This is a genomic window from Plantibacter sp. lyk4-40-MEA-4 (assembly GCF_030209415.1).
Classification (GTDB): Bacteria; Actinomycetota; Actinomycetes; order Actinomycetales; family Microbacteriaceae; genus Plantibacter; species Plantibacter flavus_A.
This window is the reverse complement of sequence record NZ_JARVSA010000002.1, coordinates 565,155-621,735: the sequence shown is the minus strand read 5'-3', so window position 1 is coordinate 621,735 and position 56,581 is coordinate 565,155. Positions and strand designations below refer to the sequence as shown.

Genomic DNA, 56,581 nt, shown 5'->3' with positions numbered 1-56,581 from the left:
CGCGCGAGCCTCAACCGGGTCGGCGACCTCAAGAAGCAGCTCGACGCCGCCCGGAGCAAGGCCGAACGCGCCCAGCGCGAGGGCAAGCTCGAACAGGCGTCCAAGCTGCTCTACGCCGACATCCCTCAGCTCGAACGCGAACTCGCGCTCGCGGAGTCGGCCGAGCAGGACACCGACGGCGAACCCCGTATGGTCAACGACCAGGTGACCGCCGAGGACATCGCCGCCGTCATCGCCGCGTGGACCGGCATCCCCGTCGGTCGCCTGTTGCAGGGCGAGACGGAGAAACTGCTGCACCTCGAGCAGGAGCTGTCCCGCCGACTCATCGGGCAGCACCGTGCGGTCGCCGCCGTGTCCGACGCCGTCCGGCGCACCCGGGCCGGCATCTCCGATCCCGACCGCCCGACCGGCTCCTTCATGTTCCTCGGCCCCACCGGCGTCGGTAAGACCGAGCTGGCGAAGGCGCTCGCCGAGTTTCTCTTCGACGACGAGAAGGCCATGGTCCGCATCGACATGTCCGAATACGGCGAGAAGCACTCGGTCTCCCGGCTCGTCGGTGCACCTCCGGGGTACGTCGGCTACGAGCAGGGCGGGCAGCTCACCGAGGCCGTCCGTCGACGCCCGTACTCCGTCGTGCTGCTCGACGAGGTCGAGAAGGCGCACCCCGAGGTGTTCGACATCCTCCTGCAGGTGCTCGACGACGGCCGGCTGACGGACGGACAGGGGCGCACCGTCGACTTCCGGAACGTTATCCTCGTGCTGACGTCCAACCTCGGCTCGCAGTACCTGATGGACGCCTCGCTCTCCCTCGAGCAGAAGGAGGAGGCCGTCCAGCAGCTCGTGCGCCAGGCCTTCAAACCGGAGTTCATCAACCGTCTCGACGACATCGTCGTGTTCCAACCGCTCAGCGAAGCGGAGCTCGGCCAGATCGTCGAGCTCTACATCGATCGCCTGCAGCGTCGACTGGGCGAGCGTCGGCTGCACCTCGCGGTCACGCCCGATGCGCGTGCGTGGCTCGCGGAGCGCGGATACGACCCCATGTACGGCGCGCGTCCGCTGCGTCGACTCATGCAGCGGGAGATCGACGACCGCCTCGCGCGGGCGATCCTCGACGGCTCGATCCGCGACGGCGACACCGTCCACGTCGGGCTCGCGAGCGACGGCGACGGCCTCACGGTCGAGCGAGCGGTGGTCCCGGCCTAGCCCGGCTGCTTGCGGCCAACGCGGTGCGCTGACCCGAGCGCAGCCTATCGACGTGAGCGCGCCCCTCCGGAGGGGTGCGCTCGTGCGTCTGCCCTGCGCTCGCGCGACAGCACCGCGCTGGCATTGACCCCCGAGTGGGGGAGGAAACCCCTGGTGCCCGACGGATGCCGCGCACTAGCGTGATCCTCGCGGTGGGCCCGGTCGGCGCGCCCTGAGAGGACACGATGTCGCACGCAGCCCCGATCACGACGCCCGAGACCAGCGGCGCCGCCGCACCCCTCTGGCGTCACGCACACGCCCCCGCCTGGTTCTTCTTCGGCGGCCTGGCGCTCTGGCTGTTCCTGCTGCTGGTGCCGCACGTGCTCCTCGGCAACCCGGCGGTGGTCCCCGCGTGGATCCTGCTCGGCTCAGGGCTGGCCGCGTCCACCCTGCTGCTCGTCATGGCCCGACGTCTCCAGTCGGGCGACGGCGTCACGACGGCGACGCTCCTTTGGGCGGTGCTGGTCGGAGGCTTCATCGCCATCACGCTCGGCAGCACCTTCGACTCCCTCATCGGCGTCGCCGCGACCGATGCCGGCGAGAACCCGCACGACATCGGGCTCTTCTTCGCCGGGGTCGCCGAAGAACTGGCGAAGATCATCGCCGTCGTGATCGTGGCATGGCGGTTGCCGGTGAAGACCGCCCGGGGTGGTCTCTTCGTCGGCGGTGCCGTCGGCATCGGCTTCGCCGTCCTCGAGAACCTCTGGTACATCGGACAGGGATGGGCGGCCGGCGTCGAAGCATCGCAGAAGCTCGCCGCCGGCTCACCACCCCTCGAGACCATCCTCACGCACCCGGCGTTCCAGGCGGCCGGAGCCGCGTTCGCCCGGACGATCTTCGACCCGGTCGGCCACCCACTGTGGACGGCGCTGCTCGCCGCCGCGGTGTTCGCCGCTGCACGCAACGGACGGTTCCGGATCACCGTGGGGGTGCTCCTGACCTACCTGCTCGTCGCGGTCATGCACGGCCTGTGGGACGGTAACACCGTGCTCTGGGGGCTGCTGTTCCCGGCCATGCCGGTGCTCAAGGTGCTCGTCGTCCCGGCCATGATCGTGCTCGTCGTCGCCTTCTCGCTCATCTGGCGGGCACAGGCCCGTCGCATCAACCGTGACGCCGGCGTCGTGTCGCTCCACGTCCCGCGTCGCGAGCGGAAGCAGGCCTGACCACCGGACGCGCGAGGTCTGCTGTGATCCGGGCATGCCGGGGAGTAGCGTGAAGCGCACCCGATCCGCGACGCCGAGGAGACACCCATGCTGGGACGCAAGACCTTCGAACAGCGAGAGGTCGACCAGGCGAAGACGATGATCGCCGCGCTGGTCGCCGGACGCGAGACGCTGGCCGAGGCCGGCGCGGACCCGGCAGCGCTGGCCGTGGTCGACCCCGAGTTCTTCACCGGCCTCACCCTTGTGCTCGACCGGCCGTTCGTCCACCGGGTGCGCTCGGTGCTCGGGAAAGGTCCCAGGGCCCTCAACGAGCTCGAACTCATCGTCACGTCGATCCTCGACCACGACCGGGTGTTCACGGTGGGGACCGTCCTGCAGTATGCCGAGGGGACGTCGTTCACCGGCCTCGTCCCGGGCGAGACGATCCGGCTGAGCGCCGAGCAGTTCGAACGGCTCGCCGTCGGGGTCTTCGCCGAGCTGGAGGAGTTGTTCGTCGAAGCGGTGTGAGGTGCGGCGTCGGCCGCGAGCCTGCGTCACTCGCTCCACGGACGGTGCCACGATCAGCTCGTGAGCTCATCGACGTCCGGACCGATCGCCCTGCGGCACGGCGCGAAACTCCGCCTGATCCTGTCCGCCGTCATCGGCTTGGGCGTCGGGGTGGCCACTGGCCTGACCTGGTTCTGGGCGGGGGCGATCCTGGCCGGCTGGGGAGCCACGTGCGTTGTCTTCATCGTCTCGCTCTGGGTGCGTATCTGGCGGATGGGTCCGGCACGCACGCGCGAGCATGCGACCTCGGAGGAACCCGGACGGACGACGAGCGAGGTCCTGATCGTGCTGGCGAGCGTCGGGAGCCTCGTCGCCCTCAGCGTCGTGATCTTGCAGGCGCGGGCGTCGACCGGCGTCGAACAGGGCCTGCTGGCGGGGTTCTCGGTGCTGAGCGTCGCCATGTCGTGGGCGCTCATCCACACGATCTACACCCTCAGGTACGCACGCATGTACTTCGCTGCTCCGGAGGGCGGCATCGACTTCAACCAGGAGGAGGCGCCCCAGTACAGCGACTTCGCCTACCTCTCGTTCGACCTCGGCATGACGTACCAGGTCTCCGATACGACGCTGCGGTCCAGTGAGCTGCGCCGCACGGTGCTCAAACACACCCTGCTGTCGTACCTCTTCGGCTCCGTGATCCTCGCGACCGTCATCAACCTCGTCGCGGGGCTGTAGCGGCGTGTCGGACACGCCCTTCGACAGGCGGTTGGATGTCCGCCTGCGTTGAGCGGACGGGGGCGGTCTCCTCGTCCGTCACTTGTCCTTGACCGATCGAGTTGTCGGACGCTGATCAAGATATACTTACATATTTCATATGTGGAATCGGATTGAGCATGTGAGGATACGCTCGCGGTTGATACGAGTGTGCCTCGTCGTTGGTCTCCTGGCTGCGCCAGTTCAGTTTGGAACGGCGGACGGCGGCTCCGTGGTCGCGGTGTTTCAAGGGGTCGGCGTATGGGCGATAGCACGCCAGTCACGCGGTGCAACGGAGCCGGATACGTCGCGCGATTGGTGGCGTCTGACGGAACGACCTTCGATGAGCGCTCTCGCTGCCCTGCTCGCCGGTCTCGCGACAGTCAGCATGATCGTCTACGGGGCCCACTGGGGCGCGACTGGAGAACTCATCTTGCGATCATGCGTGGGAGCAGCCTTGACTGCGTTGTTCATCGTGTCGGCTGTTGGACTGCGTCGTCACCGGCCTAGCCCGAGCGATGACGGATGAGCCCCGCGAACGACGACTGCGCAGCCCGGCGGACCGGACTGCGCAGCGTGGTGGTGCAGGAACCGAGCGGACTACTCCTGGACGATCACGAGGTCGGCGAGCGGACGACGCTCGCGCGGAGCGGTCTCGCGGTCGCGGAGCATGCCCTCGGGCAGGAGTTCCGGGTCGCCGAGCTCGCCGAGCGCGGTGACGGTGAACGGCAGGAGGCCGTCCGGCAGCGAGAACGCCTCGCGGATGCCGTCGGCGGAGAAGCCGGCCATCTGGTGTGCGAACAGGCCGTCGCTGTGGGCCTGGACGCTCAAGTGCGCCATCGCCTGGCCGAGGTCGTAGATGGCCCAGGGACGCTCGTTCCCCTCGTCGTCGACCGTCTCGGCGACGGCGACGATGAGCGCGCCCGCCTGAGCGGCCCACCCTCGGTTGAACGCCACCAGCTGCTCAGCGATCGCGTCGAACGTGGCGGTCCCCTTGGTGCCGACGATGAACCGCCAGGGCTGCACGTTGTTGGCGCTCGGCGACCAACGCGCGGCTTCCAAGGCCGAGGCCATCTTCGCGGCGGCGACGGGCTCGCTCACGAAGGAGCGGGGGCTCCACCGGTCGGCGAGGACGTCGAGGATGGGGGCGTCGGTCTGGGCGGTACGGGTGACGATGGACATGCGGTCTCCAAGCGGAACAAGGGAAGTGGACAGAGGCTGCGTCGCCATTGACGATGGATGCAACTGCATCGATCGAGGCGCTATTCCCGGGTTCGAGGGGTCCGTGCAGCAGTGACGATCTCGGCGATCCGGTGCGGGGCCGCTTCGTCCTGCAGCGAGGTCGTGTCGCCGAGCGGCCGCTGGTCGACGATGTCGCCGAGCAGACGCCGCATGATCTTCCCCGAGCGGGTCTTCGGCAGGTCTGGGATCACGAAGACGTCGCGAGGCTTCGCGATCGGGCCGATCTCGTTCGCCACGTGGGAGCGCAGTGCCTCGCGGAGTGCCGCAGAGCGATCCAACCAGTACGCCTCGCCGTCGGCCTCGGGCCCGTGGGTCCGCGAGGACGGGATGACGAACGCGGCGATCGCGCTCCCCGTGATCGGGTCGTGCACGCCGACGACGCCGGCCTCGCCCACGTGGGGATGCGACACGAGGGCCGATTCGATCTCGATGGTCGACAGGCGGTGGCCCGAGACGTTGATGACGTCGTCGACGCGCCCGAGGACCCAGATGTCGCCGTCCTCGTCCCACTTCGCGCCGTCGCCGGAGAAGAAGTAGCCCTGCCTCCAGTACTTCGCCCAGTACGAGTCGCGGTAGCGCTCCGGGTTGCCCCAGACCGTGCGTGCGAGCGAGGGCCCGAAGCGGCTGACGACCAGGTACCCGCCGGATCCGTACGGCACCGTCTCGCCGTCCTCGTCGACGACCAACGCCTCCAGGCCGGGGAGTGCGCGACTGCCGGAACCCGGCTTGATCGTGGTCGCGCCGGGGAGCGGTGCGATGACGGCCGACCCCGTCTCCGACTGCCACCAGGTGTCGACGACCGGGGTCTCGCCGCGCCCGATGCGCTCGCGGAACCACATCCAGGCCTCGGGGTTGATCGCCTCACCGACGGTGCCGAGGAGCCGGAGGGTCGAGAGGTCGTACTCGGCGGGCGGTCCCTCGGGGAACCACGTCATGAGGGTCCGGATGAGCGTGGGTGCCGTGTAGTACGTCGTCACGCCGTAGCGCTCGATGATCTCGAAGTGCCGTGCCTGGTGCGGGGTGTTCGGCGTGCCCTCGTAGATCACCTGGGTGAGCCCGTTCGAGAGCGGACCGTACATCTCATAGGTGTGTGCGGTGACCCAGGCGAGATCGGCGGTGCACCAGTGGACGTCGTCCTCCTTGGCGTCGAAGATCGCCCAGTGGGTCCAGGACGCCTGTGTGAGATAGCCACCCGAGGTGTGGACGAGTCCCTTGGGCTTCCCGGTGGTGCCGCTCGTGTAGATGATGAAGAGCGGGTTCTCCGCATCGAACGCCTCGGCCTCGTGGGTGTCGGCGGCGACACCCACGGTGTCGTGCCACCAGACGTCGCGACCGGGGGTCCAAGGCACGTTCGGCGTCTCGTCGCCCGTGCGTGCGACGACGAGCACGTGCTCGACGGACGGCACACCGTCGACGGCGGCGTCGGCGTTCTGCTTGACGGGCACAGCGGTACCCCGGCGGTACTGGCCGTCGGTGGTGATGAGCAGCTTCGCCTCGGTGTCCTCCACCCGGAAGCGCAGCGCCTCGGCGGAGAACCCACCGAACACGAGGGAGTGGATGGCGCCGATGCGCGCGACGGCGAGGGTGGCGATGACCGTCTCGGGGATGACCGGCAGGTAGATGACGACGCGGTCGCCCTGCCCGATGCCGAGTGCCGTGAGGGCGTTGGCGGCCTTCGCGACTTCGCGCTGCAACTCGGCGTAGGTGATGGAGCGGCGGTCGCCCGGCTCGCCCTCGAAGTGGAGGGCGACCTTGTCGCCTCGTCCGGCATCGACGTGGCGGTCGACGCAGTTGACCGCCACGTTGAGCGTTCCCCCGGCGAACCAGGTGGCGGCGGGGACGGTGAGCTCGGGCTCGGGGTCCGTCGGGTCGGACCCGTCGACCGGTCGGGCCGGGTCCCACGTGTGCGCCGTGTCCCACGGAGTGACCCAGTCGAGGCGTCGGGCCTGCTCCTCCCAGAACGCCACGGGGTCGGCGGCCGCGCGGGCCCACTCCTCCGGGCCGACGTTCGCCGTCCGGGCGAGGTCGGTCGGCGGTGCGTAGCTGCGGGTCTCGGCGAGGAGGTTCGCGATGGTGGCGGCGGGCGCCGCGGACGTCGATCCATCAGTGGGAGGCATGCTGCAACGCTACGCGGGAGTCCGGTGCCGGTGCCATCCGCGGGTCATGCGGCGTCACGGTCCGGAGGTTCCGAGGGGCTGTGGAGGAGCGTCGGGAGTAGCCTCGGAGGGCCGCCGCGATGCGTGGCGGACGCCGATCAGGGGTGCGCAGGCGCATCTCGGGAAGGGAACGACATGGCGACCGTCATCCAGTACCAGCAGCTCGGCTCGGCCGACGTCCTCGACCTCGTCGAGGTGCCGACGCCTCAGGCGGGCCCCGGCGAACTCGTCGTCGAGGTGCGAGCCGCGGGCGTGAACCCGATCGACTGGAAGCTCCGCAGCGGCCTCCGCGGCGGCGAGCTGCAGGGCACCCGACGCGTCGGGAGCGACGGCGCCGGCGTCGTCGTCGAGGTCGGCGACGGGGTCGACGGCTGGTCGATCGGCGACGAGGTCGTCGTCGTCAACGCCTCCGGGACGTATGCGACCCACGTCGTCGTCACACCCGACCAGATCATCCGCAAACCGGCTGCCATCTCCTTCGAGGAGGCGGCGGCGATCGGCATCCCCGTGAGCACGGCCTATCAAGCACTGCGCTCGCTCGGCGTGACCGAGGGGACGACCCTCCTGATCCACGGTGGGTCGGGCTCGGTGGGGCACGCCGCCGTGCAGTTCGCCGTGGCTTGGGGAGCGACCGTCGTCGCCACCGCGAGCGAAGGGAACCACGCACGTCTGCGGGAGCTGGGGGCGATCCCCGTCACCTACGGTCCCGGGCTCGTGGAGCGCGTGCGCGAGGCCGCTCCGCAGGGTGTCGACCGTGTGCTCGACGCCGTCGGCACCGACGAGGCGCTCGAGGCCTCGTTCGAGCTGGTCGAGGACCGTCAGCACATCGGCACGATCGTCGTCGGCGCGAAGGCGGCCGACCTCGGGATCCAGGCGTGGTCCGGCGGAAACCCGCTCCCGCTCACGGAGCAGGAGCAGGCCTGGCGGGCGGAGGCGATCCCGGCGGTCGCGTCCCTCGTCGAGCAGGGACGGTTCCACTTCGAACTCGGCACCGTCCGGCCCCTCGCCGAGGCCGCCGAGGCGCACCGCGAGAGCGAGTCGGGTCACCCGAGCGGGAAACTCATCCTGGTCCCCTGAGCGCCCTTCGACAGGCTCAGGGACCGGAGTGACTTGAGCGGGAGTGCCCTTCGACAGGCTCAGGGACCGGGGAGCTACTCCGGGCCCTCGCCGAAGCTGTCGCCGACGGGCGCGCGGTCGGCGAGGTCGTCCTGGTCGTCGAGGTCTTCGACGGCATCCTCGGTGTCCGCGTCGTCGAGTCCGGCGTCGCCGACGACGTCGTCACCACCGACGCCGTCACCGGCGTTGCTCAGACCGCCGTCGCCGGGGGCCGCGTCGTCGGCCGAGCGGTCGACCGCACCGCCGTCGGGAACGACACCGCCGACCGAGCTGTCGGTCTGGTCCTCACCGGGCACGTGTGCCTGGGCGCCCGGACCGCCGTGGGCGAGGGCGTCGCGCTGGGCGTCTGCTGCTGCTGGATCCATGGGATTGCTCATGAGGGCAGCGTAGAGCGGACGCCGGGTCGTCGCTGGGGCTTGGCTCCGGGACGCCGGACGCCTATCCTCCGTGTTCCCCGCCGGACCGGACGCGGTGTCGACGGCGCGGTCGGATGCCCTTCGACAGGCTCAGGGACCTGCGCGGGCTCAGGGACCGGCGCGGGCTCACGGACCGGCGCGGGCTCAGGGACCGACGCAGGTTCAGGGACCTGCGCGAGCTCACGGACCGAGTCGGCTCAGGGATCGGGGCCGGGACGGGCTCAGGGAGCGGGGCGGGTCAGCGGCCGGTGTGCTGCGCGATGATCGCCTTGATGCGGTCGACGTCGGCCGGGACGATCTCGAATCGCTGCTCGAGACCCTCGATGCCCTCGAACGCCTCGGGACGCTCCGGCTCCTCGCCGAGCGCCTCGCGGACGATCTCGGCGAACTTCGCCGGCAGAGCGGTCTCGAGCACGAGCATCGGGACGCCCTCGCGCAGGTGGCGACGGGCGACCGTGACGCCGTCGGCGGTGTGCGGGTCGATCGTGACGCCGTAGCGCTCGTGCACGTCGCGGATGGTGGCGACGCGGTCGGCGTGGGTGCTGCGGCCAGAGACGAAGCCGAACTCGCTGATCCGCTCGAACTCGGGCGTCCCGGAGAGGTCGAACCCGCCCTCCTCGTCGAGGGACCGGAACAGCTCACCGAGGCGGGTCGCGTCCTGACCGACGAGGTCGTAGAGGAAACGCTCGAAGTTGGACGCCTTCGAGATGTCCATGCTCGGGCTCGACGTGTGGTGCGTCTCGGCCGCCGAGCGTGGGCGGTACACGCCCGTGCGGAAGAACTCGTCGAGGACGTCGTTCTCGTTCGTCGCGACGACGAGCTGGTCGATCGGCAGCCCCATGGAGCGGGCGATGTGCCCGGCGCAGACGTTGCCGAAGTTGCCGGACGGCACCGAGAACGACACCTTCTGGCCCGGACCGTCGGTCGCGAGGAGCCAGCCGTGCACGTAGTACACGACCTGCGCGACGACGCGGGCCCAGTTGATCGAGTTGACCGTACCGACGGCGTGGAGCGCCTTGAACGAAGCGTCCTTCGAGACGGCCTTCACGATGTCCTGGCAGTCGTCGAAGTTGCCCTCGACGGCGAGGTTCACGATGTTGTCGTCCTGGAGGCTGAACATCTGCGCGCGCTGGAAGCTGCTCATGCGGCCGTGCGGGCTCAGCATGATGACCCGGATCCCCGTCTTGCCGCGCATGGCGTGCTCGGCCGCGCTCCCGGTGTCGCCGGAGGTCGCGCCGAGGATGTTGAGCTCGTCGCCGCTCTTCGCGAGCGTGTACTCGAAGAGGTTGCCGAGCAGCTGCATCGCCATGTCCTTGAAGGCGAGCGTCGGGCCGTTCGAGAGGCCGAGGAGTTGCAGCTCGGTGCCGCCCTCCTCGCCGAGGGTACGCAGCGGGGTGATGAGCGAGGCGTCGTCACCGGCGCGGCCGTTCGAGTACACCTCGGCGGTGTAAGTGCGACGGGCGATGTCCTGGAGGTCGGCTGCGGGGATGTCGTCGGCGAACTTCGACAGCACGGCGAACGCGAGGTCGGCATAGGACAGCTCGCGCCACGACTCGAGCTCCTCAGCGGTCAGCTGCGGGTACTCGGCCGGGAGGTACAGGCCCCCGTCCGGGGCGAGCCCGCCGAGGAGGATGTCCGAGAAGTGCTGGGGCAGATCGTGGCCCCGCGTCGACTGATAGTGCATGACCGTCTCTCTCATCCGGTTGGAAGCCCGATCTCCAACCTTGCCATATCGGGGGTCGACGCGCAGAGGCCTGCCGGCATCGTGACCGGCCGCTACGCGCGGGCGAGTTCCTCGCGGATCGCGGCGACGAACGCGTCGATGTCGTCCTCGGTGGTGTCGAACGAGCACATCCAGCGGACCTCGCCCTTCGCGGCGTCCCAGTCGTAGAAGCGGAAGCGTTCCCGCAAACGGTCGGGGACGCCCGCGGGAAGGGTCGCGAACACGGCGTTGGCCTGCGTCGGCTGGCTGAAGCCGAGTCCCGGTGCCTCGCCGGCGGCGATGAGCGCTTCGAGGGAGCTGCGGAGGCGTGCGGCCATCGCGTTGGCGTGGGTCGCGGAGCGGAGCCAGAGCCCGTCGCCACCGTCGGCCGCCGGCTCGAGCAGGGCGATGAGCTGCGCCGCACCGAAGCGCATCTTCGACGCCAGCTGCATGTTGAGCTTCCGCAGGTAGACGAGGCCCTCCGATGCCGACGGTTCGAGCACGACGATGGCCTCGCCGAACATGAGCCCGTTCTTCGTCCCACCGAAGGACAGCACGTCGACGCCGGCATCGGCGGTGAACGCGCGCAGTGGGACGCCGAGGGCTGCTGCGGCGTTGGCGATGCGGGCTCCGTCGAGGTGCAGCTTCATGCCATGACCGTGCGCGTGGTCGGCGATCGCGCGGATCTCCTCGGGCGTGTACAGGGTGCCGAGCTCGGTGGTCTGCGTGATCGAGACGACGAGCGGCTGTGCACGGTGCTCGTCGCCCCAGCCCCACGCCTCGCGGTCGATGAGGTCGGGCGTGAGCTTGCCGTCGGGGGCGTCGACCGTCAGGAGCTTGATGCCACCGACCCGCTCCGGCGCGCCGCCCTCGTCGGAGTTGATGTGCGCGGTCGACGCCGAGATGACGGCACCCCAGCGCGGGAGCATGGACTGCAGGCCGACGACGTTCGCGCCGGTGCCGTTGAAGACGGGGAACACGGCGACGTCGCGGCCGAAGTGATCGGCGAAGACCTCGTGCAGTCGACGGGTGTAGTCGTCCTCACCGTAGGCGATCTGGTGGCCGCCGTTGGCCGCCGCGAGGGCGTCGAGGATCTCGGGGTGGACGCCGGAGTAGTTGTCGGAGGCGAAGCCGCGGATGCTGGTGTCATGCAGAGAATCGGTCACTGATCCATCCTCGCGCATGCCACACGCAGCTTCCGTGCATCGCGGGCCGACTTCCTGCGTGCTCGGGTCGCCGTCGGGCATGTTCACGATTCAGGAGCGCCCGGGCGTGGCGCCCCCGCACCATGCGTGTCGGCAGGGACGCGCCGCGGCGCTCCTGAATGGTGAACCGAGAAGCGAGGTCAGTCGGCGGCGTGACGCGGGCCGTCGGAGGAGGGGACGCTCTCCTCGGGCACGGCGTCGATCGCGGCGTCGACGTCGGCGTGCGCACCGGGCTCCGGCTCCGCGTCCGGGGTCTCCTGCGCCAGCGCGTGCTCGTAGGCGAGCGCGTGCACGGCGATCGAGGATGCGACGGCGGCCTGCTGCTCGTCCTCGGCGGAGGGCTGAGCCGGCTGCTCGGCCGCGAGCGCGGCGGCCTGTTCGGGCGTCAGCCGGGCGTCCTGGTCCTCCTCGTCCTCATCGACGAGGTCGAGCACGATGGGGTCGTCGCCGTAGATGTCGCCCGCCGGGTCGCCCGCGAGCGGGGCCGGCGCGGGCAGGCGTTGCTCGGCGTCGAGGAACTGCTTGGCCTCGAAGGCACCCGGGTTGAAGACCTCGTCGATCCCGCCGAGCCCGCTCATGCCTTGAGCGCTTCCGACAGTTTGACCCGGCCGCCCATCTTGAGCAGCGAGTTCTCGTAGATCCGCGAGCCGACGAGGATGACGAGCGCCGCCGTGATCGCGAGGATCAGCAGGGACAGGATCGGCTCCCACCACTGCGCCGAGCCGACGAAGAGACGGACGGGCATGCCCACGGCTGCCGAGAACGGCACGTAGGACATGATCGTCATCACCACCGGGTTGTCGTTGAAGAAGATGACGGCGAAGTAGGGGATCATGATCAGCATCGTAATCGGGGTCGTCGTCGAACCGATGTCCTCTTGACGCGAGACCAGCGATCCGGCGGCGGCGAACAGCGCCGCCAGCAGGATGAAGCCGAGCACGAAGAACACCACGAACCAGACGACCGGGGTCCCGAGGCCTGCGAGCAGATCCGTCTGGCCCGTCACCGTCAGCCCGATCACCGACAGCGCAGCGATCGCCAGGATCTGCCCGAACGCCAGGATGCTGTTGCCGAGCACCTTGCCGGCGAGGAGCGCCTTCACGGGGATGGCGGACATGAGGATCTCGACGACGCGGGTCTGCTTCTCCTCGACGACGCTCTGCGCGATCGACGCCCCGAAGGTGGTGGCGGAGACGAAGAACACGAGACCGAACCCGAGCGACACGATGTAGAGCAGGAAGCCGGCGGAGCCGTCCGCGTCGGGATCGAGGATGGTGACCTGCGGCTGCGCGCTCAGTTGCATGATGAGCGTGTTGGAGGCCTCGGAGTCGAAGATGACCTGGACGCCGGTGGGGTTGTCGTCGGTGGCGGGTGCGATCGCCGCCTCGATGTCGCCCGACTTCACGAGGGCTTCAGCGGCGGCGACGTCGGCCGCCTCGGTCACGTCGAAGGTCTTGCCGTCGACGAGTCCCGCACCCGCGTTCCCCACGACCGCGACCTTCGTGGTCTCCGAGGCGGTGTTCTTCGCGAGGAACCCGCCGACGACGATGCCGGCGAGGATCACGAGGAGGAGGATGCCCGTCGAGATGAGGAACGTCTTGCTGCGCAGGCGCATCCTGACCTCGCGCTCGGCGACGAGACCGATGCTCTGCACGAGGCTGGGGGAGGCCGGGCCGGAGCGACGACGACCGGCGGGCTGGATCGGGGACTCGGTTGCCGTGGTCACTGGATGACCTCCTTGAAGATCTGGGCGAGGGTGGGTCGGAGGGGGGCGAAGCTCGTGACGTCGCCCTGGGTCAGCGCCTCACGGAGCACGGCTTGCGCCGCCTGGGCGTCGTCGGCGTCGAAGAGGGCGTAGCCGCCGTCGAAGTCGACGACGGAGATCCCCGGACGCTCGCGCAGCCACCCGGTGTCTGCTGCGGTGAGCAGCTCGTAGCGGTTGCCGGCGTGGGCTTCGCGGAGTGACTCGCGCGAGCCTGAGGCGCGGATCCTGCCACCGGCGATGATCACGAGGTCGTCGCAGAGGCGTTCCACGATGTCGAGCTGGTGACTGGAGAAGAGGACGGGGGAGCCGTCTGCGGCGAACTCGCTGAGCACACCGACGACCACGTCGACCGCCATCGGGTCGAGGCCGGAGAACGGCTCGTCGAGGACGAGGACGTCGGGGTGGTGGACGAGCGCCGCGGCGATCTGCGCCCGCTGCTGGTTGCCGAGCGACAGGCTCTCGAGGGCGTCGTTCCGGCGCTCGCCGAGGCCGAGGCGCTCGAGCAGTTCGCCGGCGTTGCGCTTGGCGGCGTGGGTCGTGAACCCGTGGAGACGGGCCAGGTAGACGAGCTGTTCCTCGACCCGCATCTTCGGGTACAGGCCGCGCTCCTCAGGCATGTAGCCGAACCGGCGGCGGTCCTCCGGGGTGAGCGGGGTGCCGTCGAGCGTGACGGTTCCTGCGTTCGCGGCGAGGACGCCGAGCAGGATGCGCATCGTCGTCGTCTTGCCGGCGCCGTTCCCGCCGACGAACCCCGTCATGCGGCCGGGGGCGACCTGGAAGCTGACGTCGTCGAGCACCTTCCGCTCGCCGTACGACTTGTCGATGTGGCTGAGTTCGAGCATCGGCCGCCTCCTGTGATCTGCGTGCTGGACCGAGTGTCCTGCGTCGGGTTCTCCCGGTATGGCGATCACGCTACGCGGCGCAGTGTGCCACCGGCATCCGCCGCAGGACGGGTTGACGCGACGACGCCCGGTCCCCTTCTCCGTCGAGTGGGGGATACCGGGCGTCGTGGACCAGCTGAGCGCTGGATCAGGCGGGGCGGGACTCCGGGGAGACCGTCTTCGAGGGGTCGGTCTCGGCGACGGAGCCGATGGCCTCGTCGATGCGGGCGATGACCGCGTCGTCGAGCTTCACACCGGCCGCGGCGGCGTTCGCGGTGACCTGCTCGGGACGCGAGGCCCCGACGATCGCACCGGCGATGTTGTCGTTGTGCAGCACCCAGGCGAGCGCCAGCTGCGCCATGGTGAGGTCGAGCTCGTCGGCGATGGGCTTCAGCTGCTGGACGGCCGTGAGCACCTCGTCGTCGAGGAAGCGCTTGATGGTGTCGGCGCCGCCCTTCTCGTCGGTGGCCCGGCTGCCCTGCGGGAGCTCTGCACCCGGCAGGTACTTGCCGCTGAGGACGCCCTGCGCCACCGGCGACCAGACGATCTGGGAGATGCCGAGTTCGCGCGAGGTGGGGACGACCTCCTCCTCGATGACCCGCCACAGCATCGAGTACTGCGGCTGGTTCGAGATGAGCTGGAAGCCCAGCTCCTTGGACAGGGCGTGGCCGGCGCGCAGCTGCTCGGCGTTCCACTCGCTCACACCGATGTAGAGCGCCTTGCCCGCCCGGACGACGTCGGCGAAGGCCTGCATCGTCTCCTCGAGCGGCGTCTCGCTGTCGTAGCGGTGGGCCTGGTAGAGGTCGACGTAGTCGGTGCCGAGACGCGTGAGCGAACCGTCGATCGACTCCATGATGTGCTTGCGCGACAGCCCGACGTCGTTGTGCCCCTTCGGGCCGGTGGGCCAGTAGACCTTCGTGAAGATCTCCAGGCTCGCGCGTCGTTCGTCCTTGAGGGCGTCGCCGAGCACCTGCTCCGCCGCCGTATTGGCGTAGGCGTCGGCCGTGTCGAAGGTGGTGATGCCGGCGTCGAGGGCGGCGCGAACGCTCGCCGTGGCGACGTCGTTCTCCACCTGCGAGGCGTGGGTCAGCCAGTTGCCGAAGATGATCTCTGAGATCTTGAGTCCGCTGTTGCCGAGGTATCGAAATTCCATGGTCGTCACGCTACTCCTCGCATCCGACCGACCGACGGGGTTGCGCGGAGACGGAGCGAACCCTCAGCTGCGCGGTGACGCCAGCCCGTGCTCGTAGGTGTAGATGACCGCCTGGATGCGATCGCGGAGGGCGAGCTTCTGCAACACCTTCGAGACGTGCGACTTCACGGTCGCCTCGCCGACGAAGAGCGTGGTCGCGATCTCCTGGTTGGACAGGCCCTGGGCGACCAACTGCAGGACCTCGCGCTCGCGCTCCGTCAGCTGGTCGTAGTCGGCACCGGTCGTCGGCCCGGCCGGGGCGGTGTGATCCTCCACGGCGTCCTCGACGGCTGGGGCCTGCCGGGTGAACCCTTCGATGACCCGGCGGGTGACCGCCGGCGAGAGGAGCGCCTCTCCGCCCGCGATCACCGAGACCGCTGCGACGAGTTCCTCCGGCGAGGAGTTCTTCAGGAGGAACCCGCTCGCACCGGCCCGGAGCGCCTCGGCCAGGTAGTCGTCGCGGTCGAAGGTGGTGAGGATGAGGACCGCGGCGTGCACCTCGGGATCCGCGACGATCCGACGGGTGGCCTCGAGACCGTCCATACCCGGCATCTGGACGTCCATGCAGATCACGTCCGGCGCGAGCGTCGTCGCGAGCTCGACGGCCTCGGCGCCGTCCGACGCCTCGCCGACGATCTCGATCCCGGGCTGTGAGCCCAGGATGATGCGGAAGCCCGCACGCAGCAGCTCCTGGTCGTCGACGAGGAGGATGCGGGTGGGCTGCTCGGTCATGCCTGGTCCTTCGTGGTGGCGGTCTGGGGTCGTCCTGCGGCGGCGGAGGCGAGGCGGGCGTCGGCGATGGACGCGGCGACGGGCTCCATCGCCTGGTCGCCCGGCCGGCCGAGCGGGATGGCGGCACGCACGAGGAAGCCGCCGCGGGCGCGTGCCCCGACCTCGAGGACGCCGCCCGACGACGCCACGCGCTCCCGCATCCCGATGAGCCCGAGCCCACCGCGGCGGGCCACCGTCGGGACGGTCCCCGTGTTCGTGACCTCGAGCTCGACCGCGTCGTCCAGATAGCGGAGCCTGAGTTCGGCGGTCGCCGTGGTGCCACCGTACTTGCGGGCGTTCGTGAGCGCCTCCTGCGCGATCCGGTACAGGTTGAACGAGACGACGGCCGGGATCGGGACCGGGGTGCCGACGAGTTCGAACCTCGTCGGCAGCCCGTTCGCCGTCGACTCGTCGGCGAGCCGGCCCAGCTGGCCGACGCCGACGGTCGACGGGCTGCTCTCCTCGTCGGTCGGTTCGCCGTGCGCGCGGAGGGTGCCGAGCATCTTGCGCAGCTCGTCGATCGCGCTCCGTGCGCCGAGCTCGACGTTCGTGAGTGCATCCCGCGCGGCGGCCGGGTTCGCATCGAGCACGGTGCGCGCGGCACCGGCCTGCACCCCCATGACCGAGACGTGGTGGGCGACGACGTCGTGCAGCTCGCGTGCGATCCGCACCCGCTCGAGGGCGACCGCCTGCCGGGCGGACCGGGCGCGCTCCGCCTCGAGCTCGGCTGTGCGCTGCTCGAGCGCGGCCCGTTCCCGGGAGGACTGGTAGACGCGCTCGCCGAAGAAGTACGCGGCTCCGAAGTAGAGGATGTTCGTCAGGATCTGGATGAGTATGAAGGCCACGAGGGGTGAGAAGAGCCCCACCCGGGAGAGGCTCGGCAACGCGTCGGGGTCGGTCGCCTGGATGAACATGGAGACGAGCAGCCAGACGAACATGGCGACGATGATGAGCACGCGGACGAGTGCGGCGCGACGTCGGTTCGGGACCCACGCCCCGACCGTGTAGATCGCGAGGAACAGGGTGATGTTCGTGAAGAGGACCTCGGGTACGAGCACCGTGCCGCCCACGATGAACATGACGGCGACGACGATCGAGACGGAGCACGGGAAGCGGCGACGGAACGCGAGCGGCGCGGTGATGCCGATCGCCCAGAGGACGGACGCCCACATCGGTGCGGGCTCGGGGTAGAACCCGGCGATCGTGTACAGCGTGAGGCTGAGGAGGGTGCCGACGCCGAGCGCGATGGCGAGGATGACGTCGGACCGCTGCTCCGACGGCGTCGCGGCCGGACGTCGCCACTCGGCGTCGTAGGGGTCGACCCGGCGGTCCTCCTGCTGGTCGACGGCGGGCTCGCTCATGCCGTCCACGCTAGCGCGACGCCCCGCCGGGGACATCCGTCGAGCGACGGAGCGCGGCGGCCCGGCCTCGAACAAGAGCCCGGAGCGGCACTCAGGAGAGTGCTGCTCCGGGCTCCTCCGCGGCACGGTCGGGTCAGGCCGCGGATCGCCCCGTGATCCCGGCGGTCGACGTGATGACGTCCGCCATCTTCTTGCCGAGCGCCTCGTAGAACATCGACAGGGGGAACTCGTCGTCGAGGACCGCGTCGGTGAGTCCACGCGGCGGTCCGCTGAGGATCTCGTCGGACAGCCCACGCGCCCACTGCGACGCGGGGTGCGGCGTCAGCGTCGTCCGGACGAGCTCGTACGCGGCGAGCCAGTGCGCGGTCTTCGGACGGTCGATCGATCGCCAGTACAGCTCGTCGATGCTCTCGCCGAGCCGCACGACCACGTCGGGGACCTCGTCCCAGTCGATCGTGAGTCTCGTGTCGGTCCAGTGCAGCACGCCGTGCTGGTGCATCCACGCGAACAGCAGCTGGCCGCCGACGCCGTCGTAGTTCCGGACGCGCGAGCCGGTGATGGCGAACCGGAAGATGCGGTCGAAGATGATCGCGTACTGGACGAGCTTCGCGTGCTCGAGGATCGCCACGTCCGCCGCGTCGAGCGTCTCGGTCTCCGCTCGGGTCGTCAGCGTGCGCTCCAGCCGGACCGACTCACGGAACGCCGTGAGGTCGCAGCGCAGCTCCTCGAGCGAGTACAGGAAGAACGGCATCCGCTGCTTGATCATGAACGGGTCGAACGGGAGGTCACCGCGCATGTGCGTGCGGTCGTGGATGAGGTCCCACATGACGAAGGTCTCCTCGGCCAGCTGCTGGTCGTCCAGGAGGGACGCGGCGTCGGCGGGGAGGTCGAGCTTGGTGATCTCGGCCGCGGCTCGGACGACCCGACGGTACCGGGCCGCCTCGCGGTCCTGGAAGATCGCGCCCCAGGTGAACGCCGGGATCGCGCGCATCGCGACCGTCTCGGGGAAGAGGACCGCGGAGTTCGTGTCGTACCCCGGCGTGAAGTCGAGGAAGCGGATCGGCACGAAGAGTGCGTTCGTGTAGTCGCCGGCCTCGAGCGCGGCGATGAACTCGGGCCAGATGACCTCGACGAGCACGGCCTCGATGTGGCGGTCGGTCGAACCGTTCTGCGTGACCATCGGGAACACGACGAGGTGTGCCAGGCCGTCCACGCGGTGCCGCTCGGGGTGGAAGGCGACGAGCGAGTCGAGGAAGTCCGGGACGCCGAAGCCGTCGCGCTCCCAGCGGTCGAAGTCGGCGACGAGGGCGTCGAGGTACTCGGCGTCGTGCGGGAAGTTCGGAGCGAGGGCGCGGACACTCGCGACGATCGTGGCGACGTGCCCTGCCGCCGACTCGTGGTCGCTCGACTCAGGGATCGAGCCGTCCTTCACCTGGACGGCCTGCAGCGCGGTCGCGGCGGCCTTGAGGTCCGTCCAGGCCGGGTGCCCGACGAGTGCGGCGGCGTCTTCGACGACCTCCGGCTCTCCGACGATGCTCTTCGTGTGGGTGGTGGCGACGTTCGACATGGTGAACCTCCTTCCGCGTGCGCAGGCGTCGCCCGGGGTGGGTGACGATTCCTTCGAGCGTAGGGGCGGAGGGGGTGCGGATTTCTTGCGTCAGGAGCGACTTCGCTGCAACATTCGGCCGTTCACGCCGGGGAACTGCACGGCCGACCGCTATCCCCAGCGGCGCTTGATCCAGCGGTCGAGGACACCGACGAGCGCATCGGTGATCGCGCCGAGCAGCGCGAGCACGATGATGACGAAGAAGATGCGGTCGACCCGGCCGTTGTTCTGCGAGTCCACCAGGCGGAATCCGAGTCCCATGGACGAGGCGATGAGCTCCGCCGCCACGAGGAACAGCCACGACTGCGCGAGCGCGAGTCGGAGGCCGGAGACGACCGAGGGCGTCACGGCTGGCAGCTGCACCGTCCGGAACAACGCGACACCGTTCAGGCCGAAGGCGCGGCCGGCCTCGACCAGGTGCTTGTCCACGTGGCGGAGCGCGGCGGAGACCGTCGTGTACACCGGGAAGAACGCGCCGATCGCGATGAGCGTGATCTTCGACTCCTCACCGATCTTCAACCAGAGGATGAGCAGCGGGACCCACGCGAGCGACGGGACGGCGCGGATCGCCGCGAAGGTCGTCGACAGCAGGATGTCGCCGAGGCGCGAGAGCCCCACGACCGCGCCGAGGACGAGGCCGAGGACCGCACCGATGAGGAAGCCGATGAGGACCCGCTGCACCGAGATGGCGACGTCCTGCTGCAGCCAGCCGCGCTGCGCGAGGTCCACGCCGGCCGCCCAGACCTCGGCGGGTGCCGGGAGTTGCGAGGCCGGCACGAGGCCGAGCGCGGTGACGAGCTGCCAGGCTCCGAGGATGACGACGGGGACGATGAAGCCGCCGAGGACGACGACGATCCTGCGGGACCCGAGGACGGCGCGCGCGTCGCGGCCGGACTGGGTCGCCTGGGCACCCGCGGCTGCGGTGGTGCCGAGACCGGCGAACTCGGTCATGGTTTCCTCTCGGGACGGTTGAGGCGCCGGACTACTTCGCGCCGATGGCGGACGGGTCCGCGTCGTCCACGAAGCTCGGGTTGAAGAGGTCGGCCAGGGCGTCGTCGACCTTGTCCTGCGACGACACGTCGCCGGACTCCACGAAGATCGGGCCGATGATCGACAGGACCTGCTCCTGGGCCTTGCCCGGGGCCGGGTCGACGTCGAGGTTCGAGCGCTCCGTGATCACCTTCGTCGCCACGGCGAGGTCGAGGCCCGCGGCGTCCGCGAGGATCTGTGCCGTCTCATCGGGGTTCGACGCGGCCCATTCACGAGCGTGTTCATAGGCGTTCACGACGGTCTGCGCGACGTCCGGACGCTCGTCGACGAAGGACTCGGTCGCGGCCAGGATGCCGTAGCTGTTGAAGTCGACGTTGCGGTAGATGAGCTTCGCGCCCGCCTCCTCGGCGCCGGCCATGATCGGGTCGAGACCGGCCCAGGCGTCGACGGAGCCGTTCTGCAGGGCCGCCCAGCCGTCGGCGTGCTGGAGGTTCTCGATCGTGACGTCTGCGGCGGACAGGCCGGCCTCCTCCAGCGCCTGCAGGAGGAAGAAGTAGGGGTCGGTGCCCTTCGTGGCGGCGACCTTCTTGCCCTTGAGTTCGGCGACGTCCGTGATCGTCGAGCCCTGGCCGACGACGATCGCCGACCACTCGGGCTGCGAGAAGACGTCGATCGCCTGGATGGCCGATCCGTTCGCCCGGTTCAGGAGCGCGGCGGAACCGGCTGTGGACCCGACGTCGATCGCGTCGGCCCGCAGCGCCTCGTTGGCCTTGTTGGAGCCGGCCGACTGGACCCAGTTGACGGTGATGTCCTGGTCGTCGAGGGCGTCCTCGAGCCAGCCCTGGTCCTTGATGATGAGGGAGAGCGGATTGTAGGTCGCGAAGTCGATGTTGAGCGTGCCGCCCTCGGTGGTGCCGGCGGTGCTGTCGCCGCCGGCTGCAGGAGCGTTCTCGCCCGCCACGCAGCCGCTGAGGAGGAGTGCTGCGGCGGCGGTCGCGGCGACGAGGGCCGCGCGCCCGGCGCGGGAGATGGTGAAGCGGCGTCGTGAGGTCATGCGTTGGTCCTTGCTGTGGATCGGTGCGGGATGACGGCGGAGGTGGTGGGTGGCTCAGTACGGGAAGTGCGGGATGGACGGCAGTCGTTGGTCGCCGCGGGCGAGACCGTGGCGGTCGATGCCGAGTCCGTCGAGGAGCCGGCCGCGAAGTTCGGCGAGCTCTGCCGACCCGCGGTCGCGCGGGCGGTCGCCGGGGACGGTCACGGTCTGCGCGATGGTCGAACCAGGCTGTCCCTCCTCGCGACCCAGGAGGATGACCCGGTCGGCGAGCTGGAGGGCCTCGTCGACGTCGTGGGTCACGAGCAGGATGGTGGTGGGCGCGGCGAGGTGGATGGCGAGCAGCAGGTCCTGCATCTTCAGCCGGGTGAGGGCGTCGAGGGCGCCGAACGGCTCGTCCAGGAGCAGGACTCCCGGCCGGCGGGCGAGGGCCCTGGCGAGTGAGGCGCGTTGCGCCATGCCGCCGGAGACCTCCCGTGGGCGGTGCTCGGCGAAGTCCGCGAGCCCGACGAGTTCGAGCAGCTCGGCGACGCGGGCGCGTCCTTCGGCTGCGGGTGTCCGCTTGGGAAGACCGAGCGCGACGTTCGCCGCGACGGTGCGCCAGGGGAGGAGTCGAGGCTCTTGGAAACCGAAGGCCGTGCGCGGGTCGATGCCGTCGACGGGCGTGCCGTCGATGAGCACGGAGCCGGCGGTCGGGTGGTCGAGACCGGCCGCGATCCGCAGCAGGGTGGACTTGCCGCAGCCGCTCGTGCCGAGGATGGCCACGACCTCACCGGCCTCGGCGGTGATCGTGACATCGTGCAGGACGGGCCGTGGGGCGTCGGCACGTTTGCCGACGCCGCTCGCGAAGGTGCGGCCGACCCCGGCGAACGCGACCGTGGAGGCACGATCCGCCGAGCCGACGGGGACGGCGTCGCGGGTGACCGGCGAGCTCGCGGCGAGCGGGCTTGGGGCGGCGTTCGTCATGGGTCTCGGGCTCCAGGGGTGGGGTGCCCGCCATGCTACGCGAGGGTGACGGACCGCTCTCGGCCGCCGAAACAGAGCGTCACATTGGCGTCCGCCGGTGACATCCGGAGGGTTCCGGTGTTATGCGTCCACTACCAGCTGCCGACCTGCGTGACGGCGACGTCGAGGATGGCGACGGCCTCCTCCCGGTTGACCCGGGCGAGCAGCAGCGCGCTGACCGACAACGAGGTGAGCTGCCGGGCGGCCGCGGCGAGTTCGTCCGCGTCCGCCTCGGGACGGGCGAGGGCGAGGGCGTCCGAGACCGCGGTGGTGAGCTCGGCCCGGTAGCCGTCGACGACCTCGCGCAGTGCATCGTCGTGGGCCGCGAGGCCGGCCGCGCTGTTGAGGAGGAGGCAACCGCGGCGGGGGGAGTCGTCGGGCAGCGTCGCGATGACGGTCTGCACGCCCGAGAAGTAGGTGGTGAGCCCGGCTCTGCCGTCCGTCGCGCGCGCGAGCACCGAGAGGCGCGGTCGGATGACGGTGTCGAGGTAGTCCTGCACGGCGGCGTCGAACAGTCCGCGCTTGCTGTCGAAGGCATGGTAGAGGCTCGACCGCCGCAGGCCGGTGGCCGCTTCGAGGTCTGCCAGCGAGGTCGCCTCGTAGCCGCGGTCCCAGAAGACGTCGCGCGCCGCCTGGACGACGGCGACGGTGTCGAACTCCTGCGTGCGTCCCATGGGTCCCTCCTCCTGGCTCGGCCGGTCCTCCGGACGGGTGGGTTGTGTACCGAGCGTTCCACTATTATAGTAGACCCATCGGTACAGAATGTCGCTCAGCCCGAGTGACTCCACCCCGACCTCCCGGAAGGCCCGTCCCATGCTCGTCGTCAGTCTCGTCCTCGTCGGCATCGCCGCCCTCCTGCACGTCTACATCTTCGTGCTCGAGTCGCTGCGCTGGACCGAGCCGGCCACCCGCAAGACCTTCGGCACCTCGGAGCTCGAGGCCGAGACCACCCGAGGGATGGCGTACAACCAGGGCTTCTACAACCTGTTCCTCGCGATCGGCACGATCGTCGGCATCGTCTTCCTGATCACCGGCTCGACCGGTATCGGCGCGGCCCTCGTCTTCGCCTCGGCCGGCTCCATGCTCCTGGCCTCGCTCGTCCTCATCACCTCGGACCGCACGAAGGCACGCGCCGCGATCGTCCAGGGGACCACCCCGCTGCTCGGACTCATCGCGCTCGTCATCGCGCTGGTCGTCTGACACCTCCCATCCCGACGCCCCGGCGTCACCCCGTCCGCAACCCGACGACGTGCTGCGCCCACCCACCGATGCATCGAATCACCGCACCAAGGAAAGGCACCACATGAACACCCCCGCGCTCAGCACCCAGATCCAGCTCGTCTCGCGACCGGTCGGATGGCCGACCCAGTCCGACTTCCGGACCGTCTCCGTCGAGCTCCCGGAGCTCGCGCCCGGCCAGCTCCGGGTCCAGAACCTCTTCCTCTCGGTCGACCCCTACATGCGCGGTCGTATGAACGACGCCCGCTCCTACGTCGCGCCGTACCAGCTCGGAGAGACGATGACCGGCGGAGCCATCGGCCGGGTCGTCGAGTCGGCCGCCGAGGGCTTCTCCGTCGGCGACGTCGTCCTGCACCAGTTCGGCTGGCGCGACCTCGTCCAGGAGGACGCCGGCGGGTTCCGCGTCGTCCCCGAGCTCCCCGGCGTCCCGCTGTCCGCCTACCTCGGCGTCCTCGGCATGACGGCCCTCACCGCGTACGTCGGTCTGCTCGAGGTCGCCAAGTTCCGAGAGGGCGACACGGTGTTCGTCTCCGGTGCGGCAGGTGCCGTCGGCACGATGGTCGGCCAGATCGCCCGTCTCAAGGGCGCGAAGCGCGTCATCGGTTCGGCCGGATCGGCCGAGAAGGTCGCCCTGCTGACGGAGAAGTACGGCTACGACGCCGCGTTCAACTACAAGGACGGCCCCGTCACCGAGCAGCTCGCGGCCGCGGCACCCGACGGCATCGACGTCTACTTCGACAACGTCGGGGGCGAGCACCTCGAAGCGGCGATCGACGCCTTCAACGACGGCGGACGCGCAGCGCTCTGCGGCGTCATCTCGCAGATCAACGACACCGAGCGTGCCGAGGGCCCGCGCAACCTGTCGAACATCGTGACCCGGGGGCTCACCCTCACGGGTTTCACCGTCGGCAACTACACGCAGCACTTCCCGGCGTTCTCCGGTGAGATGGGTGCGTGGTTGCAGAACGGCGACGTCGTCTTCGACGAGACCGTCTACGAGGGCCTCGACCACACGCTCGACGCGTTCCTCGCCCTCATGCGCGGTGCCAACACCGGGAAGATGGTCGTCAAGCTCTGACGCGATCCCTCGACGTCGCCTGACACTGGCGACCGACGGCCCGTCCACCCGCTCCGGGTGGACGGGCCGTTCGCCGTCGTCAGACCGCTGTGAGGACCCCGCCCGCCGCATCGATGCGGGCCATCGCGAGGCGTTCGGCGGCGACGAGCGTCGTGACGCCCTCCGCAGCGGCGTCCAGGTAGATCGACTGGACGGTCCGCCCGATCGCCGACACCCGCTGCTCGATGGCCGCGGCATCGGCGCCCGGTTCGGACGCCATGGCGAGGTAGATGACGCCGCCGGCGTTCGCGACGAAGTCCGGCGCCCACAGGATGCCGCGCTCCTCGAGGGCCATCGCGTCGGCGCGGGTGGCGAGCTGGTTGTTCGCCGCCCCGACCACGGCGCGACACCGCAGCTGGCCGATCACCCGGGCGTTCAGGGCGCCGCCGACACCGCACGGCACGAAGAGGTCCGTCTCGACGAGGTGCTCGTCGCCCGGTTCGATCCAGCTGGCGCCGATCTCCTCGGCGAGGGCGCGCTTGCGCGGGTCGATGTCGGTGACGATGAGGCGTGCCCCCTCGGCCGCGAGGCGCCGGGCGAGTCGGCCGCCGACCTGGCCGAGTCCGGAGACCGTCGCCCGGTGGCCCGCGACGAGCGGGGTGCCGAAGACCGTCTCGAGCGTCGCGGTGATGGCCGCGTACACGCCTGCCGCCGTCGCCTCGCTCGGCTCACCGACGCCGCCGCGATCCGCCGGCAGTCCGCTGACATGGTCCGTCCGTTCGGCGACGACGGCCATGTCCTCAGCGGTGGTGCCGACGTCCTCGGCGGTGCGGTAGACGCCGCCGAGCGCCTCGACCGCGTCGCCCAGGTCGAGCATCGCAGCACGGCGCATGTCGGGATCGAGTGTCGTGCCGACGGGCAGATGGATGACGGACTTGCCGCCACCGTGCGCGAGACCGGCGGCGGCGTTCTTCATCGTCATCCCCGCGGCGAGGCGGAGGGAGTCGTCGACTGCCTCGAGCCAGGACCCGTACCGCCAGAGCCGCGCGCCGCCGAGGGCAGGGCCGAGGGCCGTGGAATGGAGGGCGACGCTGATGGTCAGTCCGGAGCGTGGTCCCCGACTGATGGAGAGGCGTTCATGGGGGAGGGTGGTGCTGTGCATCGCGTCGCTGGACGCGACCGGGTCGAATGACGTCATCGTCGGATCTCCTCGTGGGTGATTGGTGCGGGCTCCTGGTGGGAGCGGATCGCGGGGCGATGGTGGTGCCCGGCTCTCCTCCCCAGATTCTCCACGCCGGCCGCCCGCTCCACAACCGTCGGCTCGACCGGGCCGGTGGACGGGCTGCACCTAGGCTGGACGGCATGGGTGGAGTGCTGACGGGGTTCGCGATCATCGGCACCGTCATCCTCGTCGGCTACCTCGCCGGGCGTCTCGAGGTCGGGGGCCCGACGACCGGGCATGTGCTCAACCGGGTGGCGTTCTTCGTCACCAACCCGGCGCTGCTGTTCACCGTGCTCGCCACGGCCGACCTGCACGAGGTGTTCAGCAGTTTCATCTGGGTCGCCCTCGCGAGTGCCCTGTCGGCCGCTGCACTCTTCGTGCTGCTGAACGCCGTGTGGCTGCGCAAGGACCTCTCCGTCGCGACGATCGGCGCACTCGGCTCGGGTTACGTCAACGCCAACAACATCGGCATCCCGGTCGCCGTCTACGTCCTCGGCGAGGCCGGCTACGTCGCGCCGGTCATCCTGCTGCAGCTCCTCGTCTTCGCTCCGATCGCCCTCACCATCCTCGACGCCAGACAGCGCGGCACCGTGTCGTTCGTCGGCATCGTGACGCAGCCGTTCCGCAACCCGATGATCGTCGCGTCGATCGTCGGCGTCGTGCTCAACCTCTTCGGCGTCCGGCTGCCCGAGCCCGTCATGGCCCCGTTCGAGCTCCTCGGGGGCGCCGCCGTGCCGCTCATCCTCATGGCCTTCGGGATGTCGCTGCACGGCATGCGACCGTTGCAGGCCGGGAGCGGGCGTCGCGAGATCTTCGTGGCGACGGCGATCAAGTCGATCCTGATGCCGGTGTTCGCCTACCTCATCGCCCACTTCGGTTTCGGGCTGAGCGGGACGCCGCTGTTCGCCTCCGTCGTCCTCGCAGCCCTTCCGGCGGCCCAGAACGTCTACAACTTCGCGAGCCGGTACGAGCAGGGTGTCGCGCTCGCCCGCGACACCGTCCTGCTGACGACCATCCTCTCCGTGCCGGTCCTGGTCGTCGTCGCCGCGCTGCTCGCCTGACGTTCGGAACCGGTCGGTCCGCCGTGCCGCTGTCCTCCGAAGCATGGACAGTGATGGCCGGAAAAGCCGAACGTTCACGACTACTCTTGGGCGGGCAGGACTGAGATATACCACCGTCCAGCCCGGCGGAGCGCCGTCGGACCCGACCCGATGGGACGACATGACCGAAGGCACGACCCCACGACACGAACGCTCCGGAGACTGGGCGGCGTCCCGCGAGACCGTCGGCGACGAGATGCTCGCCGTGCAGGACTTCTCGGGCGAGGAACAGGGGTACCACAAGACCCTCAAGCCCCGACAGATCCAGATGATCGCGATCGGCGGGGCGATCGGCACCGGGCTCTTCCTCGGCGCGGGCGGGCGGCTGAACAGCTCCGGGCCGGCCCTCATCCTCGTGTACGCGCTGTGCGGGTTCTTCGCCTTCCTCATCCTCCGCGCCCTCGGCGAGCTGGTGCTGCATCGCCCCTCGTCGGGCTCGTTCATCTCCTACGCGCGTGAGTTCTACGGCGAGAAGATGGCGTTCGGCGCGGGGTGGTTGTACTTCCTCAACTGGGCGATGACCTCGATCGTCGACGTCACCGCGGCAGCGCTCTACATCAAGACCTTCGGCAAGCTGTTCGGTTGGAAGGAGCTCGAGGACTTCCCGCAGTGGGTCTTCGCGCTCGGTGCCCTGGTGGTCGTGCTCGCGCTCAACCTCGTCTCCGTCAAGCTCTTCGGGGAGATGGAATTCTGGTTCGCGCTGATCAAAGTGTCCGCGCTCGTGATCTTCCTCATCGTCGGCGTCTGCTTCATCGTCTTCGGTGGCCGGACCGACATCGGTGCGGTCGGGTTCTCGGTCATCGGCGACAACGGTGGCCTGTTCCCGGTCGGGGCGTTCGCACCGATGATCGCGATCTCCGGGGTGGTCTTCGCTTACGCGGCCATCGAGCTCGTGGGTACGGCTGCCGGTGAGACGGCGGAGCCGAAGAAGATCATGCCGAAGGCCGTCAACACGGTCATCTTCCGTATCGCGATCTTCTACGTCGGCTCGGTGCTGCTGCTGTCGCTCCTGCTGCCGTACACGGCCTACGAGGCCGGCGAGAGTCCGTTCGTCACCTTCTTCTCGCACATCGGGTCGGAGCAGGCCGGGGCGATCTCGGCGTCGGTGATGAACTTCGTGGTCTTGACGGCAGCGCTGTCGAGCCTCAACGCCGGTCTGTACTCGACGGGCCGCATCCTCCGGTCGATGGCCGTCAACGGTTCGGCTCCCGCTTTCACCGGCAAGATGAGTAAGAACGGCGTCCCTTTCGGTGGGATCCTGCTCACGGCAGTGCTCACCCTGCTCGGCGTCCTGCTGAACGCGCTCTACCCGTCGAAGGCGTTCGAGCTCGTGCTCGAGATCTCGGCCATCGGCATCATCGGCGGGTGGGCGACGATCATCCTCTGCCAGATCCAGCTGCAGCGCTGGGCGAAGCAGGGCAAGGTCGAGCGGCCGTCGTTCCGCCTGTTCGGGGCACCGTTCACGTCGTATCTGACGCTCGCGTTCCTCCTGTTCGTCCTCGTGACCATGGGCTTCTCCGAGACGGGCCGCTGGGTCCTCGCCTCGCTCATCGTCCTCATCCCGCTGCTCATCGTCGGATGGTTCGCGGCGAAGCCGCGCATCCTCGCCGCGGCGGCCGCACGGGAGGGGCACACGGGCACCTGGCCGGTGGTCGCGGAGCGTCCCGCCATCGATGCGAGCAAGCGGAAGCGCGGGGGCGCACCGAAGTCCTAGGCGGGAGCGGGGGCGGCGACCTGATCAGCGTTCCGAGGTGAATCGCTAAGCGATAGTGATCACTTCGACCCGGTTTCGAGCATTCCCTTGCACCTCGGGTGTCAGTTCAGCAGGATGTGGGCAACCTCTTCCGTGCACCACCGGACCCCGTTGGAGTTCCCGTGAACCGTCGTCTCCGTCTCGTCGCCGTGCTCGCCGCGTGCGGCATCGTCGTCGCCACCCCGCTGAGCGCCGCGGCGCAGGCACCTGCCCCGACCCCGGCCGACACGGTCGCCTACGAGCCGAGCGATGCGATCATCGCGAATCCCGAGCGCGGCTTCGACCACACCAACAACACCCATTACTACCCCGAGGGGACCGCGAGTGGGTCGGGGTACACGCCGCTCGACGTGGCGACCCTGGCGGCCTACCGCGAGGAGGGCATCACCGAGCTCGTCCGCGTCTTCTACCTGGAACGGTTCGTGGCCGAGCCGACCCTCGACCCCGCCTGGCTCGCGCTCGTCCAGGCGGACTTCGACGCGGCTCGCACCGCCGGCATCTCGATCATCCCGCGCTTCGCGTACCTCGCGGGCGGTGACTGGCCCTACACGCCGCCCTACGGCGACGCGCCGCTCGACATCGTGCTCACCCACATCGAGCAGCTCACGCCGATCTTCCAGGACAACGCCGACGTCATCTCCGTCGTGCAGGCCGGGTTCGTCGGCCTCTGGGGTGAGGGGTACTACACGGACCACTTCGCCGCCGACCCGGCGAACCCCGGGGTACTCACGGAGGAGGACTGGGCGAAGCGACGTGCGGTCGTCGAGGCACTCCTCGAGGCGGTTCCCGCCGACCGCTCCATCCAGGTGCGGACCATGAACATGAAGCAGAACATCCTCGGGGTGCCGACCGGGACCGCCGGGGCCATCACCGAGGCGCAGGCCTGGGACGGCAGCGCCATCTCGCGCATCGGCCACCACAACGACTGCTTCCTCGCGGCTCCCGACGACTGGGGCACGTACCTGTCCGACCCGATCTCGCTCGATCAGGACTACCTCGCACAGGAGGGCGACTGGGTGCCGGTGGGCGGTGAGACCTGCAACGTGAACCCGCCGCGGTCGGAGTGGGCGACGGCCTCGGCCGAGATGGAACGCTACAACTTCAGCTACCTCAACCGGGACTACCTGCAGGACGTCCTGCAGTCCTGGGGTCAGGAGAACCTCGACACCACCGCGAAGCGACTCGGCTACCGCTTCGTGATGACCGAGAGCTCGGTCGTGGACGGCACGCTCGCGCTCACAGTCCGGAACGACGGTTGGGCGGCTCCGTACAACAGCCGGCCCGCCTACCTGGTCCTGTCGAACGCCGAGCGCACGGTGCGCGTCCCGTTCGGTTCGGACGCCCGCACCTGGGGCGCGGGGGAGACCGTCACGCTCCAGGCGTCACTCGCCGACGTCCCGGCCGGTCGTTACGACACCGCGCTGTCGCTGCCCGCCACGCACGAGTCGGTCGCGACGAATCCGCTCTACGCCGTCCAGACGGCGAACGTCGGCACCTGGGACGCGGAGACCGGTGTGAACAGCCTGCAGCGTCAGGTGAGCGTCGGCGCTGACGGCGTCGTCATGGCCGAACCGGTGGCCGGTGCTGCGGCCAGGCTGCCCGACACGGGCGTCTCGTCTATCGCTCCCGCGGTCCTCGGCGGTGGCGTGGTGGCGCTCGGAGCCCTCGCGCTCCTGCTCGCCCGCCGGCGTCGGAACGCCTGACCGGACTCGGGTGCAGGGGCGACGGCTCAGCCGAAGATCATCGGTGAGTCGTCGTCCTCTTCGTCCGACAGGGTGAAGTCGAGGTCGACGACCACGGGAACGTGGTCGCTCGGACTGTCGCCCTTGCGCTCGTTGCGGTGGATCGACGCCTCGACGACGTGGTCCGCGAAGGCCTGCGAGCCGTAGATGAAGTCGATGCGGAGGCCCTCGTTGCGGGGGAACCGGAGCTGCTTGTAGTCCCAGAAGGTGTAGCCCTCGGGGACGAACGGGCGGACGGTGTCCTGCAGTCCCGCGTCGACGAAGGCGGCGAGGGCGGCGCGCTCCGGCGCGGAGATGTGGGTCGAGCCAGGGCCGAAGCTCGGGTCGCCGACGTCGGAGTCGAGCGGGGCGACGTTCCAGTCGCCCATCAGCGCGAGCGGCAGTTCGGGGTTCTCGGCGAGCCAGGAGCGGGTGTCGGCCTCGAGCGCGGCGAGCCAGCGGAGCTTGTAGTCGTAGTGCGGGTCGCCGACCGCGCGGCCGTTCGGGACGTACAGGCTCCAGAGGCGGACGCCGTCGACCGTCGCGCCGATGGCTCGTGCTTCGAGCGGCAGGCCGTCGGCGTCGAATCCGGGACCGTCGAGCGCGAGGCTCGCCGGCGGCTTGCCGAAGCCCGGCATGTCGGGGAAGCCGATCTGCACGTCCTCCATCGGAAGGCGGCTGGCGATGCCGACGCCGTTCCACTGGCTGAGACCGTGGAGCTCCACCTGGTAGCCGGCCTTCGTGAAGGCCTCCATCGGGAACTGCTCGGGCTTGCACTTGAGCTCCTGCATGGCGAGGACGTCGACGTCCTCACGGACGAGCCAGTCGACCACGCGGCCGACGCGGGTACGGATCGAGTTGACGTTCCAGGTGGCGATGCGCATGCCCCAACGCTATCGGTTTCCGTTCTCAGGAGACCTCCGGCGTGTCGCGCCGGGTGAGGCTCGCCACGCCGGAGCGGTCCTGAGAACGGGCCGGTTCGGTGGAACCGACGGGTGGGGGATTGAGCGGAGGTTCCCAGGGATGGCGAGCGGGTGTCGCGTAGCGTCGAGGGTATGACGACGTCCACCGCCGCCACGTCCAGCCTGTCCGCCGCCTCGACCGGAGGGGACAGCGCCCTCGGAGGGGTCGCCGACTGGGCGGTCGACCTCATGGAGACGTTGGGCGGTCCGGGAGCCGGGCTCGCCATCGCCCTCGAGAACCTCTTCCCGCCTTTGCCGAGCGAGATCATCCTGCCGCTCGCCGGATTCGCCGCCAGTCAGGGCAAGCTCGGTCTCGTCGAGGTCCTCGTCTGGACGACGGCCGGTTCCGTGATCGGTGCGCTGGCCCTCTACGCGATCGGGGCGGTGCTCGGACGCGACCGGATGCGACGGCTCGCCGAGCGCGTACCGCTCGTGCACGTCGAGGACGTCGACCGCGTGGAGGCCTGGTTCCAGAAGCACGGCTCGAAGGCGGTGTTCTTCGGTCGGATGCTGCCGATCTTCAGGAGTCTCATCTCCGTCCCCGCCGGCGTGGAACGGATGCCGGTCCTGCGGTTCACCCTGCTCACCTTCGCGGGCAGTGCGATCTGGAACACCATCTTCGTCCTCGCCGGCTTCTTCCTGGGCGAGCAGTGGCACATCGTCGAGGAGTACGCGGGCATCCTTCAGAAGGTGGTCATCGCGGGCGTCGTGATCGCCGTCGGCGTCGCGGTCTGGCGCGGCGTGCAGCGGTACCGCCGGGAGCGCAGCGGCGTCGGTCGGGCCGAGGGCTGACCGTCGCGCCGGGACCGTTCTCAGGACTCGAGCGGTGTGTCCGCGGTCGCCGCCACCGGCGCACCGACGGACTCCTGAGAACGGTCCAGCTCACACCCAGCGGGGCGTGGTGAGTTCCTCGGGTTCCTGCGCCGTGTGCGAAGCGGCGACCGACTGCGCCTCCGCGCGGATCGCGTCGAGGACCGTCCGCACCGCCAGGCGTTCGGCGCGGTCGGGACGCGACAGTGCGACGATCCGACGGGTCGCGTCGAGCCCCGCGAGCGGACGGAGGACGATGCCGCGCTCCGGGCCGCTCGCCGTGTACCGCGGGAGGAGCCCGATGCCGAGGCCCGCCGCGACCATCGCCTCCGCGATGCGGTTGTCGCTCACCCGCTGCACCACTCGGAGCTCGCCGCCCGATTCGGCCTCGATGCTGCGGAGCAGGCGGTCGAGCGGATAGCCGACCGGCACGCCGATCCAGGACTCGTCCGCGAGGTCCGCCGGGGTCAGGACGGTCTGGCCGCTCAAGCGATGCCCGACCGGCAGCACGACGTCGAGCGGCTCGGAGAGCAGCTGCGTGATGCGGAGACCGCGACGGACCCAGTTGCGCTCGCCGCTGATCGCCTGCGCGATGACGATGTCGAAGTCGGCCGCCAGATCGGGGAAGTCCTCGAGGTCGGGGTCGCGGTCGCTCACGACGACCCGCAGGCCGGGTACCGCCTCGAGGCTGCGGAGCACGGCGGGGACGACCATCTGCCCGAAGGTGGGGAAGGTCGCGACCGTGACGGTGCCGATCGGACGGTTGCGGTACTCGTCCCACACGCTCGTCGCCCGCTCGATCGCGACGGCGACGTCCGTGGCGCTGGCCGCGAGTGCCCGGCCGGCGTCGGTGAGGACGAGGCCGCGACCACGCCGTTCGGTGAGCGGCAGGCCCGCCTCGCGCTCGAGGACCTTCAGCTGTTGGGAGACCGCGGACGGGGTGCGATGTGTGGCCTCGGCGACGGCGTGCACGGAACCGCGCTCGGCCAGTTCCCGCAGCAGGTCGAGTCGGCGGACATCCATGTAGAAATGCTACCGAATAGCGTCAGTATTGTTCGCTTGTCCTTCATCCCGATCGGGCGTTTCATAGAACCATGACCATCTATCTCGGCATCATCGCCCTCCTCGCTGCGAGTGCGGCCGTCGGATCGGTCGTCGTCGTCAAGCGCGACGGCTACCGTGCCATTCCGGCCCGCACCTACCCGAAGTCCTTCTAGGACCTCGCACCCGCCGGCACGACCGGCGCATCCGACCTCCTCGCGACTCGTCGCCGGGAGGTCGTTCCATGTCCGCGCCGCGACAGGCGCTCAGGCGAGGAAGCCTCGCAGGAGCGCCTCGGAGCCGGCGACGTGCTCGGCCATCGCCTGCGCCGCCTCCTCGGGGTGACCGCGCAGGATCGCCTTGACGATGCGCTCGTGCTGCTCGTCGGAGTGGGCGATGTTCACCGCCAGCAGCGGGATGCCGTTGAGGAGTTCGTTGACCCGCATGCGCGACTCGGCGACGAGCGGCAGCAGGCTGGGCGCTCCCACGAGCTCCGCGATGAGCAGGTGGAGACGGGAGTCGTGGCGGCGGTAGTCGGCGGGCGCCGCATCCCGGCAGTCTCCGAGCGCCTGCCACAGGCGTTCGCGGTCGGCGCCGGACAGCTTGCACTGCGCCGCCTCGCGCGCAGCACCGACCTCGAGGATGCTGCGGAGCGTGAGCGTGTCCTCGATCTCCGCCGCCGAGATCGAGACCCGGCCGGCCTCGGGGGAGTGGGACCCGGTGATCGCCTCGTCGTCGGGCAGCTCGTCCATGACGAACGTCCCGCCGTAGCGTCCTCGCCGCGAGGTCAGGTAACCGGCCTCGGTGAGCGCGGCGATCGCATCCCGCACGGTGTCTCGGCTGACCCCCTGCATCGTCGCGAGTTCGCGCTCGGCCGGCAGACGACCGCCCGGCTCGATGAGCCCGAGACGGATGGACTGCAGGAGCCGCTGGACGGTCTCCTCGAACGCGTTCCCGGCGCGGCCCGGACGCAGGAGGAGCTCGGCGCTGAGCACCTCGGTCGCCTCGTCGCCCTTCCGCGTCTCGCTCATCGGATCAGTCTATTTCCCCGGGGTCGCGTCCCCCGCCCGGGCATGTCGTCAGCTCATTCCGGCGTCACGTAGGCGGAGGAGATGCCGCCGTCGACGAGGAACGTCGACCCGGTGATGAAGGAGGAGTCGTCGCTCGCGAGGAAGGCGACGGACGCGGCCAACTCCTCGGGCTCGGCGAATCGTCCGAGCGGGATGTGCACGAGTCGCCGCTGCGCGCGCACCGGGTCCTTCGCGAAGAGCTCCTGCAGCAGCGCGGTGTTGACGGGACCGGGACACAGGGCGTTGACGCGGATGCCCTGCCGGGCGAACTGCACGCCGAGCTCGCGGCTCATCGCGAGCACTCCGCCCTTGGACGCCGTGTACGAGATCTGCGAGGTGGCCGAACCGAGGACGGCGACGAACGACGCCGTGTTGATGATCGAGCCCTTCCCCTGCCGCAGCATGTGACGGATGGCGGCGCGCGAGCACAGGTAGACCGACTTGAGGTTCACGTCCTGCACGCGCTCCCAGGCCGGGAGTTCGGTCGTCTCGATCGAGTCGTCGTCGGGCGGGGAGATGCCGGCGTTGTTGAAGGCGATGTCGACCGAGCCGTAGGTCTCGGCCGCCGTGTCGAACAGGTGGTCGACCTGCGCCTGGTCGGTCACGTCCACCTGGACGAAGAGCCCACCGACGAGCTCGGCCGCCGCCTGGCCGGTCGTCGGGTCGAGGTCGCCGATGACGACGGTCGCGCCCTCCGCGGCGAAGCGCTTCGCCGTGGCGAGGCCGATGCCGCTCGCGCCGCCGGTGATCACGGCGACCTTCCCGGCGAGCCGCTGGGTGAGGTCGATGGGGGTGATGGTCATATGGTGCTCTTTCTCTCTGCCCCGCCCTTCGACAGGCTCAGGGACCGGGGATGGTGCTCAGGGACCGGGGATGGTGCTCAGGGACCGGGGATGGTGCTCAGGGGCCGGGTGGTGCGGGTCGTTCAGTCGACGGCGAGGAAGACGTTCTTCGTCTCCGTGAAGGCGAGCGGGGCGTCGGGACCGAGCTCGCGCCCGAGACCCGACTGCTTGAACCCGCCGAAGGGGGTGGAGTAGCGGACGGAGGAGTGGGAGTTGACGGACAGGTTGCCCGACTCCACCGCTCGAGCGGCCCGTATCGCGCGACCGACGTCGCGGGTCCAGATCGAGCCGGAGAGGCCGTACTCCGTGTCGTTCGCGAGGGTGAGAGCGTCGGCCTCGTCCTCGAAGGGCAGGACGGCGACGACGGGACCGAAGATCTCCTCCCGGACGGTGCGGTCGTCGCGGCCGGGCGTCAGGACGGTCGGCGCGAACCAGTACCCCGGGCCGTCCGGGGCGCTCCCGGTGAAGGCGACCGGCGCACCCTCGGGCACGTACGAGCGCACGGCGGCCAGGTGTGGAGCGGAGACGAGCGGTCCCATCTCGGTTGCCTCGTCGTTCGGATCGCCGACGACCACACCCTGCACGGCCGGCTCCAGCAGCTCCATGAACCGCTCGTAGACGCTCCGTTGGACGAGGATCCGGCTCCGGGCGCAGCAGTCCTGGCCCGCGTTCTCGAAGACGCCGTAGGGGGCGGCGGCGGCCGCGCGTTCGAGGTCGGCGTCCGCGAACACGATGTTGGCGCTCTTGCCGCCGAGTTCGAGGGTGACGCGCTTCACCTGTTCCGCCGCGCCGGCCATGATGCGCTTGCCGACGGCGGTCGACCCGGTGAAGACGACCTTCCGGACGGTCTCGTTCGTGACGAAGCGCTCGCCGACGACCGATCCGCGGCCCGGCAACACCTGGAACAGGCCCTCGGGCAGGCCGGACTCGAGGGCGAGTTCACCGAGGCGGATGCTCGTCAGGGGCGTCCATTCCGCGGGCTTCAGGACCACTGCGTTCCCTGCCGCGAGCGCCGGCGCGAAGCCCCAGGCCGCGATCGTCATCGGGAAGTTCCACGGGGTGATGATGCCGACGACGCCGAGCGGTTCGTGGAAGGTGAGGTCGATGCCGCCGGCGACGGGGATCTGCTGACCGAAGAGCCGTTCGGGTGACGCCGAGTAGTACTCGAGCACGTCGCGGACGTGACCGGCCTCCCACCGCGCCTGGGTGATGGGGTGGCCGGAGTTGACGACCTCGAGGCTGGCGAGGTGCTCGCGGTCGGCGTCGACCGATGCGGCGAACCGGCGGAGCGCCTGGGCGCGGTCGGCGGGGCTGACGGCCGCCCAGGACCGCTGGGCGATAGCGGCGCGGGCGATGGCGGCGTCCGTCTCGGCGAGGTCGAGGTGCTCGACCGTCGTGACGACGTGCTCGTTCGCCGGATTCAGGATCGTGTAGCTCACGGTGTGGTGCTCCTGCTCTCGGTGCCGGGTGTGGTGCTGGTGCTGAGTCCTGCGGTGGTCCCGGCGTCGCGGTGTCGACGCGCGGCGTCCACGAGCCCGGCGAAGAGGCGCCGGTCGGCCGTCTCCTCCTCGGGGTGCCACTGCACGGCGAGACCGAAGGGGACCGTCGGCAGTTCGACCGCCTCGATGACGCCCTCCTCGGTGCGGGCGGTGACGACGAGTCCGTCGGCGACGCGGTCGATCGACTGGTGGTGGTAGACGTGCACGTCGAGCTCGTCGTCGTCCTGCCGGAGCAGCGCGGCCAGCCGTGAGTCGGCGTCGATCGCGACGGTCTTCGGCCCGAAGACTCCCTCGCCGGGCTGGAAGGAGTCGTCGCCGACGAGGTCGGGGAGGTGTTGGATCAGCGTCCCGCCGAGCGCGACGTTCAACAGTTGTGCGCCACGACAGATGCCGAGGAACGGCAGCTCGGCGTCGATCGCCGCCGTGAGCAGCGCCTCCTCCCAGGCGTCCCGATCCGTCCGCGGCCGACCGGTGCGTGGGTGGGCGGCCTGCCCGTACAGGCCGGGGTCGACGTCGGCGCCACCCGAGACGATGAGGCCGTCGAGGCGGGCGAGCACGGAGGCGGCCACCGCTCGGGTGACCGGCTGGGGTGGAAGGAGGACCGCGATCCCGCCCGCATCCGTCACGGCGTCGAGGTACACCTTCGGCAGGAAGGACGCCGGGACGTCCCACACCCCGGTCTGGGCCTGTTCAAGGTAGGTCGTGACACCGATGAGCGGAGCGCTCGAGACGGGCGGGTCGGTCGCCGGGACGTCCGGGTCAGAGGCGTTCAAAGCCGCGCACCCGCTCCCAGTCCGTCACCGCGGCGTCGAAGGCGGCGAGTTCCACCTTCGCGAAGTTCAGGTAGTGGTCGACGACCTCGTCACCGAAGGCCTCGCGGGCGATCGTCGACCGCGAGAAGAGCTCGGCCGCCTCCCGGAGCGAGGTCGGGACGCGGGGCGCACCGCCCGTGTAGGCGTTGCCGCTGGTCGGGTCCTCCAGTTCCAGTTCGTTCTCGATGCCGTGCAGTCCGGCGGCGATGAGGGCGGCGACGGCGAGGTACTGGTTCACGTCGCCACCCGGCACCCGGTTCTCGACGCGCATGCCGAGCCCCCGGCCGACGACCCGGAGCGAGCAGGTGCGGTTGTCGTGTCCCCAGGCGACGGACGTCGGGGCGAAGCTGCCGTCGACGTAGCGCTTGTAGGAGTTGATGTTCGGCGCGAAGAACATCGTCAGCTCGCGCATCGCGGCGAGCTGCCCGGCCAGGAAGTGCCGGAAGAGCTTCGACATGCCGTCGGGCGCGTCGGGGTCCGCGAACACGGCCGAACCGTCTTCGCCGCGGAGGCTGATGTGGATGTGGCAGCTGTTGCCTTCGCGCTCGTCGAACTTCGCCATGAACGTGAGGCTCTTGCCGTGGGCGTCGGCGATCTCCTTCGCCCCGTTCTTGTAGATCGAGTGGTTGTCGCAGGTGACGAGGGCGTGGTCGTAGCGGAACGCGATCTCCTGCTGCCCGAGGTTGCATTCGCCCTTCACGCCCTCGCAGTACATGCCGGCGCCGTCCATGGCGTTGCGGATGTCGCGCAGCAACGGCTCCATGCGGGTCGAGGCGAGGATCGCGTAGTCGATGTTGTAGTCGGTGGCGGGGGTCAGCTTCGTGTAGTCCTTCGCCCAGGCCTCCCGGAAGGTGTCGTCGAAGACGAGGAACTCGAGCTCCGTGCCGACGAACGGGACGAGGCCGCGTTCCGCGAGCCGTTCGAGCTGGGCGATGAGGATCTGACGGGGTGAAGCGACCACCGGGGCGTCGTCGAGCCACTGGAGGTCGGCGGTGACGAGGGCCGTGCCCGGCAGCCAGGGCGCGCGGCGGAGGGTCGAGAAGTCGGGGATCATCGCCATGTCGCCGTAGCCGCGTTCCCAACTCGACATCGCGTAGCCGTCGACCGTGTTCATCTCGACGTCGACCGCGAGCAGGTAGTTGCAACACTCCGCCCCGTGCTCGGCGACGTCCTCGACGAAGAGGCGTGCCGAGACGCGCTTGCCGACGAGTCGGCCCTGCATATCGGTGAACGCGAGGATCACGGTGTCGATCTCGCGCGCGGCGACGGCCGTCGTGAGCTCCTCGAGCGTCAGGTTTCCTGAGCGTGGGTGCATGGCAGCTCCTCGTTGATCGGGGGACCCGTCGTCGGCGTTCTACCTCGATGGAGAACTGAAAGGTCGCGAACCCGACCATTACATCACAACGCCTCCAGCGGATCGATGCATTTGCGAGAGGGATTTCCTCACAAAGGTATGTACACGCGACCATTGCGGGCCCTAGAGTCGGGCCAACCGAATCTGAGGACGTTGTGCGAGCCCGACGAGCGCGCAACCCGAGCGACAGGACGCATCGATGGCTGACGACACGCGCAAGATCTCCGGGGTGACCTACACCGCGGCCGGCGAGGGGTACTTCGAGAAACGCAGCCTGAAGCGGTCGGCCGGGGTGTGGGGCCTCTGGGGCCTCGCGGTCGCCGCGGTCATCTCCGGCGACTTCTCCGGCTGGAACTTCGGCATCGACTTCGCCGGGTTCGGCGGCATGCTCATCGCCTTCGTCATCCTCGTCGCGATGTACTACGGGATGATCTTCTCGATCGGGGAGATGGCCGCGGCGATGCCGCACACCGGTGGGGCCTACTCCTTCGCGAGAGCGGCGATGGGACCGCTGGGCGGGTTCGTGACCGGACTCGCGGAGACCATCGAGTACGTCGCGACCACGGCCGTGATCGTGTACTTCTCGGCCTCCTACGCCGACGCCATCACGAGCGAGCTGCTCGGGTTCTCCATGCCGTCGCCCGTGTGGTGGGCGATCCTGTACGTCGCGTTCATCGCGCTGAACTCCGCCGGTGCGAGCATCTCCTTCCGCTTCGCGATCGTCGTCTCGATCATCTCCATCGGCATCCTGCTCGTCTTCTCCGCGATGGCGATCTTCTCCGGCCAGTTCGCCTGGGCCAACCTGTTCGACATCGTCCCCGACGCGGGCCAGACCGAGTTCCTGCCGCACGGCGTCCTCCCGATCCTGTTCGCGCTGCCCTTCGCGATGTGGTTCTTCCTCGGCATCGAGGAGCTGCCGCTCGCGGCGGAGGAGTCCCACAACCCGGTGCGCGACATCCCGAAGGCCGGGTTCTGGGCTCGTGGCACGCTCATCGTGACCGGCCTCCTCGTCCTCTTCCTCAACACCGGCGTCATCGGTGCCGAGGCGACCGGGACGGCAGGGGAGCCCTTGCTCGACGGCTTCCGGGCGATCGTCGGTGACGGCGCGGCGGCGGTCCTCGCGCTCTTCGCCCTCATCGGGCTCCTCGCCTCGCTGCAGGGCATCATGTTCGCCTACGGTCGCAACATGTACTCGCTGTCCCGCGCCGGGTACTACCCGCGGTTCCTCTCCCTCACCGGCAAGCGGCAGACGCCGTGGGTGGCCCTCGTGGCCGGGGCGATCATCGGGTTCGTCGCGTTGCTCATCGTCGACGCGGCCGGCGGATCGGGCGGCGTCGCCGGGGCGATCGTGCTGAACATCGCGGTCTGGGGCGCGGTGCTCGCGTACCTCATGCAGATGATCGCGTTCCTGCTGCTGCGGAGGAAGTTCCCGAACGCCAAGCGGCCCTACCTGAGCCCGTGGGGTGTCCCGGGGGCGGTCATCGCGGCCGTCATCGCCGCGCTCATCTTCGTGGGCTTCCTGCTCAACCCGACGTTCCTCCCGGCGATCATCGCGATCGTCGTCGTCTACGTCGTCATGCTGGTCGCCTTCGCCCTCTGGGGTCGCCACCGGCTCGTCATGTCACCGGAGGAGGAGTACGCGGTCTCGGGCGGCCTGCACGGCGACCCGGAGACCGAGGGCTACGGCGGCGCGACCGAGGCGGAGCTGCTCGCAGCCGACCGTCCTGAGGACCCGGGCTCCGGCACGGCGCGTTGACCCCCGGACGCAGCCGCCCCGATGCGGGACGGCGGCGGCGTGGCGTCCCGGAGCCCCGGCGAGTCGTACCGACACGCCGGGGCTCTCGCGCGTCGGGGACGCGGACCGCCCCCATCCGGGCGACTGCGGCGATGGGGGTCACAGCTTGTAGACTCTCCGACGTGACGGACGCACGAGCTCAGCTCATTGACCACATCTCGGCGGAAGCCGTGTTCCACGGTGACTTCACCCTGACGAGCGGCAAGAAAGCGACGTACTACGTCGACCTCCGCAAGGTGAGCCTCGACCACCGCGTCGCGCCCCTCATCGGGCAGGTCATGATCGACCTCATCGCCGACGTCCCCGACGTCTTCGCGGTCGGTGGCCTCACCATGGGTGCCGACCCCGTCGCCGCCGCGATCCTGCACCAGGGTGCCGCGCGCGGACTCACCTACGACGCCTTCGTCGTCCGCAAGGAGCCGAAGGACCACGGCCGCGGCAAGCAGGTCGAGGGCCCCGACCTCCAGGGCAAGCGCGTGATCGTGCTCGAGGACACCTCGACCACCGGTGGATCACCGCTCAAGGCGGCCGAAGCACTCGAGAAGGTCGGAGCCGAGGTGGTAGCCGTCGCCGTCGTCGTCGACCGCGCGACCGGCGCCCGCGAGATCATCGAGGCCGCGGGCTACCAGTACCTGGCCGCGATCGGCCTGGAAGACCTGGGACTCGTCTGATGTCCGGCGACGGAACCGGACGCGGCGGGGCCGGGCTGCCGGAGGAACCCGCGGACGGAACCGATTGGCTGCTCTCGCAGCTCGACGCCGACGACACGGAGGCGATCGAGACGCAGCCCGACACCGACGCGGTCGACGAGCACCCCTCGGCAGGCGTCGCTCCGGCGCCCGCTGACGACGATCGGACGCGAGTCCTGCCGGTCGTCGGCGACACCGATGCCCAGGCCGCCGCTGCTTCGTCGGTGGCTGCGCCGGTCCCGGCCGAGCCCCAGTGGTCCGCGCCCTCCGTGCCGGATGCGCCGGCGGCTCAGACGCACGCTGAACCGACGCCTGCTCCGGTCGAACCGCTGCCCGCTCCCGTCGAGCAGACGACCGCTGCCGCCGAGCCGAACCCCGCCGCCTCGGCCACTGCTCCCGGTGAATTCGCGAGCGAGGCCGAACTCCTCGCCTGGTGGCAGAACCAGGTGCCGAACCCGGCCGACGACGCGACACCGGCCTCCGCACCGCCGGCGCCGGATGCACCCAGCGCGGAGCCCGCCGCACCCGCCACGCCTGCAGCCCCGGCCGACCCGATGCCCGAGGAAGCTCCCGTCCGGTCGGAGGGTCTGCGCCACCCGAACGCCCTCGAGCTCCCGGTCGTCCCGCCGACCCCTGCCCCGGCATCGCCGGTGCCGCCCGCTCGCAACGAGCTGACGGTCGACACCGACTCCGTCCTCCAGCACGCGCCCGCCGGCACCTTCCGGCCCGCGCCGACGAACCCGGTCGTCCTGCCACCCGTCGCCGACGAGCCCTGGAGCCTCGGCGGCAGCGACGACATCGACGCCGACCCAGCAGCCCCCGAGGACGTCTCGACGGCCGTCCTGCCCACGGCCCGAGCGCTCGCGGCCGACGACCCGGCGGCCTGGGCCGCGGTCGAGGCCGAGGAGATCGGCGCGACCACCGCCACCTCGTCGCCCGACGATGGCACTCCCGCCGCACCGCTGCCGCCCGCCGCCCCGCCGGTGACGCCGTCGCCCACCGCCGCGGACCGCGATGTGCCGTCCGGCTCCGCGTCGACACCCGACGCCGAGGTGCAGGACGACGATCTGCCGGAGGGCTCCTGGAGCCTTTCCGAGACGTTCGGCGACGACGTCCTCGGCGGAGAGACCGTCGAGGTCCGTGACACGACGATCGACGCTTCGACGCCCCTCGCCGCACGCCCCGACGAGGCCACGGCCGATGAACCGGCTGCCGACGAGCCAGCTACCGACGACGTCTGGACAGCCGAGCCGGCGCCTGCCGAGTCCGCAACACCGCGGACGGATCCGCTGGCCTGGTTGACGGAACCGTTCGGTGAGACGTTCGGCGCCGCGCCCGCGGCACCGGAGGAGCAGCCGTCTCAGGTGGAACCGGTCGACGAAGCGCCCCAGCCGCTCGACACCGCAGACGAGTCCGTCGTCGGCACCATCACCGAGGAGGCGACGTCCCCGTCCTCGAGCGAGTCGGTCCAGCCGACCGCCGATTCGGATCCCGAGCCCGCGTCCGACGGCGTCGTCGCCTCCGAGCCGATCACCCCCGCGGCACCGTTCCGCTGGGACACGGTCGCAGCGGCGTCGCCCGCGAGCGCTGCGGAGCCGACCTCGCCCGCCGAGGTCCCGTGGCCCGAGACGGTCCCCGACGTCGACGCCGAACCGCTCGATGAGACGCGGCCGTTCGACAGCCTCGGCGGCCCGGGCTTCTCGGCCCTCGCGGGTGCCGCAGCCGCAGCAGCAGCCGTTCCTCCGGCGCCGACACCCGACCCCGATGCCGAGTCCGGCCGTGACGATGCGCCGGCCGACGACGACGCGACCGACACCGCCGACGTCCCCCCGGCCTTCGGCCCGCCGACCCCGAAGGCCGAGCGTTCCATCACGGAGCTCATCTCCCTCGACGGCGTGCAACCCGAGCCCACGGTCAGCCCCTTCGGCACCGCACCGTTCGTGTGGGACCTCGCTCCGAACGACGCCCTCGACCCGCTCGTGCACGCGGCTCCCACGACCCAGCCCATCCCGGTCCCGCCGGTGGAGTGGGAGGGCGCCGAGTCGTCAGCCGTGAGTGCGGAGTCCCCGTCGGAACTCGCGCTCGAGGGCGAGGTGCCCGATGCCGCGTTCATCGCCGGCGACGTCCAACCCTTCGCTCCGGGCCTCGCCGCCGTCACGCTCGGTCGCCCGCTCGTCGACGGACCCGGTGACGAGTTCGCCAGCTGGACCGACGACGCGACCGAGACCGACGGCTCCGCGCCGGACGCCGCACCGATCGTCCCCGCCGCGAACGACACGGTCGACCTCTTCCCGACGCTGTCGCTCGGTGGGTTCGACGCAGCCGTGGCGGCCGGTGGCCTCGCCGCCGCAGGGGCCGCAACCGCTGCCGGTGCCGCTTCCGGCCTCGGCTCGGACGACGACACCGTCGTCACGGAGACCTCGGCCGACCGCGCCGCCGATTCCGCTCCCGAGACGGCACCGACCCCGGTCATCGGGACCCCAGCTTCCGAGACCCCGGCGTTCGCCGTCGACCCGGAGGAGCTCGACGACGAGTTCGACGAGGAGATCGTCGAGTTCGACGCCGTCCCACTCGCTGCGGCGGGCGTCACACCGCTTCCGTCGTTCGTGCCGGACGGGGCCGTCGCCGACGGTGCGACCGATCCCACCACGGGTGCCGCCGCGTCGGATCCCGCGGTCGCTGACCAGGACTCGATCGACCCTGAGCCGGTCGGCGAGCCCGAGCCGGTCAGCGAGGAGCTGCGGCTCGAGTCGCTGTTCGACCTCGGACCGGAGACGGATGCGGTCCAGGTCGCCTCGGTCGAAGGCGCCGCGACCGACGGTGAGCCGGCTGCCACGCCGCTCGCCGACACCGAGCAGGCCGAGGACTCCGCCACGGTCGCCCCTGCCGATCCGTCCGATCAGCCCGACGCCACCACCACCGCCACGGCGGAGGCGGCCTCAGCACGGTCGCTCGCCGACGCCTTCGCCGCCGAGGGCGGCTGGTCGCTCCAGGCCGACGCGATCGCCGACCCCGATCTCCCGCTCGCCCCCGTCCCGGGCCTCGTCGCCGCCGACGGCACCGATGTCGGCGGCACGGATCCCGACGACGACACCGGCGGGTCCCGGCGGAACGGCGCCCACGCCGCCGGAGACGACGACAGCGCTCCACACACCTCCCAGGCGGCCGAGCCGGATGTCGCCTCGGACACCGCGCCCACACCGGTGACCCCCGCCTCGGTGTCCGTCTTCGGCGCACACGCCGCGGCAGTCCCCTCGCAGGGGCCGATCGCGAACGTGCCGCAGACGGCGCCGGCCGCGCTCCCGGGCGAGACGGTCGCGTTCCCGGAACTCGACGGCGCGAGCGCGCTCACGACCCCGGCCGCGGCTGCGGGTATCGTCGGCGCCACCTTGCCACCGCAGGCCACGCAGTCCGCGCCGGACCGCGATCTCCCCGAATACCGCGGAGAACACGCGGATCAGGGCATCCCGAAGGCGCTGCTCTGGGCGGTCGTCGGCCTGGGGGCCGCGGTCCTGCTCCTGCTCGCGTTCTACTTCGGAACGCTCGTCGGTGCCGCGAACGCGGCCGGTGCGGCTGCGGACGCCACGATGCCGAGCGTGTCCGCAGGATGGTCGACGGCCGGAGCCCCGGACACCCTTTGACGACGCACCCGACGTCGTCGCGGGTCAGGCGACGTCGATGACGGTCACACCCGTCGAGCGGTCTCCGGATGCCAGGGCGACGAGTGCCGCCGGCGCCTCGTCGAGACCGATGCGGTGTTCGATGAGATCCTGCGGACGCAGCGCACCGCTCGAGACGAGCTCGAGCAGCTCCGAGTAGTCGGACGCCGGCATGCCGTGGCTGCCGTGCAGTGACAGCTCCTGCGAGATGATGCGCGGCAGCGGGAGGGTCGGTTCGCTCGAGAACAGGCCGATCTGCACCTGACGGCCCATCGGTGCCAGCGCCAGGAGGCTGAGGCGCATCGTGGACTCACGCCCGAGGGCTTCGACCGACACCTGCACGCCCGCCGGTGCGGCTTCGGCGATGCGCGCGAGGACGGCGGCCTCGTCGAGACCGCTCGAGTCGATCGTGTGCGTGACGCCGATCGACGCCGCGCGCGCCAGGGCCGAGGCGTCGATGTCGACGGCGATGACCTCGGCACCGAGCGCGACGCCGATCATGGCGGCGCTCAGCCCCACGCCGCCGCAGCCGACGACGAGCAGGCGCTCCCCGCTGCGGAGCCCGGCGCGGTGGACGAGCCCGCGGAAGGCCGTCGCGAACCGGCACCCGAGGAGGGCGGCGGCACCGGCGTCGAGGGACTCCGGCACCGGGATGAGGTTCACGTCGGCGTCGTGCAGGGCGACGAGCTCGGCGTAGGAACCCCAGTGGGTGAAGCCCGGCTGCGTCTGGTTCGGGCAGACCTGCCCGTTCCCGGCGAGGCACTGGGCGCAGCGTCCGCACGCGCACACGAAGGGCACCGTGACGCGGTCACCCACGCGGAACCGCTCGACGGCGGGGCCGACCGCATGGATACGCCCGACGAGTTCGTGGCCGGGCACGTGGGGGAGGGCGATGCCGTCGTCGTGCCCGAGCCAGCCGTGCGCATCGCTCCGGCAGAGACCCGTGGTCTCCACGCGCACGACGACGCCGGCGTCGGACGGCACCGGATCCGGCACGTCGCGGACCTCGGGCTCGGCGGTGAACTGGTCGTAGACGACGGCGCGCATGGAAGTCCTCGGTGCGTGGCGGGGCGGGAACGGAACGGTGGGGATGATGGTGGCCGAACGGCCTAGATCTCGACCTCGACGGGCTCCGTCACGAGGTCGATGACGCCGCTCAGGATCTCGTTCGGACGGAACGGGTAGCGGTTGATCTCGGCCTCGTCACTGATGCCCGTGAGCACGAGGATCGTGTGGAGACCGGCCTCGATGCCCGCGACGATGTCGGTGTCCATGCGGTCGCCGATCATGCCGGTGTTCTCCGAGTGCGCGCCGATCTTGTTGAGCGCCGATCGGAACATCATCGGGTTCGGCTTTCCGACGACGTAGGGCTCCATGCCGGTGGCCTTCGTGATGAGCGCCGCGATGGCACCGGTCGCCGGAAGCGGACCGTCCTTGCTCGGTCCGGTCGCGTCCGGGTTCGTCACGATGAAGCGCGCGCCGCCGGCGATGAGGCGGATCGCCTTGGTGATGGCCTCGAACGAGTAGTTGCGGGTCTCGCCGACGACCACGTAGTCGGGGTTCGTCTCCGTCATGGTGAAGCCGGCCTCGTGGATGGCCGTGGTGATCCCGGCCTCCCCGATGACGAACGCCGAGCCGCCCGGCTCCTGCTCGGCCAGGAAGGCGGCCGTCGCGAGCGCGGAGGTCCAGATGAACTCCTCGGGCACGTCGAGCCCAGAGGCGCGCAGCCGGGCGCTCAGGTCGCGCGGGGTGAAGATCGAGTTGTTGGTGAGCACCAGGAAGGGCGTCCGCTGGTCCTGCCACTGCTGCAGAAGCGCGGCGGCACCCGGGAGGGCGTGGTTCTCATGGACCAGCACGCCGTCCATGTCGGTGAGCCAGCATTCGACCTCGTCGCGTCGTGACATGCGTTCCTCCAGGTGCTCCGTGCGGGCTGCGCGAGCGCTGCGCCGCGGGGGTGGCGCGGCGTCGGGCCCGGACCTCCAGTGTGGCACGGCGCGGGTAGGGTTGGCTGGTGCCAGAGACCCCGCTCCACCCGGACGACCCGGTCGCCGGCCCCGATCAGGCCGAGAGCCCGACGGCCGGCGTCGGTCCATGGCAGGGGGAGTGGCCGGACGACCCCTGGTACGACCCCGAGCTGCTGCGCGAGGGCGACACCCGGAACGTCGTCGACCGCTACCGCTACTGGTCGATGGAGGCCATCGTCGCCGACATCGACGACCACCGCCATCCGTTCCACGTCGCCATCGAGAACTGGCAGCACGACATGAACATCGGGTCGATCGTGCGCACCGCCAACGCGTTCGCGGCCGACACCGTCCACATCGTCGGCCGCCGTCGGTGGAACAAGCGCGGAGCCATGGTGACCGATCGCTACCAGCACGTCGAGCACCACGTCGACGTCGCGGCGCTCGTCGCCTGGGCGTCGGCGGCCGAGCTGCCGATCATCGCGATCGACAACGTGCCGGGGTCGGTCCCGATCGAGACGTTCCGCCTTCCCGAGCGGTGCCTCCTGCTCTTCGGACAGGAGGGGCCTGGGCTCTCACCGGAGGCGCTCGCCGCTGCCGACGCGGTGCTCGAGATCACCCAGTTCGGGTCGACGAGATCGATCAACGCCTCCGCGGCGGCAGCCGTCGCGATGCACGCCTGGGTCATGCAACACGTCTCCTTCGACGCGTCCTGATCGGGTTGGCCCCCGTCCGCGGGTGGTTTCGAACGGCACCCGTGTCCGTACCTCAGGAACACCTCAAGATTGCCTCAATTGCCCCCGAGGTCCCCCAAAGTGCCGACACCCCCCGGCATACTGTCTAGCGGAGCAACACTCCACCGCTGAACCCGAATCCCTCCGGCACCCGAAGCCACCGAGGGCCACCGCACGGACCCGAATCCGTGCGGTGCGAATCGGCGGTCACCCGAAGGATGAATCGAAGATGAAGCACCGCTCTGCCCTGGGAGTCTCGCCCGAACGAGGAACCCACCCGTCCAAGGTCCGTGGCGTCGCCGCGCTCGCCGTCCCCGCCGCCCTCGCGGTCGCCCTCATCGTCGGTGTCGCCGCGCCGGCTCAGGCCGAGGCCCGGGTCGACGAGGCGTCGAGCTCGATCAGTGCGACGCAGACCGGCTCGAGCGAGCTCATCGCTCCGGCCGGTGCGTTGTTCGCCTCGCTCCTCATCTGGGGGGCCGGAGCCGCCTTCGCGACGCGTCGTCGGATGCTCGCCGAACAGCGTGAGGAGGCGTCGCTGCTCTCCCGCTGAGCAGCGCGCTGCACCCGCAGCTGATCGCCGTGGCCCGAACCACGACGCTCAGCTGCTCCAGACGGAACGCGCCCGTTCCGTCGCACCGGTGGCCGCCGGGAGTCCCCCCACTCCCGGCGGCCTCCGGTGTTTCCGGGATGTGTCGGCGGGGTCTTCGCCCCGGACGAACGCCGGTCCTTCCGGTGGCTCGACGACCGTTCCGAGAATCTGCCGCGTTCCGCGTCATGATCGCGCCTCCGGTCGATCACTCAAGGGAGTGCAACGCTGTCGGGCGGACCCGAACCCGGATCGACGCGGCGCTCAGACGCCGACGTCGAACGATGCCCGACCCGAATGGGCGTCGCACGCAGCAGGCCGACCACACGCGCCGGAGCGTCGTCCGACCCGAGGACGACGCTCCTGCGGGCTCCTGCGCGCTCGATGGCTGCCTAGCCGATGAGGCTCGGCCGGAGGTCGCGGAGCGTCCTGGCGTGCGTCATCCGCGTCACGCCGATCGCCGAGAGGCTCAGTGCGATCGCCAGCCAGGCCAGCAGGACCCCGGCGTCCTGCAGGGCGGCGTCCATCCGTCCCCCGTACATCAACTGGCGCATGCCGTCGACGGCGTAGGACATCGGGAGCACGTGGTGCAGTGCGGCCAGCGGCGCCGGGAGTGTCTGCCACGGGAACGTGCCTCCGGCCGTGACGAGCTGGGCGACCATGAGCACGAGGCCGAGGAACTGCCCGACGCTGCCGAACCACACGTTGAGCGTCAGGATGATCGCCGCGAAGGTGAGGGACGCGAGCGCCATCATCCCGTAGGTCGCGAGCGGGTTGTGGACCTCGAAGTGCAGGGCGCCGGCGAGGATCCCGAACAGCGCGACCATCTGGATCGTGCCGAGGAGGCCGGGCGTGAGCCAGCCGGCGACGGTCACCTTGATGGGGCTGTGGAGCGCCGTGATCGCCCGCCGCGAGACCGGCTTGACGATGAGGAAGAGCGCGTAGATGCCGATCCAGGCGGCGAGGCTGACGAAGAACGGCGCGAGTCCCGCTCCGTAGGTGCCCGCGCTCGTCACCGAGGAGTTGGTCAGCTTGACCGGGTCGGCGATCGTCTTGGCCTGGAGTTCGCGGGAGTCCGCGGTGGTCGCGGGGATGGCGTCCGCGCCGGACTGCAGACCGTCGCGGAGGGTGACGATGCCGTCACGGAGGGTGCCGAGGCCCGTCTGCAGGGTCGCGAGGCCGGTCTGCAGCGACGCCGCACCGTCGGCGGCCTGCTGCGTCCCCGAGGCGAGCGCTGGCATCGCGTCACTCAGCGTCCGCGCGCCTCCGGCGACCTGCTGGGCGCCGCTGTTGAGCTGGTCGACCTGCGAGACGACGGTCTGGACGCGCTCGTTCGCCGTCGTGGCGTCGGCTGCCACCGGATCGAGGAGCGCCAGCACCTGGGCGATCTGCTCGGGGGTGAAGCCGTTCTCCGCGAGCGTCTGTGAGATCTGGGCGCGGGCCGTGGGGATCGAGTCGACGAGTCGCTGGGCGGCTGCTCCGACCTCGTCACCCTTGCCGGCGAGCGTCGACGTCCCGGACGCCACCTGCTCGGCACCCGAGGCCAGTTGATCGGTCTGCGAGGGCAGACTGGCCGTCCCCGCGGCGATCTGGGCCGTGCCGGACGCGAGGGTCGCCGCGCCCGCCTGGGCGGTCCCGGCGCCGTCGAAGGCCTGCTGTGCGCCGTCGGCCAGTTGCGTGGCGCCCGAGGTGGCGTCGACGAGCTTCGTCTTGATCGTGTCGAGAGCGATGAGGAACCGGCCGGCGGCCTGACGGTTGACCGTCTGCACGATGGTCGCCTTGATCTGCTTGACGGCCTGCTCGCCGATCGTCGTCGCCAGATAGCTGTTGGCGTCGTTGGTCGTGAGCTGCACCGTCGCCTGCTGCGGGGCGTCGCCCGACGCGGAGGTGAGCGAGGTCGAGAAGTCGGCGGGGATCGTGACGCTGAAGTCGAAGGTCCCGTCGTTCACGCCCCGGGCGGCGTCGGCCGCGCTGACCTCGTGCCAGGCGAACGAGCCGTCCTCGATGAGCTGGTCGGCGATGTCGTCGCCGTAGTTCTCCGTCTCGCCGGTCGCATCGCCGGTGGTGTCGTCGGTCGCCGGCGCACCGGTGTCCTCGACGACGAGGGCGACGGGCACCTGGTCGAGCTTGGCGTACGGGTCCTGGTTCGCCCAGAGGTACAGGCCGCCGTAAAGCAGCGGGACGCACATGAGGGCGACGAGGGCGAGTCGCGACATGGGCGTGGCCCACAGGCGGGACAGTTCGGCGCGGATCATCGCGAAGATCTTCACAGGAGGTCCTTCTGGGGACGGGTGGTGCGGGATGAGGTGGTGGCTGGACGGTGGTGGTGCACGGTGTGCGTCACGACCAGTCCTGCTGGAAGAGGGGGACGAGTTCGTCCGTGGCGTTCTCGGACACCGGGGCGTCCGCGGTGGCGTTGATGGCTGTCGCCGAAGCGTCGCCGGCGATCACGAGGACGCCGTAACCGCGGGCGGCGAGCTTGCGGGCGAGGTTCCACCACTCGAGCGGGTCGCCGCCGTGGCGGTCGGGGGAGACGAGGACGAGTGCGGTGACGTCCTCCCGGAGGACCGCTAGCTCGGTGAGGAGCCGCACGCGGTCGGTCGGCGCGACGGTCGAGATCGGCTGCTTCGCGAGGTGTGCGAGGTCGAGCGACTCGAGGAACCGCGCGACGGCGAAGGGGTGGCTCGCCCGGCCGGCGAACATGAGCTCCTCGGCGACGACGCCGGAGACCGCGACGCCGCTGGCCGGTTCGGAGACGTCGGGCGCGTCGATGAGGGCGATCACGCGGCGCATCGTCTTGCGGTCGGTCGCTCCGTCGACGAGGACGGTCCCGGTGTCGGGCTTCATCCGGCCGGAGGCGATGAGGCCGAGGACGGTCGGCCGCTGCTCGGTCTCGGCGCGGGCGAAGGTCGCCTCGCCCGTCCGGAAGGAGAGGGAGGTCGGCTCGAGGACGATGCCGCCCTTGCCCTTGGAGACGCCGTCGAGTTCAACGCGCATGGGAGGACTCCTCGTTCGTGGCGGTGCCGGCGGTGTGCCGGTGGGTGTCTGCGTGTCCGGTGTCGGCGCGGTCGGCGACCGCCGTGGCGTCCTGCCACGACAGACCGACAGCCCCGAGGGTGGCGAGCATGACGAGGCGGCGGCCGGCGCTCGTCGAGAGGCCGGACCGGGTCGCCTCTTCGAGCACCCCGACGGCCGTGCTCTCGACGAGTCGGGCGAGGACGCCGGCGTCGATGTCGGGGCGGATGGAACCGTCCGCGACACCGGCCTCGACGGTGCGGAGGAGGAGGGTCCGAACGGGTTCGAGGGCTGCCGCCGTGACGGCCCGGAGCGGTCCGCGGACGGCGAGCGGCGCCATGATGCGGACGTGGTCCACCTGGGCCCAGAGGACGTCACCGATGAGCGCGATGGTGGTGAGCGGGTCCTCGCCTCGGACGGCCGTGATCGACGCGGCGACGCGCTCGGCCCCAGCCACGACGACGGCGTTCACGAGCTCGTCGCGCGTGGCGAAGTGTCCGTACACCGAACGGCGGGTGAGGCCGGCGGCCGCCGCGATGGTCTCGAGGCTGGCGTCGGGGTCGCTGCGGAGCGCCAGGCGGGCGGCTTCGAGCAGCGCGAGGCGGTTCTCGGCGGCGTCGCGACGAGGGGCGCGCGACCCGCTCGCAGGCGCTTGGGTGGTGGTCATGCCAGCGATCGTACTATCTTGCACAGCTGTGTGCAATATCGATGTCGGAGGATGCGGCGAGCTCTCAGCGAGGGCTGACAGCTTCCTCCCACGCCGGGCTCCGGGAACGGAGCTATGGTTGAACGATGACCGGTGAGAATCTGATGGCAACCCCTCCGACACTGCTGCCGGACGACAGCGCCACCGATGCCGAGTTCCACGCGGCCGTCGGTTCGATCGAGGCGCTGGCGGACCTCCTCGCGGCCCACCCCCGCTCCTCGCTCGGCTGGGCGCTCCTCGCCGACGCCGTCCACGACCCGCAGTCGCCGATCCCCGGCTACGCGGCCGCGCGGGTCGGGTACCACCGCGGCCTGGACTCGCTCCGTGCCGCCGGCTGGCGCGGTCAGGGCCCGATCCCGTGGTCGCACGCGCCGAACCGCGGGGTGTTGCGCTCGCTCTACGCGCTCCGCCGCTCCGCGAAGGCGATCGGCGAGACCGAAGAGGTCGAGCGTCTCGACACCTTCCTGCGCGAGGCCGACCCCACGGCGTCGGAGGAGATCGAGTACCTCGTCGCGGCGGCGGCCCCGCCGACCTCCGCGATCGTCATCCTCGGCTCCGACTGACCCCTTCCCCGGTCCCTGAGCTTGTCGAAGGGCAGGCCGCGTCCCCGGTCCCTGAGCTTGTCGAAGGGCCTACAGGCCGAGCGACTCCAGGTACGCCGCCGTGTCCTGCCAGCCGTGCACGGCCACCGACGGCACCCCGAGCGCGAGGACCGGGTAGTCGTTGCCGCCCTCGTCGAGACGGTCGCCGACGAAGACCATCTCATCCAGCGGGATGCCCGTGTGCTCGGCGAGCCGCGTCATGCCGAACGCCTTGTCGACGCCCGCCATGGTGATGTCGACGGAGGTCGAGCCGCCGGAGCGGACCTCGAGGTCGGGGAGCAAGGCCTGCACGGCGGCGCGCAGCGACTCCTTCTTCGCGCCGTCGGGGTCCCAGGCGGTCTTCTCGGCGACCGGCGCTGCCTGCCCGAGGGCGGAGAAGGTGATCTGCGAGCCGCGGTCCTCGAGGATCGGTCCCCAGGTATCGTCGGCCCAGAGGCCGAGTCGCTTGGCCTCGGTCTCGAGCGCGCCCATGGCGCGGGCCTTCTGGTCGTCGGTGAGGTCGTGCTTGTAGACGGTGACCCACGCGGTGCCGTCGAAGCGGTCGTACCGGGTGCCGCAGGTGGGCATGAGGTGCAGTCGGCCGAGGGCCTCGGGCGACGCGGCTCCGAGCCGGTCGAGCACCTGGTTCTGGAACTGCACGATCTGGCCGCCCGAGATGATGCACACCGAGGTGCGTTCGAGGAGCGCGACGAACAGTTCGGCCATGCGAGGGTCGAGCGCGGACTTCGACGGGGCGAGGGTGTCGTCGAGGTCGAAGGCGACGAGGCGCGGCAGGGAGGTCATGGGTTCCGTTCGGTCGGTCGAGAGGACGGTCGTCGAGGGCCATCGGCAGGCAGGACGGCCGCCCGAGGCCTGAACATCCCCTCATGGTATCGAGCGCAGCCCGGGACTCGGTGCCCGTGACCCTCCTCCGGTACGATGGAGGGGTGCGTGCACGAGACGCCCGCCCGCAGAGGGTGGGCGTCCGGCCTGTCAGGGCGTGGTTCCCCAGCGGATCCGCCGGGCACACGAGAATCCGGAAGGGGCGGCATCCAGATGCCAGCAATCGTGATCGTCGGCGCCCAGTGGGGCGACGAAGGCAAGGGGAAGGCCACCGACCTGCTCGGTGACCGCATCGACTACGTCGTGAAGTTCAACGGCGGCAACAACGCGGGGCACACGGTCGTCATCGGTGACGAGAAGTACGCGCTCCACCTCCTGCCGTCCGGCATCCTGACGAGCGGCGTCGTCCCCGTCATCTCCAACGGTGTCGTCATCGACATCGAGGTGCTGTTCCACGAGCTCGAGGCACTCCAGGCCCGCGGCATCGACGTCTCGCGCCTCCTCGTGAGCGCCAACGCGCACGTCATCACCCAGTACCACCGCACCATCGACAAGGTGACGGAGCGCTTCCTCGGCAAGCGTCAGATCGGCACCACCGGCCGTGGCATCGGCCCGGCCTACGCCGACAAGATCAACCGCGTCGGCATCCGCATCCAGGACCTCTTCGACGAGAACATCCTGCGCCAGAAGGTCGAGGGCGCCCTCGACCAGAAGAACCACCTGCTGGTCAAGGTCTTCAACCGCCGCGCCATCACGGTCGACGAGATCGTGGCCGACCTCCTCGCCTACGCCGAGCGACTCCGCCCGATGGTGGCGGACACCGCGCTCGTCCTGAACGAGGCGCTCGACGACGGCAAGATCGTCCTCTTCGAGGGTGGGCAGGCCACGATGCTCGACGTCGACCACGGCACCTACCCCTTCGTCACCTCCTCCAACGCGACCTCGGGTGGTGCGGCCACCGGCTCCGGTGTCGCCCCGAACCGCCTCGACCGCGTCATCGGCATCGTCAAGGCCTACACGACCCGCGTCGGCGCCGGCCCGTTCCCGACCGAGCTGTTCGACGAGTCCGGCGACTACCTCCGCTCGAAGGGCTTCGAGTTCGGCACGACGACCGGCCGCCCGCGCCGTGTCGGCTGGTACGACGCCCCGATCGCCCGGTACGCGGCGCGCATCAACGGTGTCACCGACTTCGTCCTGACGAAGCTCGACATCCTCGACGACCTCGCCACCATCCCGGTGTGCGTCGCCTACGAGGTCGACGGCGTCCGGGTCGACGAGGTGCCGGTCTCGCAGACCGACTTCCACCACGCCGTCCCGATCTACGAGGAGTTCCCCGGCTGGCAGGAGGACATCACCGGTGTCCGCCGCTTCGAGGACCTGCCGAAGAACGCCCAGGACTACGTGCTGGCGCTCGAGGCGATGAGCGGTTCGCGCATCTCCGCGATCGGTGTGGGTCCCGGCCGCGACGCGATCGTCGTGCGTCACGACCTCGTCGACTGACCCGAGCAGCGAACGACGAGCGTCGAACGCGCCATGGTGGACGAATCCAGTCAGCCGTCCCTGCCCGGGCTGCCACCGGTCGAGGAGCTCACGAGCGGTGAGGTCAGGCCTCGCCCGGCGGTGCGTGCCCAGCGCGACACCGGAGCGCTCGACCCACGGGTCCGGCGCGCCCTGGCGACGCTCGACGACGATCCCGACCTCTCGCTCGTCACCCTCGCGAACGCGCTCGGCATCACCCGCGCGACGCTCATCCGGATCGTGCGTGAGGCGATCGGCATGACCCCGAAGGAGTACGCGGCAGGCGTCCGTGCCCGCCGCGCCTCCTGAGCGGGCGCCGATGTCAGACGGCGCAGGTGGGAGACTGTGGGGGTGAGCGACGACAACCCCTACCTCCTGCTCGGTTCCTATACCTCGGAGGCCGACGGCACCGGTGCCGGCATCAGCCTGCTGCGCCAGGACGAGGCGGGCACCCTCCGCCTCGTGCAGTCGTCGGAGGCGCAGTCGCCGTCCTTCCTCACCCTGCACCCGACGCTGCCGATCGTCTACGCCGCGAGCGAGTCGACCGGGGCCGTCGAAGCGTTCAAGCGCTCCGGCGAGTTCGGGCTCGCGCCGTTCGGCAAGCCCATCGAAGCCGGCGACTCGGTGTGCCACGTCGCGACGGTCCCCGGTGCCGACGTCCTCATCGCGAGTTGCTACGGCGACGGTCGGGTCGTGACCGTCCCGCTCGCGGAGAACGCGGCGTTCGCCGGCGACCCGCGTCTCGGCGAGGCGTCCGTCGACCCCTGGGTGTCGCCCACCGCGCTCGCTGCGGAGTCCGCGGACGCGGGCGAGGACGCGCTCACGCTGCTCGCGCTGGAGGCCGCTGTCGGCGAGGCCCTGCCGTCCCGACCGTCGCGCGCGCACGCCTCGGCGCTCCTCCCGGACGGCCGCATCGCGACCACCGACCTCGGCCACGACACGGTCCGCATCTGGCAGCTCCGTGGGTCGCGGTTGGTGCTCGACCACACCGTCGTGTTCCCGCGCGGCACGGGTCCGCGACACCTCGTCGTCCACCCGAGCGGGCACCTCCACGTCATCACCGAGTACTCGGTCGAGGTCTTCACGCTCGGTGTCGACGGCACCGACGGGCACTGGCACATCCTCGCGGCGACCGTCGCCACCTCGGAGGGCGTGTCCGAGGGCGACACGGGTGCCGAGATCAGCCTCGCCGCCTCGCGGGAGCAGCTGCACGTCGGCGTCCGCGGGAGCGACCGCATCGCCACCTTGCGCGTCACCGGCGACGGTTCGCGGGTCGAGGCCGTGGCCGACGTCGAGTGCGGTGGGACGATGCCGCGCCACCACCGGGAGTCGGGTCGCTTCCTGCACGTCGCGAACCAGCTGTCGAACTCCATTGCGAGCTTCCGGCTCGACGAGCGCACGGGGGTCCCGACGACGCTCCTCGGGACGCTCGACGCCGGTTCGCCCACCTGCCTCATCCTCGCCTGACCGCGAGACCGGTCCGCGCGCGACGCCCGTCACCGGATACGGTGGAACGGTGACCGCACGACGCCCTGAGCCCCGCCCCATCGACGGCCGGACCATCCGCCTCGAACCGCTTGAACGCGCGCACTATCCGGAGCTGTTCACGGCGATCGCACACCCGGAGGTCTTCGCCGGTGGCTACGGCGGCGGGCCTGCGGGGTTGCCGACGACGCAGGCCGAGTTCGACGCCTTCGCGGACGGCTACTTCACGACCGGCGTGCGCAACACCTACGTCATCCGTCTCGTCGGCGGCGAGCACGACGGGCTCCTCGTCGGCACGTCCACGCTCGGCGACTTCGACGAGCCGGGGGAGGCCGCCCACCTCGGTTGGACGGCGTACGACCCGCGCGTCTGGGGCACCGCCGTCAACGCCGAGACGAAGCTGCTGCTCCTCGGGCTCGCG

At 70.4% G+C, this 56,581-nt stretch carries 52 protein-coding genes (2 of these 52 only partly in view); 22 read left to right on the top strand and 30 right to left on the bottom strand.

Going from position 1 to position 56,581, the window contains the following annotated elements; all coding sequences use genetic code 11:
- The 4 genes from QRN44_RS04970 to QRN44_RS04955 form a co-directional block, all read left to right on the top strand.
- Positions 1-1,203 carry the 3' portion of an ATP-dependent Clp protease ATP-binding subunit gene (locus QRN44_RS04970; RefSeq protein WP_121291528.1) on the top strand. Its footprint begins 960 nt before the window's first position, so the window shows 1,203 of its 2,163 coding nt (coding positions 961-2,163); its start codon lies beyond the left edge, outside the window; it ends in the stop codon at positions 1,201-1,203.
- A 224-nt stretch (positions 1,204-1,427) separates the two neighbouring features.
- The gene (locus tag QRN44_RS04965; protein ID WP_285038433.1) at positions 1,428-2,405 is read left to right on the top strand and encodes a PrsW family glutamic-type intramembrane protease; all 978 of its coding nucleotides are present in this window, start codon (positions 1,428-1,430) and stop codon (positions 2,403-2,405) included.
- A gap of 87 nt (positions 2,406-2,492) precedes the next feature.
- Entirely contained in the window at positions 2,493-2,912 is a 420-nt protein-coding gene (locus QRN44_RS04960; RefSeq protein ID WP_285038432.1) for a hypothetical protein, read from the top strand.
- Between the two features lie 60 nt (positions 2,913-2,972).
- On the top strand, positions 2,973-3,626 hold the full coding sequence (locus tag QRN44_RS04955) for a DUF1345 domain-containing protein (protein WP_285038431.1): 654 nt from the start codon (positions 2,973-2,975) through the stop codon (positions 3,624-3,626).
- A 618-nt stretch (positions 3,627-4,244) separates the two neighbouring features.
- Here the strand turns inward: QRN44_RS04955 and QRN44_RS04950 are convergent.
- A complete protein-coding gene (locus QRN44_RS04950; protein WP_064295515.1) occupies positions 4,245-4,826 on the bottom strand; it encodes a nitroreductase family protein in 582 nt (193 codons plus the stop codon).
- 80 nt (positions 4,827-4,906) lie between these two features.
- Complete coding sequence (gene acs, locus QRN44_RS04945) at positions 4,907-7,003, bottom strand: acetate--CoA ligase (protein ID WP_285038430.1); 2,097 nt, start codon at positions 7,001-7,003, stop codon at positions 4,907-4,909.
- Between the two features lie 174 nt (positions 7,004-7,177).
- Between acs and QRN44_RS04940 the strand changes: the two genes are divergently transcribed.
- Positions 7,178-8,119 (top strand): NADP-dependent oxidoreductase, encoded by a 942-nt coding sequence (locus QRN44_RS04940; RefSeq protein WP_285038429.1) that lies wholly within the window; start codon positions 7,178-7,180, stop codon positions 8,117-8,119.
- A 74-nt stretch (positions 8,120-8,193) separates the two neighbouring features.
- Here QRN44_RS04940 and QRN44_RS04935 read toward each other — a convergent pair whose 3' ends face one another.
- The 14 genes from QRN44_RS04935 to QRN44_RS04870 form a co-directional block, all read right to left on the bottom strand.
- Positions 8,194-8,535, bottom strand: a complete 342-nt coding sequence (locus QRN44_RS04935; protein ID WP_147427131.1) for a hypothetical protein — start codon at positions 8,533-8,535, stop codon at positions 8,194-8,196.
- A 277-nt stretch (positions 8,536-8,812) separates the two neighbouring features.
- Positions 8,813-10,258 carry a threonine synthase gene (gene thrC, locus QRN44_RS04930; protein WP_285038428.1) on the bottom strand — a complete coding sequence of 482 codons (1,446 nt, stop codon included), beginning with the start codon at positions 10,256-10,258 and terminating at the stop codon, positions 8,813-8,815.
- Between the two features lie 92 nt (positions 10,259-10,350).
- Complete coding sequence (locus QRN44_RS04925) at positions 10,351-11,460, bottom strand: threonine aldolase family protein (protein WP_199687127.1); 1,110 nt, start codon at positions 11,458-11,460, stop codon at positions 10,351-10,353.
- Positions 11,461-11,621: 161 nt separating this feature from the next.
- Positions 11,622-12,059, bottom strand: coding sequence for a hypothetical protein (locus tag QRN44_RS04920; protein ID WP_175116454.1), 438 nt, complete (start codon positions 12,057-12,059; stop codon positions 11,622-11,624).
- The gene (locus tag QRN44_RS04915; RefSeq protein ID WP_285038427.1) at positions 12,056-13,207 is read right to left on the bottom strand and encodes an ABC transporter permease; all 1,152 of its coding nucleotides are present in this window, start codon (positions 13,205-13,207) and stop codon (positions 12,056-12,058) included. The genes QRN44_RS04920 and QRN44_RS04915 overlap by 4 nt, the downstream gene beginning before the upstream one ends.
- Positions 13,204-14,088, bottom strand: a complete 885-nt coding sequence (locus tag QRN44_RS04910) for an ABC transporter ATP-binding protein (RefSeq protein WP_064295522.1) — start codon at positions 14,086-14,088, stop codon at positions 13,204-13,206. The genes QRN44_RS04915 and QRN44_RS04910 overlap by 4 nt, the downstream gene beginning before the upstream one ends.
- A gap of 187 nt (positions 14,089-14,275) precedes the next feature.
- On the bottom strand, positions 14,276-15,280 hold the full coding sequence (locus QRN44_RS04905; protein ID WP_064295523.1) for an aldo/keto reductase family protein: 1,005 nt from the start codon (positions 15,278-15,280) through the stop codon (positions 14,276-14,278).
- 63 nt (positions 15,281-15,343) lie between these two features.
- The gene (locus tag QRN44_RS04900) at positions 15,344-16,051 is read right to left on the bottom strand and encodes a response regulator (RefSeq protein WP_285038426.1); all 708 of its coding nucleotides are present in this window, start codon (positions 16,049-16,051) and stop codon (positions 15,344-15,346) included.
- Positions 16,048-17,451, bottom strand: coding sequence for a sensor histidine kinase (locus QRN44_RS04895; protein ID WP_285038425.1), 1,404 nt, complete (start codon positions 17,449-17,451; stop codon positions 16,048-16,050). Before QRN44_RS04895 ends, QRN44_RS04900 begins: the two co-directional genes overlap by 4 nt.
- A 133-nt stretch (positions 17,452-17,584) precedes the next feature.
- Positions 17,585-19,018: a DUF6421 family protein gene (locus tag QRN44_RS04890; protein WP_175116451.1), complete on the bottom strand. Its 1,434-nt coding sequence runs from the start codon at positions 19,016-19,018 to the stop codon at positions 17,585-17,587.
- Between the two features lie 150 nt (positions 19,019-19,168).
- The gene (locus QRN44_RS04885; protein ID WP_121291537.1) at positions 19,169-20,008 is read right to left on the bottom strand and encodes an ABC transporter permease; all 840 of its coding nucleotides are present in this window, start codon (positions 20,006-20,008) and stop codon (positions 19,169-19,171) included.
- A 31-nt stretch (positions 20,009-20,039) separates the two neighbouring features.
- Positions 20,040-21,101 (bottom strand): aliphatic sulfonate ABC transporter substrate-binding protein, encoded by a 1,062-nt coding sequence (locus QRN44_RS04880; RefSeq protein WP_285038424.1) that lies wholly within the window; start codon positions 21,099-21,101, stop codon positions 20,040-20,042.
- A gap of 54 nt (positions 21,102-21,155) precedes the next feature.
- On the bottom strand, positions 21,156-22,064 hold the full coding sequence (locus QRN44_RS04875) for an ABC transporter ATP-binding protein (protein ID WP_285038423.1): 909 nt from the start codon (positions 22,062-22,064) through the stop codon (positions 21,156-21,158).
- 131 nt (positions 22,065-22,195) lie between these two features.
- A complete protein-coding gene (locus tag QRN44_RS04870; protein ID WP_175116448.1) occupies positions 22,196-22,777 on the bottom strand; it encodes a TetR/AcrR family transcriptional regulator in 582 nt (193 codons plus the stop codon).
- A 139-nt stretch (positions 22,778-22,916) separates the two neighbouring features.
- Here QRN44_RS04870 and QRN44_RS04865 point away from each other — a divergent pair, with 139 nt between their 5' ends.
- Positions 22,917-23,303: a DUF1304 domain-containing protein gene (locus tag QRN44_RS04865; RefSeq protein WP_285038422.1), complete on the top strand. Its 387-nt coding sequence runs from the start codon at positions 22,917-22,919 to the stop codon at positions 23,301-23,303.
- A 103-nt stretch (positions 23,304-23,406) separates the two neighbouring features.
- Complete coding sequence (locus tag QRN44_RS04860) at positions 23,407-24,420, top strand: NADP-dependent oxidoreductase (RefSeq protein WP_285038421.1); 1,014 nt, start codon at positions 23,407-23,409, stop codon at positions 24,418-24,420.
- 79 nt (positions 24,421-24,499) lie between these two features.
- On the opposite strand, the gene QRN44_RS04855 is transcribed toward QRN44_RS04860, so the two are convergent.
- The gene (locus QRN44_RS04855) at positions 24,500-25,597 is read right to left on the bottom strand and encodes a Glu/Leu/Phe/Val dehydrogenase family protein (RefSeq protein WP_285038420.1); all 1,098 of its coding nucleotides are present in this window, start codon (positions 25,595-25,597) and stop codon (positions 24,500-24,502) included.
- 164 nt (positions 25,598-25,761) lie between these two features.
- Between QRN44_RS04855 and QRN44_RS04850 the strand changes: the two genes are divergently transcribed.
- The 3 genes from QRN44_RS04850 to QRN44_RS04840 all read left to right on the top strand — a co-directional run bounded on the left by QRN44_RS04850 (position 25,762) and on the right by QRN44_RS04840 (position 30,177).
- Complete coding sequence (locus QRN44_RS04850) at positions 25,762-26,682, top strand: AEC family transporter (protein ID WP_285038419.1); 921 nt, start codon at positions 25,762-25,764, stop codon at positions 26,680-26,682.
- Between the two features lie 160 nt (positions 26,683-26,842).
- Positions 26,843-28,435: an amino acid permease gene (locus tag QRN44_RS04845; RefSeq protein WP_502928593.1), complete on the top strand. Its 1,593-nt coding sequence runs from the start codon at positions 26,843-26,845 to the stop codon at positions 28,433-28,435.
- Between the two features lie 161 nt (positions 28,436-28,596).
- A complete protein-coding gene (locus QRN44_RS04840; protein ID WP_285038418.1) occupies positions 28,597-30,177 on the top strand; it encodes a DUF4832 domain-containing protein in 1,581 nt (526 codons plus the stop codon).
- Positions 30,178-30,203: 26 nt separating this feature from the next.
- On the opposite strand, the gene QRN44_RS04835 is transcribed toward QRN44_RS04840, so the two are convergent.
- On the bottom strand, positions 30,204-31,079 hold the full coding sequence (locus QRN44_RS04835) for an exodeoxyribonuclease III (RefSeq protein ID WP_079001329.1): 876 nt from the start codon (positions 31,077-31,079) through the stop codon (positions 30,204-30,206).
- A gap of 171 nt (positions 31,080-31,250) precedes the next feature.
- Between QRN44_RS04835 and QRN44_RS04830 the strand changes: the two genes are divergently transcribed.
- Positions 31,251-31,949, top strand: coding sequence for a DedA family protein (locus QRN44_RS04830; protein WP_175116442.1), 699 nt, complete (start codon positions 31,251-31,253; stop codon positions 31,947-31,949).
- 90 nt (positions 31,950-32,039) lie between these two features.
- Here the strand turns inward: QRN44_RS04830 and QRN44_RS04825 are convergent, their stop codons facing one another.
- A complete protein-coding gene (locus tag QRN44_RS04825; protein ID WP_285038417.1) occupies positions 32,040-32,990 on the bottom strand; it encodes a LysR family transcriptional regulator in 951 nt (316 codons plus the stop codon).
- Between the two features lie 71 nt (positions 32,991-33,061).
- On the opposite strand from QRN44_RS04825, the gene QRN44_RS04820 reads away from it, so the two are divergent.
- Positions 33,062-33,184, top strand: a complete 123-nt coding sequence (locus QRN44_RS04820; protein ID WP_255376692.1) for a hypothetical protein — start codon at positions 33,062-33,064, stop codon at positions 33,182-33,184.
- 90 nt (positions 33,185-33,274) lie between these two features.
- Here QRN44_RS04820 and QRN44_RS04815 read toward each other — a convergent pair whose 3' ends face one another.
- The 5 genes from QRN44_RS04815 to QRN44_RS04795 all read right to left on the bottom strand — a co-directional run bounded on the left by QRN44_RS04815 (position 33,275) and on the right by QRN44_RS04795 (position 38,546).
- Positions 33,275-34,039: a FadR/GntR family transcriptional regulator gene (locus tag QRN44_RS04815; protein ID WP_175116441.1), complete on the bottom strand. Its 765-nt coding sequence runs from the start codon at positions 34,037-34,039 to the stop codon at positions 33,275-33,277.
- A 53-nt stretch (positions 34,040-34,092) separates the two neighbouring features.
- The gene (locus QRN44_RS04810) at positions 34,093-34,881 is read right to left on the bottom strand and encodes a 3-oxoacyl-ACP reductase (protein ID WP_285038416.1); all 789 of its coding nucleotides are present in this window, start codon (positions 34,879-34,881) and stop codon (positions 34,093-34,095) included.
- A 122-nt stretch (positions 34,882-35,003) separates the two neighbouring features.
- On the bottom strand, positions 35,004-36,359 hold the full coding sequence (locus tag QRN44_RS04805) for an aldehyde dehydrogenase family protein (RefSeq protein WP_285038415.1): 1,356 nt from the start codon (positions 36,357-36,359) through the stop codon (positions 35,004-35,006).
- Positions 36,356-37,192, bottom strand: a complete 837-nt coding sequence (locus QRN44_RS04800) for a gamma-glutamyl-gamma-aminobutyrate hydrolase family protein (protein ID WP_121291549.1) — start codon at positions 37,190-37,192, stop codon at positions 36,356-36,358. Before QRN44_RS04800 ends, QRN44_RS04805 begins: the two co-directional genes overlap by 4 nt.
- Positions 37,179-38,546 carry a glutamine synthetase family protein gene (locus QRN44_RS04795; RefSeq protein WP_121291550.1) on the bottom strand — a complete coding sequence of 456 codons (1,368 nt, stop codon included), beginning with the start codon at positions 38,544-38,546 and terminating at the stop codon, positions 37,179-37,181. The genes QRN44_RS04800 and QRN44_RS04795 overlap by 14 nt, the downstream gene beginning before the upstream one ends.
- A gap of 238 nt (positions 38,547-38,784) precedes the next feature.
- Between QRN44_RS04795 and QRN44_RS04790 the strand changes: the two genes are divergently transcribed.
- The 3 genes from QRN44_RS04790 to QRN44_RS04780 all read left to right on the top strand — a co-directional run bounded on the left by QRN44_RS04790 (position 38,785) and on the right by QRN44_RS04780 (position 44,710).
- Positions 38,785-40,341 (top strand): amino acid permease, encoded by a 1,557-nt coding sequence (locus tag QRN44_RS04790; protein ID WP_121291551.1) that lies wholly within the window; start codon positions 38,785-38,787, stop codon positions 40,339-40,341.
- 161 nt (positions 40,342-40,502) lie between these two features.
- Positions 40,503-41,051 (top strand): orotate phosphoribosyltransferase, encoded by a 549-nt coding sequence (pyrE, locus tag QRN44_RS04785; protein ID WP_175116436.1) that lies wholly within the window; start codon positions 40,503-40,505, stop codon positions 41,049-41,051.
- On the top strand, positions 41,051-44,710 hold the full coding sequence (locus QRN44_RS04780; protein ID WP_285038414.1) for a hypothetical protein: 3,660 nt from the start codon (positions 41,051-41,053) through the stop codon (positions 44,708-44,710). Before pyrE ends, QRN44_RS04780 begins: the two co-directional genes overlap by 1 nt.
- A gap of 24 nt (positions 44,711-44,734) precedes the next feature.
- Here the strand turns inward: QRN44_RS04780 and QRN44_RS04775 are convergent, their stop codons facing one another.
- The gene (locus QRN44_RS04775) at positions 44,735-45,775 is read right to left on the bottom strand and encodes a zinc-dependent alcohol dehydrogenase family protein (RefSeq protein WP_175116434.1); all 1,041 of its coding nucleotides are present in this window, start codon (positions 45,773-45,775) and stop codon (positions 44,735-44,737) included.
- Between the two features lie 62 nt (positions 45,776-45,837).
- Complete coding sequence (locus QRN44_RS04770) at positions 45,838-46,632, bottom strand: HAD-IIA family hydrolase (RefSeq protein WP_071262240.1); 795 nt, start codon at positions 46,630-46,632, stop codon at positions 45,838-45,840.
- Positions 46,633-46,739: 107 nt separating this feature from the next.
- Between QRN44_RS04770 and QRN44_RS04765 the strand changes: the two genes are divergently transcribed.
- Both QRN44_RS04765 and QRN44_RS04760 read left to right on the top strand, forming a co-directional pair.
- Complete coding sequence (locus QRN44_RS04765) at positions 46,740-47,408, top strand: TrmH family RNA methyltransferase (RefSeq protein WP_079001339.1); 669 nt, start codon at positions 46,740-46,742, stop codon at positions 47,406-47,408.
- Positions 47,409-47,655: 247 nt separating this feature from the next.
- Positions 47,656-47,976 (top strand): hypothetical protein, encoded by a 321-nt coding sequence (locus QRN44_RS04760; RefSeq protein WP_121291555.1) that lies wholly within the window; start codon positions 47,656-47,658, stop codon positions 47,974-47,976.
- A 428-nt stretch (positions 47,977-48,404) separates the two neighbouring features.
- Here QRN44_RS04760 and QRN44_RS04755 read toward each other — a convergent pair whose 3' ends face one another.
- The 3 genes from QRN44_RS04755 to QRN44_RS04745 all read right to left on the bottom strand — a co-directional run bounded on the left by QRN44_RS04755 (position 48,405) and on the right by QRN44_RS04745 (position 51,694).
- On the bottom strand, positions 48,405-50,282 hold the full coding sequence (locus tag QRN44_RS04755) for a YhgE/Pip family protein (protein ID WP_121291556.1): 1,878 nt from the start codon (positions 50,280-50,282) through the stop codon (positions 48,405-48,407).
- Between the two features lie 70 nt (positions 50,283-50,352).
- Positions 50,353-51,009, bottom strand: coding sequence for an ATP-binding cassette domain-containing protein (locus tag QRN44_RS04750; RefSeq protein WP_064295550.1), 657 nt, complete (start codon positions 51,007-51,009; stop codon positions 50,353-50,355).
- Entirely contained in the window at positions 50,999-51,694 is a 696-nt protein-coding gene (locus QRN44_RS04745) for a TetR/AcrR family transcriptional regulator (protein ID WP_121291557.1), read from the bottom strand. The genes QRN44_RS04750 and QRN44_RS04745 overlap by 11 nt, the downstream gene beginning before the upstream one ends.
- A gap of 125 nt (positions 51,695-51,819) precedes the next feature.
- Between QRN44_RS04745 and QRN44_RS04740 the strand changes: the two genes are divergently transcribed.
- Positions 51,820-52,296, top strand: a complete 477-nt coding sequence (locus QRN44_RS04740) for a DUF3151 domain-containing protein (RefSeq protein WP_064295552.1) — start codon at positions 51,820-51,822, stop codon at positions 52,294-52,296.
- 69 nt (positions 52,297-52,365) lie between these two features.
- Here the strand turns inward: QRN44_RS04740 and QRN44_RS04735 are convergent, their stop codons facing one another.
- Positions 52,366-53,118 carry an HAD-IIB family hydrolase gene (locus QRN44_RS04735; protein ID WP_285038413.1) on the bottom strand — a complete coding sequence of 251 codons (753 nt, stop codon included), beginning with the start codon at positions 53,116-53,118 and terminating at the stop codon, positions 52,366-52,368.
- 252 nt (positions 53,119-53,370) lie between these two features.
- On the opposite strand from QRN44_RS04735, the gene QRN44_RS04730 reads away from it, so the two are divergent.
- The 4 genes in view from QRN44_RS04730 to QRN44_RS04715 are tightly spaced (at most 49 nt apart) and all read left to right on the top strand, a layout consistent with a single transcriptional unit that may run on beyond the window.
- Complete coding sequence (locus QRN44_RS04730) at positions 53,371-54,657, top strand: adenylosuccinate synthase (RefSeq protein WP_064295554.1); 1,287 nt, start codon at positions 53,371-53,373, stop codon at positions 54,655-54,657.
- 36 nt (positions 54,658-54,693) lie between these two features.
- On the top strand, positions 54,694-54,984 hold the full coding sequence (locus tag QRN44_RS04725) for a winged helix-turn-helix transcriptional regulator (protein ID WP_197479053.1): 291 nt from the start codon (positions 54,694-54,696) through the stop codon (positions 54,982-54,984).
- 42 nt (positions 54,985-55,026) lie between these two features.
- Positions 55,027-56,142, top strand: coding sequence for a lactonase family protein (locus QRN44_RS04720; protein ID WP_285038412.1), 1,116 nt, complete (start codon positions 55,027-55,029; stop codon positions 56,140-56,142).
- Between the two features lie 49 nt (positions 56,143-56,191).
- A protein-coding gene (locus QRN44_RS04715; protein WP_079001349.1) for a GNAT family N-acetyltransferase crosses the window boundary here: on the top strand, positions 56,192-56,581 show its 5' portion. The gene runs 243 nt beyond the window's last position; 390 of the gene's 633 nt are visible here — the first part of the coding sequence; it begins with the start codon at positions 56,192-56,194; its stop codon lies beyond the right edge, outside the window.

Bases quoted from the DNA above. Each gene is read 5' to 3' on its own strand.
- QRN44_RS04825 (WP_285038417.1), bottom strand. From the start codon at position 32,990: ATGGATGTCCGCCGACTCGACCTGCTGCGGGAACTGGCCGAGCGCGGT.
- QRN44_RS04905 (WP_064295523.1), bottom strand. From the start codon at position 15,280: ATGGAATTTCGATACCTCGGCAACAGCGGACTCAAGATCTCAGAGATC.
- QRN44_RS04895 (WP_285038425.1), bottom strand. From the start codon at position 17,451: ATGAGCGAGCCCGCCGTCGACCAGCAGGAGGACCGCCGGGTCGACCCC.
- QRN44_RS04870 (WP_175116448.1), bottom strand. From the start codon at position 22,777: ATGGGACGCACGCAGGAGTTCGACACCGTCGCCGTCGTCCAGGCGGCG.
- QRN44_RS04745 (WP_121291557.1), bottom strand. From the start codon at position 51,694: ATGACCACCACCCAAGCGCCTGCGAGCGGGTCGCGCGCCCCTCGTCGC.
- QRN44_RS04830 (WP_175116442.1), top strand. From the start codon at position 31,251: ATGACGACGTCCACCGCCGCCACGTCCAGCCTGTCCGCCGCCTCGACC.
- QRN44_RS04790 (WP_121291551.1), top strand. From the start codon at position 38,785: ATGGCTGACGACACGCGCAAGATCTCCGGGGTGACCTACACCGCGGCC.
- acs (WP_285038430.1), bottom strand. From the start codon at position 7,003: ATGCCTCCCACTGATGGATCGACGTCCGCGGCGCCCGCCGCCACCATC.
- QRN44_RS04925 (WP_199687127.1), bottom strand. From the start codon at position 11,460: ATGCGCGAGGATGGATCAGTGACCGATTCTCTGCATGACACCAGCATC.
- QRN44_RS04910 (WP_064295522.1), bottom strand. From the start codon at position 14,088: ATGCTCGAACTCAGCCACATCGACAAGTCGTACGGCGAGCGGAAGGTG.
- QRN44_RS04820 (WP_255376692.1), top strand. From the start codon at position 33,062: ATGACCATCTATCTCGGCATCATCGCCCTCCTCGCTGCGAGTGCGGCC.
- QRN44_RS04815 (WP_175116441.1), bottom strand. From the start codon at position 34,039: ATGAGCGAGACGCGGAAGGGCGACGAGGCGACCGAGGTGCTCAGCGCC.
- QRN44_RS04775 (WP_175116434.1), bottom strand. From the start codon at position 45,775: ATGCGCGCCGTCGTCTACGACCAGTTCACCGCCGAGCCCGAGGTCCGC.
- QRN44_RS04890 (WP_175116451.1), bottom strand. From the start codon at position 19,018: ATGTCGAACGTCGCCACCACCCACACGAAGAGCATCGTCGGAGAGCCG.
- QRN44_RS04935 (WP_147427131.1), bottom strand. From the start codon at position 8,535: ATGAGCAATCCCATGGATCCAGCAGCAGCAGACGCCCAGCGCGACGCC.
- QRN44_RS04875 (WP_285038423.1), bottom strand. From the start codon at position 22,064: ATGACGAACGCCGCCCCAAGCCCGCTCGCCGCGAGCTCGCCGGTCACC.
- QRN44_RS04750 (WP_064295550.1), bottom strand. From the start codon at position 51,009: ATGCGCGTTGAACTCGACGGCGTCTCCAAGGGCAAGGGCGGCATCGTC.
- QRN44_RS04810 (WP_285038416.1), bottom strand. From the start codon at position 34,881: ATGACCATCACCCCCATCGACCTCACCCAGCGGCTCGCCGGGAAGGTC.
- QRN44_RS04950 (WP_064295515.1), bottom strand. From the start codon at position 4,826: ATGTCCATCGTCACCCGTACCGCCCAGACCGACGCCCCCATCCTCGAC.
- QRN44_RS04850 (WP_285038419.1), top strand. From the start codon at position 25,762: ATGGGTGGAGTGCTGACGGGGTTCGCGATCATCGGCACCGTCATCCTC.
- QRN44_RS04845 (WP_502928593.1), top strand. From the start codon at position 26,843: ATGACCGAAGGCACGACCCCACGACACGAACGCTCCGGAGACTGGGCG.
- QRN44_RS04780 (WP_285038414.1), top strand. From the start codon at position 41,051: ATGTCCGGCGACGGAACCGGACGCGGCGGGGCCGGGCTGCCGGAGGAA.
- QRN44_RS04865 (WP_285038422.1), top strand. From the start codon at position 22,917: ATGCTCGTCGTCAGTCTCGTCCTCGTCGGCATCGCCGCCCTCCTGCAC.
- QRN44_RS04900 (WP_285038426.1), bottom strand. From the start codon at position 16,051: ATGACCGAGCAGCCCACCCGCATCCTCCTCGTCGACGACCAGGAGCTG.
- QRN44_RS04795 (WP_121291550.1), bottom strand. From the start codon at position 38,546: ATGCACCCACGCTCAGGAAACCTGACGCTCGAGGAGCTCACGACGGCC.
- QRN44_RS04855 (WP_285038420.1), bottom strand. From the start codon at position 25,597: ATGACGTCATTCGACCCGGTCGCGTCCAGCGACGCGATGCACAGCACC.
- QRN44_RS04760 (WP_121291555.1), top strand. From the start codon at position 47,656: ATGAAGCACCGCTCTGCCCTGGGAGTCTCGCCCGAACGAGGAACCCAC.
- QRN44_RS04735 (WP_285038413.1), bottom strand. From the start codon at position 53,118: ATGACCTCCCTGCCGCGCCTCGTCGCCTTCGACCTCGACGACACCCTC.
- QRN44_RS04740 (WP_064295552.1), top strand. From the start codon at position 51,820: ATGACCGGTGAGAATCTGATGGCAACCCCTCCGACACTGCTGCCGGAC.
- QRN44_RS04965 (WP_285038433.1), top strand. From the start codon at position 1,428: ATGTCGCACGCAGCCCCGATCACGACGCCCGAGACCAGCGGCGCCGCC.
- QRN44_RS04885 (WP_121291537.1), bottom strand. From the start codon at position 20,008: ATGACCGAGTTCGCCGGTCTCGGCACCACCGCAGCCGCGGGTGCCCAG.
- QRN44_RS04920 (WP_175116454.1), bottom strand. From the start codon at position 12,059: ATGAGCGGGCTCGGCGGGATCGACGAGGTCTTCAACCCGGGTGCCTTC.
- QRN44_RS04770 (WP_071262240.1), bottom strand. From the start codon at position 46,632: ATGTCACGACGCGACGAGGTCGAATGCTGGCTCACCGACATGGACGGC.
- thrC (WP_285038428.1), bottom strand. From the start codon at position 10,258: ATGCACTATCAGTCGACGCGGGGCCACGATCTGCCCCAGCACTTCTCG.
- QRN44_RS04835 (WP_079001329.1), bottom strand. From the start codon at position 31,079: ATGCGCATCGCCACCTGGAACGTCAACTCGATCCGTACCCGCGTCGGC.
- QRN44_RS04860 (WP_285038421.1), top strand. From the start codon at position 23,407: ATGAACACCCCCGCGCTCAGCACCCAGATCCAGCTCGTCTCGCGACCG.
- QRN44_RS04880 (WP_285038424.1), bottom strand. From the start codon at position 21,101: ATGACCTCACGACGCCGCTTCACCATCTCCCGCGCCGGGCGCGCGGCC.
- QRN44_RS04960 (WP_285038432.1), top strand. From the start codon at position 2,493: ATGCTGGGACGCAAGACCTTCGAACAGCGAGAGGTCGACCAGGCGAAG.
- QRN44_RS04940 (WP_285038429.1), top strand. From the start codon at position 7,178: ATGGCGACCGTCATCCAGTACCAGCAGCTCGGCTCGGCCGACGTCCTC.
- QRN44_RS04730 (WP_064295554.1), top strand. From the start codon at position 53,371: ATGCCAGCAATCGTGATCGTCGGCGCCCAGTGGGGCGACGAAGGCAAG.